Source organism: Mesorhizobium sp. M0923, assembly GCF_040319365.1.
Classification (GTDB): domain Bacteria; phylum Pseudomonadota; class Alphaproteobacteria; order Rhizobiales; family Rhizobiaceae; genus Mesorhizobium.
Window position 1 is genome coordinate 393,516 of record NZ_JAMYNW010000002.1, and the last position, 54,771, is coordinate 448,286.

The 54,771-nt window shown below is 63.4% G+C and carries 48 protein-coding genes (1 of these 48 cut by a window edge); 34 read left to right on the top strand and 14 right to left on the bottom strand.

Annotated features, from left to right (window positions below; genetic code table 11):
• Positions 1–523 carry the 3' portion of a LacI family DNA-binding transcriptional regulator gene (locus NKH89_RS05700; protein WP_352908475.1) on the top strand. The gene continues 500 nt to the left of window position 1, outside the view, so only the last 523 of its 1,023 coding nucleotides appear in the window; the start codon falls outside the window, past its left edge; the stop codon is at positions 521–523.
• A 552-nt stretch (positions 524–1,075) separates the two neighbouring features.
• Here NKH89_RS05700 and NKH89_RS05705 read toward each other — a convergent pair.
• The gene (locus NKH89_RS05705; RefSeq protein ID WP_023716803.1) at positions 1,076–1,657 is read right to left on the bottom strand and encodes a TetR/AcrR family transcriptional regulator; all 582 of its coding nucleotides are present in this window, start codon (positions 1,655–1,657) and stop codon (positions 1,076–1,078) included.
• Between the two features lie 252 nt (positions 1,658–1,909).
• Between NKH89_RS05705 and NKH89_RS05710 the strand changes: the two genes are divergently transcribed.
• The 7 genes from NKH89_RS05710 to NKH89_RS05740 all read left to right on the top strand — a co-directional run bounded on the left by NKH89_RS05710 (position 1,910) and on the right by NKH89_RS05740 (position 11,738).
• Positions 1,910–2,185, top strand: a complete 276-nt coding sequence (locus tag NKH89_RS05710) for a hypothetical protein (RefSeq protein ID WP_023716802.1) — start codon at positions 1,910–1,912, stop codon at positions 2,183–2,185.
• On the top strand, positions 2,179–5,358 hold the full coding sequence (locus tag NKH89_RS05715; RefSeq protein WP_023716801.1) for an efflux RND transporter permease subunit: 3,180 nt from the start codon (positions 2,179–2,181) through the stop codon (positions 5,356–5,358). Before NKH89_RS05710 ends, NKH89_RS05715 begins: the two co-directional genes overlap by 7 nt.
• 16 nt (positions 5,359–5,374) lie before the next feature.
• Positions 5,375–6,529, top strand: coding sequence for an efflux RND transporter periplasmic adaptor subunit (locus NKH89_RS05720; protein ID WP_352639057.1), 1,155 nt, complete (start codon positions 5,375–5,377; stop codon positions 6,527–6,529).
• A gap of 257 nt (positions 6,530–6,786) precedes the next feature.
• Positions 6,787–7,512 (top strand): GntR family transcriptional regulator, encoded by a 726-nt coding sequence (locus NKH89_RS05725; protein WP_352908476.1) that lies wholly within the window; start codon positions 6,787–6,789, stop codon positions 7,510–7,512.
• 51 nt (positions 7,513–7,563) lie between these two features.
• Positions 7,564–8,670, top strand: a complete 1,107-nt coding sequence (locus NKH89_RS05730; protein ID WP_352484096.1) for a mandelate racemase/muconate lactonizing enzyme family protein — start codon at positions 7,564–7,566, stop codon at positions 8,668–8,670.
• Between the two features lie 225 nt (positions 8,671–8,895).
• Positions 8,896–10,218, top strand: a complete 1,323-nt coding sequence (locus NKH89_RS05735) for an NAD(P)H-dependent oxidoreductase (RefSeq protein ID WP_023716797.1) — start codon at positions 8,896–8,898, stop codon at positions 10,216–10,218.
• Between the two features lie 20 nt (positions 10,219–10,238).
• Entirely contained in the window at positions 10,239–11,738 is a 1,500-nt protein-coding gene (locus NKH89_RS05740; RefSeq protein ID WP_023716796.1) for a xylulokinase, read from the top strand.
• Here the strand turns inward: NKH89_RS05740 and NKH89_RS05745 are convergent.
• Complete coding sequence (locus NKH89_RS05745; protein ID WP_031193335.1) at positions 11,728–12,690, bottom strand: sugar-binding transcriptional regulator; 963 nt, start codon at positions 12,688–12,690, stop codon at positions 11,728–11,730. The genes NKH89_RS05740 and NKH89_RS05745 overlap by 11 nt on opposite strands.
• A gap of 292 nt (positions 12,691–12,982) precedes the next feature.
• Between NKH89_RS05745 and NKH89_RS05750 the strand changes: the two genes are divergently transcribed.
• From NKH89_RS05750 to NKH89_RS05770, 5 genes are all read left to right on the top strand, one after another.
• Positions 12,983–13,966 (top strand): ABC transporter permease, encoded by a 984-nt coding sequence (locus NKH89_RS05750; RefSeq protein ID WP_502896874.1) that lies wholly within the window; start codon positions 12,983–12,985, stop codon positions 13,964–13,966.
• A 149-nt stretch (positions 13,967–14,115) separates the two neighbouring features.
• On the top strand, positions 14,116–15,054 hold the full coding sequence (locus NKH89_RS05755; protein ID WP_352484098.1) for a sugar ABC transporter substrate-binding protein: 939 nt from the start codon (positions 14,116–14,118) through the stop codon (positions 15,052–15,054).
• A gap of 33 nt (positions 15,055–15,087) precedes the next feature.
• Positions 15,088–16,596 (top strand): sugar ABC transporter ATP-binding protein, encoded by a 1,509-nt coding sequence (locus tag NKH89_RS05760; protein ID WP_023716792.1) that lies wholly within the window; start codon positions 15,088–15,090, stop codon positions 16,594–16,596.
• A gap of 126 nt (positions 16,597–16,722) precedes the next feature.
• A complete protein-coding gene (locus NKH89_RS05765) occupies positions 16,723–17,487 on the top strand; it encodes an SDR family oxidoreductase (RefSeq protein ID WP_352845925.1) in 765 nt (254 codons plus the stop codon).
• 8 nt (positions 17,488–17,495) lie between these two features.
• Positions 17,496–18,281, top strand: a complete 786-nt coding sequence (locus tag NKH89_RS05770) for a glucose 1-dehydrogenase (RefSeq protein WP_352908478.1) — start codon at positions 17,496–17,498, stop codon at positions 18,279–18,281.
• Positions 18,282–18,336: 55 nt separating this feature from the next.
• Here the strand turns inward: NKH89_RS05770 and NKH89_RS05775 are convergent, their stop codons facing one another.
• Positions 18,337–19,413: a D-alanine--D-alanine ligase family protein gene (locus tag NKH89_RS05775; protein ID WP_352908479.1), complete on the bottom strand. Its 1,077-nt coding sequence runs from the start codon at positions 19,411–19,413 to the stop codon at positions 18,337–18,339.
• A 291-nt stretch (positions 19,414–19,704) separates the two neighbouring features.
• The gene (locus tag NKH89_RS05780) at positions 19,705–19,887 is read right to left on the bottom strand and encodes a hypothetical protein (RefSeq protein ID WP_352908480.1); all 183 of its coding nucleotides are present in this window, start codon (positions 19,885–19,887) and stop codon (positions 19,705–19,707) included.
• Between the two features lie 85 nt (positions 19,888–19,972).
• On the opposite strand from NKH89_RS05780, the gene NKH89_RS05785 reads away from it, so the two are divergent.
• The 4 genes from NKH89_RS05785 to NKH89_RS05800 all read left to right on the top strand — a co-directional run bounded on the left by NKH89_RS05785 (position 19,973) and on the right by NKH89_RS05800 (position 25,661).
• Positions 19,973–20,947, top strand: coding sequence for an ABC transporter substrate-binding protein (locus NKH89_RS05785; protein WP_352639052.1), 975 nt, complete (start codon positions 19,973–19,975; stop codon positions 20,945–20,947).
• Between the two features lie 73 nt (positions 20,948–21,020).
• On the top strand, positions 21,021–22,097 hold the full coding sequence (locus NKH89_RS05790; RefSeq protein WP_023716786.1) for a quaternary amine ABC transporter ATP-binding protein: 1,077 nt from the start codon (positions 21,021–21,023) through the stop codon (positions 22,095–22,097).
• A complete protein-coding gene (locus NKH89_RS05795; RefSeq protein WP_352908481.1) occupies positions 22,094–24,076 on the top strand; it encodes an ABC transporter permease in 1,983 nt (660 codons plus the stop codon). The genes NKH89_RS05790 and NKH89_RS05795 overlap by 4 nt, the downstream gene beginning before the upstream one ends.
• Before the next feature lie 160 nt (positions 24,077–24,236).
• Entirely contained in the window at positions 24,237–25,661 is a 1,425-nt protein-coding gene (locus NKH89_RS05800) for a hypothetical protein (protein ID WP_352908482.1), read from the top strand.
• A 265-nt stretch (positions 25,662–25,926) separates the two neighbouring features.
• On the opposite strand, the gene NKH89_RS05805 is transcribed toward NKH89_RS05800, so the two are convergent.
• From NKH89_RS05805 to NKH89_RS05825, 5 genes are read right to left on the bottom strand one after another with little or no spacing between them, the layout of a single operon-like run.
• Positions 25,927–27,108: a M20 aminoacylase family protein gene (locus tag NKH89_RS05805; RefSeq protein ID WP_352908483.1), complete on the bottom strand. Its 1,182-nt coding sequence runs from the start codon at positions 27,106–27,108 to the stop codon at positions 25,927–25,929.
• Positions 27,109–27,150: 42 nt separating this feature from the next.
• On the bottom strand, positions 27,151–27,924 hold the full coding sequence (locus NKH89_RS05810) for an amino acid ABC transporter ATP-binding protein (protein WP_352908484.1): 774 nt from the start codon (positions 27,922–27,924) through the stop codon (positions 27,151–27,153).
• Complete coding sequence (locus NKH89_RS05815; protein WP_352484109.1) at positions 27,911–28,831, bottom strand: amino acid ABC transporter permease; 921 nt, start codon at positions 28,829–28,831, stop codon at positions 27,911–27,913. Before NKH89_RS05815 ends, NKH89_RS05810 begins: the two co-directional genes overlap by 14 nt.
• 8 nt (positions 28,832–28,839) lie before the next feature.
• A complete protein-coding gene (locus NKH89_RS05820; RefSeq protein ID WP_352908485.1) occupies positions 28,840–29,709 on the bottom strand; it encodes an ABC transporter substrate-binding protein in 870 nt (289 codons plus the stop codon).
• Positions 29,710–29,742: 33 nt separating this feature from the next.
• Positions 29,743–30,732 carry a substrate-binding domain-containing protein gene (locus NKH89_RS05825; RefSeq protein ID WP_352908486.1) on the bottom strand — a complete coding sequence of 330 codons (990 nt, stop codon included), beginning with the start codon at positions 30,730–30,732 and terminating at the stop codon, positions 29,743–29,745.
• Between the two features lie 108 nt (positions 30,733–30,840).
• Between NKH89_RS05825 and NKH89_RS05830 the strand changes: the two genes are divergently transcribed.
• Positions 30,841–32,178 carry an aminotransferase-like domain-containing protein gene (locus NKH89_RS05830; protein ID WP_023716779.1) on the top strand — a complete coding sequence of 446 codons (1,338 nt, stop codon included), beginning with the start codon at positions 30,841–30,843 and terminating at the stop codon, positions 32,176–32,178.
• Positions 32,179–32,205: 27 nt separating this feature from the next.
• Here the strand turns inward: NKH89_RS05830 and NKH89_RS05835 are convergent, their stop codons facing one another.
• Entirely contained in the window at positions 32,206–33,564 is a 1,359-nt protein-coding gene (locus NKH89_RS05835) for a trimethylamine monooxygenase (RefSeq protein WP_352593463.1), read from the bottom strand.
• Positions 33,565–33,824: 260 nt separating this feature from the next.
• Between NKH89_RS05835 and NKH89_RS05840 the strand changes: the two genes are divergently transcribed.
• Entirely contained in the window at positions 33,825–34,544 is a 720-nt protein-coding gene (locus NKH89_RS05840; RefSeq protein WP_352484114.1) for a helix-turn-helix domain-containing protein, read from the top strand.
• A 169-nt stretch (positions 34,545–34,713) separates the two neighbouring features.
• Here the strand turns inward: NKH89_RS05840 and NKH89_RS05845 are convergent, their stop codons facing one another.
• The 4 genes from NKH89_RS05845 to NKH89_RS05860 are packed head-to-tail and all read right to left on the bottom strand — an operon-like array spanning position 34,714 to position 38,470.
• Positions 34,714–35,754 carry a heme-dependent oxidative N-demethylase family protein gene (locus NKH89_RS05845; protein ID WP_352484115.1) on the bottom strand — a complete coding sequence of 347 codons (1,041 nt, stop codon included), beginning with the start codon at positions 35,752–35,754 and terminating at the stop codon, positions 34,714–34,716.
• A gap of 9 nt (positions 35,755–35,763) precedes the next feature.
• Entirely contained in the window at positions 35,764–36,729 is a 966-nt protein-coding gene (locus NKH89_RS05850) for a PDR/VanB family oxidoreductase (protein WP_352484116.1), read from the bottom strand.
• Positions 36,726–37,322, bottom strand: coding sequence for a dimethylamine monooxygenase subunit DmmA family protein (locus NKH89_RS05855; protein WP_352908487.1), 597 nt, complete (start codon positions 37,320–37,322; stop codon positions 36,726–36,728). Before NKH89_RS05855 ends, NKH89_RS05850 begins: the two co-directional genes overlap by 4 nt.
• Positions 37,323–37,336: 14 nt before the next feature.
• Positions 37,337–38,470 (bottom strand): aminomethyl transferase family protein, encoded by a 1,134-nt coding sequence (locus tag NKH89_RS05860; protein ID WP_352908488.1) that lies wholly within the window; start codon positions 38,468–38,470, stop codon positions 37,337–37,339.
• A 248-nt stretch (positions 38,471–38,718) separates the two neighbouring features.
• On the opposite strand from NKH89_RS05860, the gene NKH89_RS05865 reads away from it, so the two are divergent.
• The 15 genes from NKH89_RS05865 to NKH89_RS05935 all read left to right on the top strand — a co-directional run bounded on the left by NKH89_RS05865 (position 38,719) and on the right by NKH89_RS05935 (position 54,512).
• The gene (locus NKH89_RS05865) at positions 38,719–39,006 is read left to right on the top strand and encodes a hypothetical protein (protein ID WP_023716771.1); all 288 of its coding nucleotides are present in this window, start codon (positions 38,719–38,721) and stop codon (positions 39,004–39,006) included.
• Positions 39,007–39,017: 11 nt separating this feature from the next.
• On the top strand, positions 39,018–39,395 hold the full coding sequence (locus NKH89_RS05870; protein WP_292653876.1) for a hypothetical protein: 378 nt from the start codon (positions 39,018–39,020) through the stop codon (positions 39,393–39,395).
• Between the two features lie 17 nt (positions 39,396–39,412).
• The gene (locus NKH89_RS05875; RefSeq protein ID WP_023716769.1) at positions 39,413–39,574 is read left to right on the top strand and encodes a hypothetical protein; all 162 of its coding nucleotides are present in this window, start codon (positions 39,413–39,415) and stop codon (positions 39,572–39,574) included.
• Between the two features lie 15 nt (positions 39,575–39,589).
• The gene (locus NKH89_RS05880) at positions 39,590–40,990 is read left to right on the top strand and encodes an APC family permease (RefSeq protein ID WP_031193329.1); all 1,401 of its coding nucleotides are present in this window, start codon (positions 39,590–39,592) and stop codon (positions 40,988–40,990) included.
• A 258-nt stretch (positions 40,991–41,248) separates the two neighbouring features.
• On the top strand, positions 41,249–41,929 hold the full coding sequence (locus NKH89_RS05885) for a hypothetical protein (RefSeq protein WP_352908489.1): 681 nt from the start codon (positions 41,249–41,251) through the stop codon (positions 41,927–41,929).
• A complete protein-coding gene (locus tag NKH89_RS05890; RefSeq protein ID WP_352484121.1) occupies positions 41,926–42,246 on the top strand; it encodes a hypothetical protein in 321 nt (106 codons plus the stop codon). The genes NKH89_RS05885 and NKH89_RS05890 overlap by 4 nt, the downstream gene beginning before the upstream one ends.
• Positions 42,247–42,341: 95 nt before the next feature.
• Positions 42,342–43,235 carry a class II glutamine amidotransferase gene (locus NKH89_RS05895; RefSeq protein ID WP_023716765.1) on the top strand — a complete coding sequence of 298 codons (894 nt, stop codon included), beginning with the start codon at positions 42,342–42,344 and terminating at the stop codon, positions 43,233–43,235.
• Positions 43,236–43,239: 4 nt separating this feature from the next.
• The gene (locus NKH89_RS05900) at positions 43,240–43,974 is read left to right on the top strand and encodes a GltB/FmdC/FwdC-like GXGXG domain-containing protein (protein WP_023716764.1); all 735 of its coding nucleotides are present in this window, start codon (positions 43,240–43,242) and stop codon (positions 43,972–43,974) included.
• A 6-nt stretch (positions 43,975–43,980) separates the two neighbouring features.
• Positions 43,981–45,309, top strand: coding sequence for an FMN-binding glutamate synthase family protein (locus tag NKH89_RS05905; protein ID WP_352908490.1), 1,329 nt, complete (start codon positions 43,981–43,983; stop codon positions 45,307–45,309).
• 34 nt (positions 45,310–45,343) lie between these two features.
• Complete coding sequence (gene glnT / locus NKH89_RS05910; protein WP_023716762.1) at positions 45,344–46,651, top strand: type III glutamate--ammonia ligase; 1,308 nt, start codon at positions 45,344–45,346, stop codon at positions 46,649–46,651.
• 36 nt (positions 46,652–46,687) lie between these two features.
• On the top strand, positions 46,688–47,941 hold the full coding sequence (locus NKH89_RS05915; RefSeq protein ID WP_352908491.1) for a sarcosine oxidase subunit beta family protein: 1,254 nt from the start codon (positions 46,688–46,690) through the stop codon (positions 47,939–47,941).
• Between the two features lie 16 nt (positions 47,942–47,957).
• Positions 47,958–48,233 (top strand): sarcosine oxidase subunit delta, encoded by a 276-nt coding sequence (locus tag NKH89_RS05920; protein WP_023716760.1) that lies wholly within the window; start codon positions 47,958–47,960, stop codon positions 48,231–48,233.
• A complete protein-coding gene (locus NKH89_RS05925) occupies positions 48,233–51,217 on the top strand; it encodes a sarcosine oxidase subunit alpha (protein ID WP_352493979.1) in 2,985 nt (994 codons plus the stop codon). The genes NKH89_RS05920 and NKH89_RS05925 overlap by 1 nt, the downstream gene beginning before the upstream one ends.
• The gene (locus tag NKH89_RS05930) at positions 51,210–51,839 is read left to right on the top strand and encodes a sarcosine oxidase subunit gamma (protein ID WP_352493978.1); all 630 of its coding nucleotides are present in this window, start codon (positions 51,210–51,212) and stop codon (positions 51,837–51,839) included. Before NKH89_RS05925 ends, NKH89_RS05930 begins: the two co-directional genes overlap by 8 nt.
• A 303-nt stretch (positions 51,840–52,142) precedes the next feature.
• The gene (locus tag NKH89_RS05935) at positions 52,143–54,512 is read left to right on the top strand and encodes a trimethylamine N-oxide demethylase (RefSeq protein ID WP_352908492.1); all 2,370 of its coding nucleotides are present in this window, start codon (positions 52,143–52,145) and stop codon (positions 54,510–54,512) included.
• Positions 54,513–54,771 lie beyond the last annotated feature (259 nt).

The window sequence follows — 54,771 nt, forward strand, 5'->3', positions numbered from 1 at the left end:
GGCGGGCCGCACCGCGGCGCTGCTGATGGGACGGTTCCTCGGCGGCCGCAAAGGCCATCTGGCGATGGTGGTCGGCTCACGTTCCTATCGCGGCCACGAGGAACGCGAAATGGGCTTTCGCTCCGTGCTCGGCGAGGAGTTCCCCAATCTGACCGTCACCAGTGCCGTCGAGATCAACGACGAGCCGGAGGTCAGTTACACCGCGACCATGAACGCGCTGCACAACGAGCCGGAGCTGCTCGGCATCTACTGTATCGGCGCCGGACGATCAGGCGTGGCGAAAGCGTTGCTCGAAGCCAGACCGCAGAAAAAGCCGGTGTTCATCTGCCATGATCTGACGCGCGAAACGCGCGGCTATCTCGTCGACGATCTGCTCGACGTCGTCATCGACCAGAATGCCAGGCTGATCGCCGAACAGTCGGTCATTCGCCTGCTCGGCTCGATCGCCTCGTCGGCGCCCTATCTGACGCGGAAATTCATCGAGCCGCGCCTGATCTTCAAGGAAAATGTCCCGGTGCAGTGATGACGCGCGAGGGCGGTGTTCGCTCGGCCTCGATCGTTAAAATTCGGTTGATACCGCAAATCTGCACATCAGCTATGCAACTTTTGTGGTTGCCGAATCATTGGGCAACCAGTAAGTTCATAAGCGTCGGCCATCTACTCCTCCCAGATGCGATGCCGACGTTGAATTCGGTGCACCTCCTCCCGCACCGCATTCGAAAATCAAGCCCGCTGCCACCTCCTCCCGGCAGCGGGCTTTTTTCGTTCCGGCTCTGAGGTATCGGCAAAGGCTGGGGCCATGACTATCACCGGGACGAGTACCGATCCGCGAATCGATGGGCCTTCGCTGAGATCGCCACGGCATTTCCGGGCGGAATCCTGTCACACTTGTCACTCTCACCAATTCGCTGCCGGCCCTATCTTGCCCTCACAACCAACAAGCAATACGCCGCGCAAGGAATGGCGCGGCGGCAGACGGAGAAGTGTGGTGACAACACATCCGAATGGGACGAAAGAGCGCTCGGCGGCGCGGCTCGTAACCAACGAGCTGTCAATGGTTTCGCCGCTTGCGAGACTATCTGGCCCTGAAAGAAGTGATCAGGCCTTCCGCCATGCGGACGAACTGCGCGCTCGGGCCTTCGGCGCCGACGCTTTGCAGGCTGACACGGGCGCCCTCGAGCAGAAGCGACAGCGTGTCGGCGAGAAGTTCGGCCTGGCCGATGCCGGCATCGCGACACAGCGAGACCAGCCGCTCGCGCTGCGCTTCCTTGAGTTCCTTGATCACTTGCCTTGCCGGATGATCGGTCTCGCTCAGCTCGATGGCGGCGTTGGCCATGTCGCAACCGCGACGATCCGACATCAGGCAATCGGCCGCCATCCGGACCCAGGCGTGCAATTGCGCCAGTTTGTCGCCCGGATTCTCGGCCTCGAACTTTTCCCACATCGCGTTGGCGCTGCAGGCGGTCGCCCGCAGACATTCGATGATCAGGTCGTCCTTGGACTCGAAATGCCGGTAGAGCGTCATCTTGTTGGTACCGGCGGCCTCGGTGATGGCGTCGATGCCGACGCCGCGAATGCCATGCTTGTGAAACATGTCCCGTGCCGTCTCCAGGATCCTGTCCCGGGGGCGAACACGCTCCACAACACCGTCTGTCATCAAAACCTCCGTGATTGCGTTTCCCGAAATTCCCTCGGTGCACCTCTTGACTAGGGTGTTACCGGTCTGTAACGTTAGAGATGTTACTTACCTGTAACACCCGCATTGCATCATGTCAAACTCGCAAGTGCCGGCCATCAGCCCCGCCCAATCGGCAAGGGGACGAACCGCACCTTACGGCCTCGGCCGGCGAGCAAGAGAACACCCGATCCGCGGCCTGCCGCGGATCGCCAAAAACCAGGAGCCGCTTCGATGTCGCAGCGCAATGATCTGACGATCGATGAAGTCGTGAAGGATCCGATGATCCGCATGCTGATGAAGGCCGACCGCGTCGACCCGCGGTCTTTCGAGGCGATGCTGCGTGCGCTGGCGGACGAGCAGGCCGAGCGCCGCAACGCGCCGCGTCGCCCGCTGCAAGATTTCGGCTTTCTCGAAGATTCCGGCTCAACGCGCAGCCGGCGACTGTCTAGGGTGGCCAGGGCCTTTGGCCGGGCCAGAGCATCGGGCGAGGCGTGCATCTCATGGTAAACTTCTTCATTCATCGTCCGATCTTTGCGTCGGCGATCGCCATCATCATGGTGCTCGCCGGGGGCATTTGTTATTTTCTGCTGCCCGTCTCGCAGTTTCCCGACATCACGCCGCCCCAGGTCGTGGTCAGCGCACACTACCCGGGCGCCAGCGCGCAGGTTGTCGCCGACACGGTGACGACGCCGCTCGAACAGCAGATCAACGGCGTTCAGGGCATGACCTATATGTCGTCGTCGAGCTCCAATGACGGCTCCTCGACGATCACCATCACTTTCGAGGTCGGCTATTCCCTGAGCACCGCCGCCGTCGACGTCCAGAACCGCGTTTCGCAGGCGGCTTCCTCGTTGCCGGCCATCGTCAACCAGGGCGGCGTGACGATCAAGAAACAGAACCCGAACTTCGTCCTGATCGTCGACCTCACCTCCCCGGACGGCTCCGTCAACCCAGTCACTTTGAGCAATCTCGCCTACCTGCAGGTGGTCGATCCGCTGAAGCGCCTGCCTGGCGTCGGCGACGTGCAGATCTTCGGCGAGCGGCGCTATTCGATGCGCGTTTGGCTCGATCCCGACAAGCTCGCCAATCTCGGCATCACCGCCGTCGACGTGCAGAACGCCGTCGCCGAGCAGAACGTCCAGGTGGCGGCCGGCAAGATCGGGCAATCGCCGGCTCCGGCCGGCACCGCTTTCGAGATGCAGGTCAACGCCGTCGGCAGGCTGAGCGACCCCAAGGAGTTCGGCGACATCGTCGTGCGGGCCAATACCGCCAACGGCTCGTTGGTGCGGCTCCGCGACGTTGCGCGCATCGAGCTCGGCGCGCTGCAATATTCGTCGTCGGCCTTCTTCGGCAAGGACCCGACGGTGGTGCTCGCGGTCTACCAGATGCCGGGCTCCAACGCGCTCGATCTGCAGCAGCGCGTCAAGGACAAGATGCAGGAGCTGTCGGCCCGCTTCCCGAAGGGGGTCAGCTATGCCATGCATTACGATACGACACGTTTCGTATCGGCGTCTATGCATGACGTGCTGATCACGCTCGGCGAGGCGCTGGTCCTGGTCGTCGCGGTGGTGTTCATCTTCCTGCAAAGCTGGCGCACCACGATCATCCCGACGATCGCGATTCCGGTGTCGCTGGTGTCGACATTAGTCGTCATGTACATGTTCGGCTTCTCCCTGAACATGCTCAGCCTGCTCGGCATGGTGCTGGCGATCGGCCTCGTCGTCGACGACGCGATCGTCGTCGTCGAGAATGTCGAACGCCAGCTCGAGGCCGGCCTCAAACCGCTGGCTGCCACGCGTACGGCGATGGCCGAGGTCACCGGACCGATCATCGCCACGACCGCCGTGCTGATGGCCGTGTTTGTGCCGGTTGCCTTCATCCCCGGCGTTTCCGGCCGGCTCTACAACCAGTTTGCCCTGACAGTCGCGATCTCCTTCGGCATCTCGGCCTTTGTCTCGCTCACGCTTACTCCGGCGCTCAGCGCGGCGTTCCTGCGCCACCGGCCTGAAACGCAGTTCGTGCTGTTCCGCTGGTTCAACATGGGCTTCGAACGGCTGTCGCATGCGTATGCGAATGGCGTGCGCATTCTCATCCGTCTGCGCTGGATCATGCTTGGCCTGTTCGCGGCCGGACTTGTCGCGACCTACTTCGTCTGGCAGCGCCTGCCCTCGACCTTCCTTCCGGTCGAAGACCAGGGCTACTTCTTCGTCGTTATCCAGCTCCCCGACGGGGCCTCGCTGGAACGCACCGATGCAGTGGCGCAAAAGGCACGCGATATCCTGCAGAACACGCCCGGCGTCGACATTGTCGGCTCGATCAGCGGCTTGAACTTCCTGACCAGTGCCGCGCAGTCGAACTCGGCGGTCGAATTCGCCATCCTGAAGCCATGGGACGAACGCGGCCCCGACCAGAGCGCCTCGAAGCTCGTCGCCGACGTGCGCAACAAGCTGCTGCAAATTCCGGAGGCTTTTGCGCTGAGCTTCGACCCGCCTTCGATCCCGGGCATCGGCACCACCGGTGGCTTCGAGTTCCAGGTCGAGGATCTGACCGGCCGCGGCAGCGTGGCGCTCAACGATGCGACGCAAGCTGTGATTGCCGAGGCGCGCAAGCAGCCGGAGCTCAACCCACAGCAATTGTTCTCGTCGTTCTCGACCTCGACGCCGCAGTTCAACTACGATCTCGATCGCGCCAAGGCAAAGCTGCTCGGGCTCAACCTGCCGGACGTCTTCAACACGCTGCAGATCTATCTCGGCTCGCTTTATGTGAACGACTTCAACCTGTTTGGCCGCACCTTCCGGGTGACGATCCAGGCCGACAAGGACTCTCGAGCCGGTCCGGCCGACATTTCGCGGCTCTATGTCCGCAATGCGTCGGGTGGCATGGTGCCGCTGAGCACGCTGGGCAAGCTTGTGCCCATCGTCGGCCCCGAGACCGTGCCGCACTACAACAACAATGCGTCGGCCCTGATCAATGGCGGCGCCGCCCCCGGCTTTTCGTCCGGCCAGGCGGTGGCGGCAATGGAACGTGCCGCTGCCACGGCGTTGCCGAGAGATTTCGGCTACGAATGGACCGGCATCACCTATCAGGAGCTCAAGGCGGGATCGATCGCATCCGTCGTCTTCGGCCTCGCCATCGTCTTCGTTTTCCTCATCCTTGCCGCGCAATATGAGAGCTGGGCGATGCCGTTCATGGTGCTGCTGGCGGTGCCGCTCGCATTGTTCGGTGCGTTCGTCGTGCTGTGGCTGCGCGGCATGCAGATCGACGTCTACTCGCAGATCGGCTTCGTCATGCTGATCGGACTGGCGGCCAAGAACGCGATTCTGATCGTCGAGTTTGCCCGGCGCCGGCGCGAAGAAGGCCTCAGCATCGTCGACGCCGCGATGGAAGCGGCGCGGCTGCGGCTGCGGCCGATCCTGATGACCGCCTTCGCCTTCATCCTCGGCGTGCTGCCGCTGATGTTCGCCACAGGTGCGGGTGCCGCAAGCCGGCAGTCGATCGGCACCACCGTCTTTGGCGGCATGGTCGCAGCGACCATCCTGTCGCTGGTGTTCGTGCCGGTCTTCTATGCGGTGATCGAGCAGCTGCGCGAGCGCCGCAGCGAGAGCGAACCGGTCTCCGAAACGACTGAACAACCAACCGCCGAACCCGCCTTCGAGCCATTGGCCGAAGCGGCTGAATAGGACTGGAGAATCGATCATGCGTAAATGGAAAATCGCGCTGGGAACGGCCGTCGCCCTTGGGGCGATTTCGATGGCGAGCGTTCACTTGCTCGACATGGGCAGTCTCAGCCTCAACGCCGGCACGGCCGGGGCGGCGACACCCAAGCCGGAAGCCTTTGTCATGCCGGTGCCGGTGGTGAGCGTCGTCAAGAAGACGATCCCGATCTATCTCGACTACGCCGCCCGGGTAGAGCCAATCCGCAGCATTACGCTGCAGGCACGCGTGCCGGGCTATCTGCAGGAGCAGGTCGCCACCGACGGCAGCGACGTTGCAAAGGGCGACCTTCTCTACAAGATCGCCCCGGAGGATTTCCAGGCTGCCCTCGAGCAGGCGAAGGCGCTTATCCAGCGCGACACGGCAACACTCGACTATGCGCGCTCCAATCTCGGGCGCGGCAGCGAGCTCGCCAAGAGCGGCTATCTCGCCAAGGACGTGTTCGACCAGCGCACCAGCACCTTGCGCGAGGCTCAGGCCTCGCTCGCCGTGAACCAGGCCGCCTTGCGGACCGCCGAGCTCAATTTGAGCTATACCGAAATCCGTGCTCCATTCGCGGGACGCATCGGACGCAGCCAGGCTTCCGTCGGAACGCTGGTCAGCGTTGCCGGCACGGTGCTCAACTCGCTGGTGCAGCTCGATCCGATCTACGTCACCTTCAATCCGAGCGAAACGGACCTGACCCAGATCGAGGAAGCTCGGGCCGCGGGACCGATCAGTGTCGACGTCCTGCTTCCCGGTGAAACCGAACCGCGCCAGAAGGGCGATCTTACCTTCATGGACAACACGATCGATCGCTCGACCGGCACGATCACGGCACGGGCGACGGTCGGCAACGGCAAGTTCACCCTGCTGCCCGGCCAGTATGTCCGCGTCCGGCTGCACGTCAAAGAGCAGCCCGATGCGCTGATGGTACCGCAGACGGCACTCGGCTCAGGCCAGCTCGGCAAATACCTCTATGTCGTCGGCAAGGACAACACCGTCGACCAGCGCATCGTTTCGCTCGGACCGACCAATGGCGATCAGGTGGCCATCTTGAGCGGCGTAGCCGAAGGCGACCAGGTGATCACCGGCAATCTGCAGAAGATCGGTCCGGGAATGCCGGTCTCGCCGCTACCCCAGAAACCGGCCACCTGATAACCCCCATCAGGTCCGGTCCCGCGGCGCCTTCGGCTCCCACGCCGAGGGCGCCGTTTTTGCTGAGCAGGGTCGGCAAGATCGGCCTCATCGGCACACTCGACCTTGGCAGGAGCCATGAAGGCGCAAGTAGAGCGCGCCGTGACGTACCCGTCTGCCGCAAGCAGCTGGCCAGCGGAGAACCTGAACCCGCAATTACCCTCTTGTTAGATTGTCGACAATCTGCTTGTGTAGCTTTTGGTCTCCTGGAGCACCGAATGGCGAAGCTGGATTTCAGTCCGATCGCGGATACGACACGCCGGGCCGAGATCGTGGCGCTGCTCCGGCGCGCGATCCTGACCGGCCAGTTAGAGCCAGGACAAAAACTCAACGAACTCAGGATTTCCGAGCAGATGCGGGTGAGTCGTGCGCCGCTGCGTGAGGCGACGCGCGAGCTGGTGCAGGAAGGCATCCTGACCAGCATCCCCTACGCCGGAACCTTCGTCATCGACGTTACCGCCAAGGACATCGACGATGCCTATTCGCTCAACAAGGTGCTGGACGAATTCGCCATCGAGCGGACCTGGCCGCTTCGCGACCAGCGCTTCTTCGACGAGATCGACCGGCGGCATGCGGCGGTGAAGCAGGCGACGCGCGAGTTGGACACGACGCGGCAGATCGAAACGGCGCTGCAACTGCATGGACTGATCCACGAATGGGCCGACAACTCGGTGCTGCTGGAAACCTGGCAGCGGCTGGCCAGCCGGCTGCAGATGTATTTTGCGCTGCACCAGCGGGCCCGCAACGAGCCGGTGCCTGCCGAAGACGCTCACGAAACCTATGTGCAGTTGCTCCAGGGCAGCGACATGCGCGCTGCCCAGCGCCACGCCAAGGAGCATATCGATTTGGATTTCGAGGAACTGCTCGCCTATGCGCGCGGGCTGGAAGAGCGCGGCTCAAAGGGCGCCGGTGCCGATCGTAGCGGCCGGCCCGAAGGCGGTTGAAACCGACAAGTTTGGCGGGTCATCCCGGAACATAGGCAACGGACAGAAAACGTGCAGATCAAAACCATCAAAGCCTACCATGTCGTGCAGCCCTTCGTTGACGGGCCTTATCGTATGTCCAAGGGGCGCGTCGCCGATGCGTTCGACGCGGTGATCGTCGCCGTCATCGCAGATAGCGGGCTCACCGGCTGGGGCGAGATGGCGCCGCTCGGCAATTTTTATTCACCGGCGTTCGCCGCCGGCACGCGCGCCGGCGTCGTCGAGATCGCGCCGCATCTCATGGGCCATGACCCACGCGGGCTTGCCGGGATCAACAGGCTCATGGATACGGTGTTCAAGGGCCATCCCTACGTCAAGTCGGCGCTCGACATGGCATGCTCCGATCTCGCGGCGCGCGCCGCCGACGTGCCGCTGGTTACGTTGCTTGGCGGACGCGAGAGCGAGACGGCCGAACTCTACAAGGTCGTCACCCATGGCACGGTCGACGCGATGGCTGCACTTGCCAAGCGCATCGTCAAAGACGGCTTTCATCGACTGCAGGTCAAGGTCGGCGGCAACGTCCATGACGACATCGAACGCGTCACAGCCGTCGCCGCCGCGGTGCCGAAGGGCACCGTCATCTTCTGCGACGCCAATGCCGGCTGGACGCCTTACCAGGCACGCCAGTTCGTGGATGCGACGCGCACCATCGACTACACGTTCGAACAGCCCTGCACGACGATCGACGAATGCATGTCGGTGCGCCGCTCGCTTGACAAACCGATGGTGCTCGACGAATCCGTCGCCTCGCTGGACGACATGCTCGACATCCACCGCAAGCGCGCTGCCGACGGGCTGACGCTGAAGATCTCGCGGCTCGGAGGAGTGACCAAAACGCGCCAAATCCGCGACCTCGCCGTCGATCTCGGCTTCATGATCACCGTCGAGGACACTGGCGGCGCCGAGATCGACACATCGGCCATGGCGCATCTGTCGCTGTCGACGCCCGAGGAGCGCCGGCTGCACGCCATCGCCTTCCACGAATGGGTGACGGTGCGCACCGCATCCAATATGCCGCCGGTCTCGGGCAGCCGCATGGGCATTCCGGACGGGCCGGGACTTGGCATCGATGTCGTTCCCGACCTGCTCGGCGCGCCCTTCTTCGAGATCGGCAGCTGAGGTAGAGACCGCGCCACCTCAAGGCAACGTCGAGCAACCCGCATCGGTCGGCGCCGTCCGGCTACCTGCAGAGGTCGTGCCCTGACCGGCAGCTGACCCCAAGCGATCGGCCATTCCAGAGCGGGAATGTCCCAATTGCAGGTTGAAATATTTTTCATTTGGAAATAGGAATGTTCAAAACGTTGATTTGGACGCTGCGGCGCGTCAAGAACTGGAGGAAGCGACATGTCCCATCCGCAATTTGCAGCGGAACTTCTGCAGCGCGCTGAACAGCAGGGGCCGATCACCATCGGGCTTGCCGGCGCCGGTCAGATGGGCACCGACATCGTCGTCCAGGTGGCACTGATGCCGGGCATGCGGATCGGCGCTATTTCCGAGGTCAGGCCGCAGGCAGCGATCGACGCGGCGCTGCTCGCTGGCCACGACCGTTCCGACATCGTCCAGGCCGGCAATGCGGCGGCGATCGACCGCGCCATCGAGGCCGGCAAGATTGCGGTGACCGAAGATTTGCACGCGCTGGCGGCGGCCGGCCGGATCGACGTCATCATCGACGCGACGGGCAATCCCAATATCGGCACGCTCTTCGCGCTGGAAGTGATGAAGAACGGCAAGCACATCGTCATGCTCAATGTCGAGGCCGACATCACGATCGGCCGCTTCCTCAAGGACGAGGCACGCAAGGCCGGCGTCGTCTATACCGGTGCCGCCGGCGACGAGCCGGCCTGCACGCTGGAGATCATCGGCTTTGCCAAAAGCCTCGGCTTCAACATCATCGCCGCCGGCAAGGGCAAGAACAATCCGCTGAAGATCGACGCCATGCCGGCCGATTACGAGAAAGAAGCGGCCGAGCGCAACATGAATGCGCGCATGCTGGTCGAATTCGTCGACGGCTCGAAGACGGCCATCGAAATGGTGGCGATCGCCAATGCCACCGGCCTGGTGCCCGACGTGCCGGGCATGCACGGCCCAACCGCAACGCTGGAGGAACTCGCCAGCGTGCTCTGCCCGCGCGAGGATGGCGGCGTGCTGCATCGCAAGGGCGTGGTCGATTATTCGATCGGCAAGGGCGTGGCGCCCGGCGTGTTCTGCATCATCGAGACCCAGCATCCGCGCGTGCTGGAGCGCATGATCGACCTCAAGGTCGGCAAAGGCCCCTATTTCACGATCTTCCGGCCCTATCATCTGACCAGCCTGGAAGTGCCGCTGTCGGCGGCGCGCGCCGTCGTCTACAAACGGGCCGACATGGAGCCGCTCGACCGTCCGGTCGCCGAGGCGGTGGCGGTTGCCAAGAGCGATCTTGGCGTCGGCCAGTCGCTCGGCATGATCGGCGAGAACGACTATCGCGGCTTCGCCATGACATGGGAAGATGCACGCGCCCGGGGCGCGCTGCCGCTCGGCCTTGCCGAACGGGCCAAGGTGGTCAAGCCGCTCAAGATCGGCGATTTCCTGACCTATGAAAATTGTGTACCCGACGATTCGATGGTGATAACCCAGATCCGCCGTCGTCTCGATCAGTCGGACGGACGGTTCGCTACCAACGCGGCTTGACCCCGCCGGATCTCCGCCTGATGGACGATATCGTAATCGGGATCGACGCCTCGACCACGGCCGTGAAGGCGATTGCCTTCACCCGCGACGGCGAGGAGCTGTTCCAGGCGCGCGAGACTTATCCGCTTTCAAATCCGAAGCCCAGCCATTTCGAGCAGGACGCCGAACATTGGTGGACGGCGCTGCTTGGCGCATTGAAGCAGGTCACTGAGGCGGTCGGCGCTTTCCGCGTGGCGGCGATCTCCATTGCCCACCAGCGCGAGACCTTCACGCTGGTCGACAGCGCCGGCAAACCACTTATTCCGGCGATCCTGTGGCTGGACGAACGCGCCCGGCCGCAGGTTATCAGGCTTTCGGCCGAACTCGGCCGCGAGGCGATCCGCGACTGGAGCGGCAAGCCGCCGGACCCGACGCCGGCGCTCTATGCCATCGCCTGGCTTGCCGAACACCAGCCTCAGGTGCTTCACCAGGCAGCGGCACTGGTCGACGTGCACGGTTTCTTCGTCCAGCGGCTGACCGGGCGATTGGTCACCAGCACCGCAAGTGCGGATCCGCTCGGGCTCCTCGACGTCGAGAGAGGTACCTGGCATCCCCGCCTCGTTGCGGCCGCCGGACTGCAGATGGAGCAATTGCCCGACCTGGTCGCGCCGGGCGCAATTTGCGGCGGGCTTTCCGCAACCGCGGCGCAACTGACCGGCCTGAGGGCCGGCACGCCGGTCGTTGCCGGCGCTGGGGACGGCCAGGCGATGGGCCTCGGCATGGGCGTCTACGGCGAAGGCAAGAGCTATCTCTCGCTCGGCTCCGGCGTGGTCAGCGGCTGCTATTCCGGCAAGGTGAAAACCTCGGACGCCTTTCGCACGCTGGTCTCGCCGACCGGTTCCGGTTTCATGCTGGAGACAGTGCTGCGTTCGGGCATGCAACTGGTCGACTGGATTGTCCGCACGACCGGTTCGCCGTCGGCGGCAGCACTGGAGAAAGCGGCGCTGGAGGTTGCCGCTGGCAGCGAGGGCCTGCTCGTCATGCCCTATTGGGCCGGCGTCATGAGCCCCTATTGGGATGGTGCCGCGCGTGGCGCCATTGTCGGCCTGTCGCTCGACCACCGGCCGGAGCATCTTTTCCGCGCTGTCCTGGAAGGCATCGCCTTCGAGCAGGCCGTTGCCACCGAGGCCATGGAAGCCCAGGCCGGCGGACAGGCGGCGATGATTGCCGCCGGCGGCGGCACCAATTGCGTACTCCTCATGCAGATCATGGCAAGCGTGCTCGAGCGGCCGATCTCGGTTTCGCCGGTCAACGAAGCCGCCGCACTCGGCGCCGCCATGCTGGCGGCCGCCGCGGTCGGCTGGTTTGCCTCGCCGGAAGCCGCCGCAAAGGCAATGGCTGCCGCTCCCACCATGCATGTCGACCCGGTCGATGGACTTGTTGCCGGCTATCGCGGCCGCAAGGCAATCTACCGCGATCTCTATCAAGCGACGCGCGATATCCACGTGCGGCTGAGTGCTCTCAACGCGACTAGCGGTTGAGCAGCCCCTTTGCCGCATCCTCGTCGGTGATCAGAACCGATACCTTGGTGTTGGCGAGTGCTGCCCGCATGATGGCAATCTTTTCCTGCCCTCCCGACACCAGGATGATGCTCGGGATATCCGACAGATCCTGCAGCGGATAGGCACAGACGCGGCGGTTCACCTCGTGGTCGACCGGGCGGCCCTCGGCGTCGATGAAATGACACAGAATATCGCCGACGGCGCCGGCCGCCTGCAGTTCCTCGAGTTCGCTTGGCTTGATGAAGCCGTAATTGGCGATCGGGCTGTCGTTGGAAAACGAGCCGACGCTGAGCACGGCAATGTTTGCCCGGCGTGCACGGAAGACAACGTCCTGAACGCTGCGCTGGCTCATGAACGCGTCGCGCTGTTCCGGCCGGTCGGCATAGACCGGCACCGGCAGCAGGAAGCACTCCGCACCGATCTTCTCGGCGAAATCCCAGGCGCTTTCTGTCGGGTTGAGCGGCTGTGCATGGGTCAGGCCGCCAAGCATCGAAACCACCGTGGTCCTGGCGATAGGCCGCCTTGGCAACTCATTGATGGCGAATTTCAGCGTCCGCCCCCAGCCCAGCGCAATGACATCGCCGGCATTCACATGGTCGGCCAGATAGGCGGCGGCGGCGTGGCCGATCATCAGCGGTGCGTTGCTTCGGTCGGCAGCCGACGGCACCACAACAGCCTGGCTGAGCCCGAACCTCTGCTTGAGGCTTTCCTCCAAAACCACGCATTCGACGACGCTGTCGCGGATGCGAAACTGGACGACACCCTCTTCGCGGGCGGCTGAGAGAATGCGATGTACCTTGATGCGGCCGACGCCAAGAATTTCGGAAATCCGCTCCTGTGTAAGACCCTCGACATAATAGTGCCAGGCGGCGCGGGCCTTGAGTTCGGCGTCGGGAAAGCGCGAGGCTCTTTCGTTCTCTACGATCGTCATCTGTTTGCCTTGCCGCAGCCGCCGGCTCTGCTCATGATATTCCAATCCGGCGACTTCGAAATGCCCAAGATTTCCGAGACCTTGCGTAAGGCAAACCGGCGGACAGCGCAAACCGTCGTCGAATGAAACGGCAGGCCTTGACAATTTTCCGACGAACAGTTTAGCTGAACAAAATTGCATGTTAAAGATAAATTGTTCACATGGAGGGGCCTGGTGAACAAAGTGGCCCGGTGATGCAGCGCCGGATTGCTGTGGAGGAGACGAAGTGGCTGTGAGCAACGACGCAAGCGAGTTGAAAGCAGGCTCTGGTACGCAGGCCACGACGGGCGCAAAGTTTTCGGCTGTCTTTGCCGGAACCATGGGCCCGCTGATCGGGCTGGTCCTGCTGTGCCTGGCGCTCTCGCTGACCACCGATACGTTCCTGACCATCCGCAACATCCTCAACGTGCTCGACCAGGTTACCGTACTCGGCATCATGGCGATCGGCATGACGCTGGTCATCCTGATCGGCGGCATCGACCTGTCCGTTGGCTCGGTGCTGGCGCTGGCTTCCATGGTGATGGGCTTCGTCGCCCATCCGGACTATCTCAATCTCGGCCTGCCGGCCGGCATCGCCGCAGCCCTCGTCGTCGCCGGCCTTTGCGGGCTGGTTTCGGGCCTGCTGGTGACGGTCACCAAGCTGCCGCCCTTCATCGCCACGCTGGCCACGATGTCGGTGGCGCGCGGTCTCGCCAATATGATCACCGACGGCTCGCAGATCGTCGGCTTTCCCGACTGGTTCACCAGCCTGTCGATCATCCGCCATTTCGGCTTCCTGTCGGTCACCGTCGGGCTGATGATCGTGCTTGCCGTCATTTTCGCGATCTTCCTGAATTATCGCGCCACCGGCCGCAGCCTCTACGCAATCGGCGGCAGCGCCGAAGTCGCCCGGCTGTCCGGCATACCGGTCAAGTCGCTGACAAACTGGGTCTATACGATCTGCGCCGTGCTGGCCGGTCTCGCCGGCATCGTGCTTGCCGCCCGGCTCGATTCCGTCCAGCCGAGCTCCGGCCTTGGCTACGAGCTCGACACCATCGCGGCGGCGGTTATCGGCGGCGCCAGCCTGTCGGGCGGCGTCGGTTCGATCGGCGGCACAGCCATCGGCGTCCTCATCATCGGCGTGCTGCGCAACGGACTGAACCTGCTCGGTGTCTCGCCCTTCATCCAGCAAGTGGTTATCGGCGTGGTGATCGCGCTGGCGGTGGCCACCGACACCTGGCGGCGCAGAGCACAATGAAAAATGGGGCACAATGAAGAATTGGGCTCAATGAGATTCACCCGGATATTCGGGCGAAAACGGATCGGTGATCCGAAACTGGGAGTTGTTCGGCCACGGGGCGCCGCGATGCGCGGGCAGGACAGATTGAACATCAACGGAGGAATAACATGCTGACTAAACGTTCATTGCTGCTTGCCGCCGCGGCCATCATCCCGCTGCTTAGCCTGTCCGACATGGCCTCGGCCAAGGAAGCCAAGAAGCTCGGCCTCGCCGTCGCCAATCTGCAGGCCGACTTCTTCAACCAGATCAAGCAGTCCGTCGAAGCCTACGGCAAGGAAAAGGGCATCGAGGTCGTCACCGTCGACGCTAAGGGCGATTCGGCGACCCAGGTCAGCCAGGTGCAGGATCTGATCACGCAGAATATCGATGCGCTGATCTACATTCCGGCCGGCGCCACCGCCGCCACCGTGCCGACCAAGACGGCCAAGGCTGCCAGCATCCCAGTCATTAATGTCGACCGCAACGCCGACGGCGCGCCCGGCGACACCTTCATCGCCACCAATAGCGTGGCATCGGCGAAAGCGGTTTGCGACTACATCGCCAAGCAGGCCGGCGGCAAGGGCGAGCTGATCATCATCCACGGCCAGAAGGGTACGACGCCCGAGGTCGATCGCTCGAAGGGCTGCGGCGAAGCGCTGAAGGGCTATCCCGACATCAAGGTCGTCGGCGAATTGTGGAGCGAAGGCTGGCACCAGGACGAAGGTTTCAAGCTGACGCAGGATCTGTTGCAGTCGCATCCCGACGTGTCGATCGTCATCGGCCAGGCCGATGCGCTGGCGCTCGGTGCGGCGCAGGCGGTCAAGGTCGCCAATCCCGGCCACAAGGTCTGGGTTGCCGGCTTCGACGGCGACGTGGCGGCGCTCAAGGCGCTGAAGGACGGCGTCTTCGACGTGACGGCGACGCAGCAGACCCAGGGCATGGGCCGGCTTGCCGTCGATGCGGCAATCAAGCTGGTGGCCGGCGAGACCATTCCCGCAGAACAGCTGCAGGATGCGACGCTGACCACCAAGGACAATGTCGAGCAGTTCATCGCCAAGCATCCCTGATTTAGACCAGTCCGGCAGTCGACGAGCGCAACAATGTCCACCGAACCTCGCCACACGCACAGCCCCAATCTGGGTCTCGTCGTCAGCGGCCTCTGCAAAAGCTACGGACCGGTGCAGGTCCTGGCCGATGCGAGCTTCGAGGTGCGGCCGGGCGAGGTCGTGGCGCTGCTTGGCGAAAACGGCGCCGGCAAGTCCACCGTCTCGAACATCATCGCCGGGTCGACCAAGCCCGATGCCGGCACCATCACCTGGCGGGGAAACGCTTATTCCCCCGCCAATCCTGCCGCGGCGATCGACGCCGGCATCGGCATGATCCACCAGGAGCTGAAGCTGCTGCCGGATCTGTCGGTCGCCGAAAACGTCTATGTCGGGCGCCTGCCGATGCGCGGCGGCCGCATCGACCGCGCGGCAATGAATGCACGGGCATCAGCCCAGTTGAAGCGCCTCGGGCTCGATGTCTCGCCCGAGCGCAAGGTGCGCACGCTGCGTATCGCCGCCCAGCAGCAGGTCGAGATTGCCAAGGCGCTGACGCTCAATGCCGAGCTGCTGATCTTCGATGAACCGACGGCCGCCCTTGGCGGCGAGGAAACGGAGCTCCTGTTCCAGCAAATCCGCAAGCTCAAGGCGGAAGGCATGTCCTTCATCTATATCAGCCACCGGCTGGACGAAATCGCCCAAATCGCCGACCGTGTGGTGGTGATGCGCGACGGGCGCATCGTCGCGCGGCACGAGCGCGCCGATATTCCGGTGCGCACTGTCGTCGAGCAGATGGTCGGCCGCAGCGTCGAGCGGATGTTCCCGACTTTGTCGGCGCCCCGCAATGACACGCTGCTCGAGGTCGAGAACCTGTCCTCGCCGGAACGCAGCTTTCAAAATGTCAGCTTTTCAGTGCGGGCCGGCGAAATCCTCGGCATTGCCGGGCTGATCGGCGCCGGCCGCACGGAGCTGGTGAGGGCGATCGCCGGCGCCGACCCGATCTCATCCGGCTCGGTGCGCGTCGCCGGCAAGCCGGTGCATCTCAATGGGCCGGCGGCGGCGATCAAGGCCGGCGTCGTGCTGGTGCCGGAAGACCGCAAGGCGCAAGGCGTGGTGCTCGACCAGACGATCGGCGAGAATCTGGCGATCGGCAATTTCGACCATGTCGCGCCGAATGGCTGGGTGTTCCCGAAGGCGGTGCAGAAATTCGCCGAGGCCGGTATTCGCCGGCTCGGCGTCAAAGGCCGGCCGAACCAGGCGGTCAGCAAGCTTTCAGGCGGCAACCAGCAGAAGGTGATCATTGCCAAATGGGTGTCGCGCCCGCCCAAGGTGTTTATCCTGGACGAGCCGACGCGCGGCATCGACGTCGGTGCCCGCGCCGCGATCTACGATGTCATCGCCGACCTTGCCCGTTCCGGCATGGCGGTGGTGGTGGTGAGTTCCGACCTCGAGGAAGTGCTCGGCCTGTCGCATCGCGTGCTCGTGCTGAGCCGCGGCCGTCAGCGCGGCATTCTCGACCGCAGTGATGCGAGCAATGTCGCCGTCATGGAACTCGCCACGAGCTAGGACAGCCCATCGAAACAAAGCGCAGCAGGTGGTATCCTCCCGGGCACCAGACCGCGCGGGGCGCCAGCAACAGAGTTGGCGCCCCTTTATTTCCGGAGGACGGCGGTTGGAGGAGAGGGACCGACGATGAAACTATTCGATCTTCATGGTGACGTGGCACTTGTGACAGGCGCCGGCAGCGGCATCGGGCAAGCAATCGCCATCGGCCTGGCCGAGGCCGGCGCCGACATAGCTTGCTTTGGCCACGCCTCCAAAGGCGGGCTGGAGGAGACCGCACACCAGATCACAGCACTCGGCCGCAAGACACTGGTGCTGACTGGAACGGTGACCTCAGAGGCCGATCTGGCGGCTGCGATCGAGCGTACCGAGGCTGAGCTCGGCGCGCTGACGGTCGCCGTCAACAATGCCGGAATCGCCGGAGCTGAGCCGGCAGAGACGCTGTCGCTGGAAAAGTGGCAGAAGCTCTACGACGTCAATGTCAGCGGCGTGTTCCTGTCCTGCCAGGCCGAGGCCCGTGTCATGCTGACGCGGCGCAAGGGCTCGATCATCAACATCGCCTCGATGTCGGGCTCGATTGTCAACCGCGGCCTGACCCAGGCGCATTACAACTCGTCGAAGGCCGCGGTCATCCACATGTCGAAGAGCCTCGCCATGGAATGGGCCGATCGCGGTCTGCGCGTCAACGTCGTCAGCCCCGGCTACACGCTGACGCCGATGAACAAGCGGCCGGAGGTCGCCGACCAGGTCAGGATCTTTGAGCGCGACACGCCGATGGGCCGCATGGCGGCGCCGGAAGAGATGGTCGGCCCGACCGTGTTCCTGGCCAGCCGCGCCGCGAGTTTCGTCACCGGCATCGACCTGATCGTCGATGGCGGCTTCGTCTGCTGGTAGGAGAAAAAATGCAGAAGCGATTCCAGGGAAAAACGGCGGTCATCACCGGCGCGAGCGGCGGGATTGGCGCGGCAATGGCCAGGCGCTTCGCGGCGGAAGGTGCTGCGGTCGTCGTCAGCGCCATCGACGCGCGCGTCGAAGAGGTTGCCGCCGATCTGAAGACTGCGGGCGCCAGGGTCGCGTGGATGCGCATGGACGTGACCAAAAAGGAAGAGGTCGTCGCGCTTTACGACCTGGCCGAGCAACAGTTCGGCCGCGTCGACATCTCCGTGCAGAACGCGGGTGTCATCACCATCGCCAGGATCGAGGCGATGACCGAGGCAGAATGGGACAAGGTGATGGCGGTCAACACCAAGGGCGTGTTCCTGTGCTGCCAGGAGGCGATCGCGCGCATCCGCAAGCATGGCGATGGCGGCCGGCTGATCAACACCGCATCCGGCCAGGCGCGGCAGGGCTTTATCTACACGCCGCATTATGCCGCCTCGAAATTCGGCGTCGTCGGCATCACCCAGAGCCTCGCCAAGGAAGTGGCGAAGGAGAAGATCACCGTCAACGCGATCTGCCCCGGCATCATCGACACCGATATGTGGGCCTATAACGATGCCGCATGGGGCAAGTTGATGGGCGACTACAAGCCCGGCGAGCTGATGGCCGAATGGGTGGAGAACATCCCGATGGGCCGCGCCGGCAGCGGCGAGGACGTCTCCGGCCTGGTCAGCTTTCTCGCCAGCGACGATGCGGCCTACATCACCGGGCAGACCATCAATGTCGATGGCGGCCTGATCATGTCGTGAGATACGACACAGGCCAACGTTCCATCCGCCGGATCTGAAAGCCGCTTCGCTGCATTCAGGCTGCTCGGCCGGCCCGCGCCAATCCATGTTCCACGAGCCGGTCGATGATTTCGGAATAGCTGACGCCGCTTGCCGCCATTGCCTTGGAGTACATGCTGATATCGGTGAAGCCGGGGATGGTGTTGATTTCATTGACCAAGAATTGCATGTCCGGTCTCAGGAAAAAGTCTATACGCGCCATCCCGTCACAGCCGACGGCTCTGAAAGCCCTTGCAGCCACATCCCGCATGCTTGCCTCGACCTCGGGCGGCAGTTCGGCCGGCACTTTTAGCGCCGCGCCTTTCTCGTCGATGTATTTGGCATCGTAGCTGTAGAAACCGTGGCTTTCCGCCGGCACGATCTCGCCTGGCCGCGAGACGAACAGGTCGCCTGCCGGGTCCTCCAACACGCTACATTCGATCTCGCGCCCATGAACGAATTCCTCGGCCAACAGCTTGCAATCGTGCTGGAAGGCTTCAGCAAGCGCCCCATCGAATTCCTGGCTGGCATTGATCTTTCCGACGCCGACAGACGATCCCTGACGCGCAGGTTTGATGAAGAACGGCAGGCCGAGTTCGCTTTCTAGTATGGCGAGGGCAGGCGCCGCACCTTCATGAATCGTCACTGAGCGCGCGATTGGCAGACCCGCCGCTTTCAGGAGCCGCTTGGTGATATCCTTGTCCAGTGCGGTTGCTGAACCCAGGATGCCGCAGCCGGCGAGCGGCACCAGAGCCACCTCGGCCACCCCCTGTACCGAGCCGTCTTCGCCATGGGGGCCGTGCAGGACGGGAAGCAGGATGTCGATCGTTGGCAGATCATAGGGCGTGCCGTCGGCCGGGATCGCCATCATCCGTCCGCGCCCACCCGGAAGCAGGCAAACTTCCGTGCCGCCTGCAGGTTTCGCCAGCTTACCATCCTCAAAACTGCTCAGCAGCCACTGTCCTTCGCGCGTGACGAAGATTGGGACGGCATCGTATTTGGCAGGCAGCAGCGCACGCATGACATTGGTTGCGGAAAGCACCGAAACGTCATGTTCGGCGGAACGTCCGCCAAAGAGCACGGCAATGCGCAGTCTGTTTAAGGAAGAGGTCATGCAAGCCTCGGAGATGATCTGGTGTTGAAAGGGTCAGAAGCCGACGGCAATACCGCGGTTGGCGCTGAAGTAAGGCGCTTTGGTCTGCTGCATTGTGTCGATGTCCTGTCGTCGCGGCTGGTACCCGATGACTGGCAACCTTGGCTTTTTTCGAGCCGATCTACGGGTCCATGTAAAAAGACGGCCGTGAAATTGGCGCAGGCGTTATTCGTTGCGCGACGTGAACGTTGGTATATATAATTTCATCTCATGAAAGTGGCTCTGGGCGAGTTGCCGAGCCCACAGCCGAGATCATGGGACTTTGATGGTTTGCACCTCAAGACCGGCGATCGATCCGCGGATGACTGCTCCGGCAGCAATCCATCGGCAGTCATGACGCAGCCGGTTCCGCGCCACATCCACCAATTTGGGCACCACCCCGCTTTGCGCCGGCATCCGCTTCGGCAGCATTGTGGCGCCGACGGCCTTGCGCAACGACCAGCTTTTCCAACACAATCAAAAAAAGACGCAAGAAGGGAACGAACGATAACGTCCACCAGAGCTTGACAGGAGAACAAGCATGTCACTTCGGAGCATGATTTCGAAACTATCAATGGGAGCCTTGGCGCTTGCCGCAGCAAGCGCGCTGACACTACCGGCACAAGCAGCGGCGCCGGAATCCAACGACCCGATCAAGATCGCGCTGTTCGACTGGACCAGCGTCAATCTGAACGCCAAGATCCTCGGCGGCATCCTCGAAAAGCTCGGCTATACCGTCGAATATCCGACCGCCGACTATCTCTCCAGCCTGACCACCGGCCTGACCAATGGCGACATCGATGTCGGCATGGAGTTCTGGGACACGACGGCCGGCGAAGCGATGAAGGCCTCGGATGCGACCGGCCAGACCGAACGTCTCGGCAAGCTCGGGCCCAAGGCCAAGGAGGAATGGTGGTTTCCCGAATATATGAAAGAGAAATGCCCGGGCCTGCCGAACTGGGAGGCATTGAAGGACCCGAAATGCGCCGAGGCCTTTTCGACGGCGGAAACAACACCGAAGGGGCGCTATCTCGGCGGCCCTGTGACATGGGAAGGTTTTGACGACGAGCGCGTCGAGGCGCTGAAACTGCCCTTCACCGTCATCCATGCCGGCACCGATGCAGCGATGTTCGCCGAACTGGACTCGGCCTATCAGCGCAAGGCGCCGATAATGCTGTGGATCTATTCGCCGCATTGGGCACCGGCCAAATACAAGGGCGAATGGATCGAATTCCCCGACTATACTGTAGAGTGCTACACCGACCCGAAATGGGGCGTGAACCCCGATGCGAAATACGACTGTGGCAAGCCGCATGGCGAGATCTGGAAATATTCCTGGGCCGGCATGAAGGACAAATGGCCGGTGGCCTACAAGGTCGCGAAAAACTACACGGTCGACACCGACGAGCTCAACAAGATGAGCGGTGAGATCGATCTCGAAGGCAAGACGCCGGAAGACGTCGCCGCCGCGTGGATCGCCGCCCACGAAGCGGACTGGAAGGCCTGGGCCGAGTGACCGTCTGACTGGAAATCCGACGGCCCGGCCATTCGTGGCCGGGTCTCGATCCCTATTCCAGAAGGACGATTGCATGACCGATACGATTGAACGCGCGGCGAAAGCGGGCAACGATGCCCGCCCGATAAAGCTTGCCTGCCGCAATGTCTGGAAGCTGTTCGGGGCGGACGCGGCCAATTTCATCCGCCGGCGCGACGGCAAGGCCAGCCTGGCGGACATCGCCGCTGCCGGACTGGTTGGCGCGGTGCGCGCCGTCGATCTCGAAATCCGGCAAGGCGAGATCTTCATCATCATGGGACTTTCGGGATCAGGCAAGTCGACGCTGGTGCGCTGCATGTCGCGGCTGATCGAGCCGACCCACGGCAAGGTCGAGTTTGAAGGCAAGGACCTGCTCAAGATTTCCGATGCCGCGCTGATCGAGCTGCGACGCCACCGCATGGGCATGGTGTTCCAGAATTTTGCCCTGCTGCCGCATCTCAACGTACTGGAGAACATCGCCTTTCCTTTGGGCATCCAGGGGCAGGACCGGCCGACGCGCGAAAAGCGGGCTCGCGAGGTCATCGAGTTGGTCGGCCTGCGCGGCCGCGAGCATTTCTATCCACGCGAGCTTTCCGGCGGCCAGCAGCAGCGTGTCGGCATCGCCCGCAGCCTCGCCACCAAGCCGGAAATCTGGTTCCTCGACGAGCCATTCTCGGCGCTCGATCCGCTGATCCGCCGTGAGATGCAGGACGAGCTGATGCGGCTGCAGACCATGCTGCACAAGACCATCGTCTTCATCACCCATGATTTCGACGAGGCCATCCGGCTGGCCGACCGGATCGCCATCATGAAGGACGGCGAGGTCATCCAGATCGGCACGCCGGAAGAGCTGGTGGTCAACCCGGCGACGGATTATGTCGCCGAATTCACCCGCGACGTCGACCGCGCCAAGGTGATCTCGGCCAAGAGCCTGATGCGCGCCTGCGACGGCGCTGAACATGGCGGCACGGTCGCGCCGGATGCCAAGATCGCCAGTTTCTCGGCAGATATCGTCTCTGCCGGCAAGCCCTTCGCGGTGGTCAACGGCACCGGCAAGCCGATCGGCGAGGTAACGCCGCAGGCGGTGATCGATCTTCTCGCTGGCATCGAACGTCCCGGAGCCGGCGCATGACGGTCACGGCAAGCGCGAGCGCAGTGAGGCCGCGGCAGGGTCAGACCTGGCTGGTGATCTGGGCCTGCGCGCTCGCCGCCGTGCTTGTTGTCTTCCTGCTGCAGGAAAGCCTGCCCTGGACGGTCAATTACCCAGCCAATGCCGTCATTCCCGTCGCCGACTGGGTCAGCGCGCTGATGAACTGGCTGAAGTCGAACTTCTCCTGGCTGACGCGCTCGCTCACCGCCGTGCTCGGCGTGCCGCTCGATTTCGCGCTCAATCTTCTCGCCAAGAATTTCAAGATCGGCCATGGCGCGGATATGATCGTCTTGCCGCGCCTGTCCTGGGTCGGCGTCTGCGCTGCCGCCTACCTTGCCGGCCGCGCTGCCGGCGGCTGGAAGCTGGGCGCGCTGGTCGGCGGGTGTTTTCTCTACATCGCGCTGTTCGGGCAGTGGACCAGCGCCATGCTGACGCTGGGCCTGATCTCGATCGCTGTGCCGTTTTGCATTGTCACCGGGCTGTTCGCCGGCATCTGGGCATGGCGCAAGCCTTGGGCAGAAAGGCTATTGATCTCCCCTGCCCTCGATCTGATGCAGACGATCCCAACCTTCGCCTATCTCATCCCGATGCTGCTTTTGTTCGGCAACAGCCCAGTCTCGGCAACGATCGCGACGGCAATCTTCGCGACACCGCCAATGGTGCGGGCGACGATGCTGGGCCTGTCGCGGGTGCCGTCGGAGATCGACGATTTCAGCGAGATGGCCGGCTGCACGGCACGGCAGAAGCTGTGGCGGGTGCTGTTGCCGTCGGCGCGGCCGACGCTGATGGTCGGCGTCAACCAGGTTATCATGCTGGCGCTCAATATGGTGATCATCGCCTCGATGATCGGCGCCGGCGGCCTCGGCTATGATGTGCTTTTGGCGCTGCGCGCGCTCAAGGTCGGCGAGGCGATGGAGGCAGGCCTCGCCATCGTCGCACTGGCAATTGCGCTCGACCGGCTGAGCCAGGCGATCGCGCACAATCAAGCCAAGGGCCATGTCTATCAGGACGTGAGCCCGAGCTTCTGGCGTCGTTATCCCAATCTGACGCTGGCCGTTGCCATCCTTGCCGTCAGCACACTGTTCGGCCTGTTCGTGCCGGCCTTCGCCGCGGTGCCGAAGGCGATCACCTTCACCACCGCACCTTTGTGGAAGGCGGCGGTGAACTGGATCACGATCAACTTCTTCGACACGATCGAGGCGTTCCGCGTGGCGCTGATCCTCAATGTGCTGAACCCGGTGCGCGCCTTCTGCGAGGGCTTTCCGTGGCTGGGCGCGGTTTGTCTCCTCGGCCTTGCCGGATACCAGCTCGGCGGCTTGCGCCTCGCCGCCCTGGTCGCGGCATTGACAGCGTTCTGTGCCGTCACCGGCCTTTGGGAAAAGACCATGGCGACGGTCTACCTGTGCGGCATCTCGGCCTTTATCGCTTGCCTGATCGGCATCCCTATCGGGCTGATGGCATCGCGCAGCGACCGCTTCGAAAAGATCGTGACGCCGGTCATCGACACGCTGCAGGTGCTGCCGTCGTTCTGCTTCATCATTCCGGTGGTGATGCTGTTCAGAGTCGGCGACGTCACCGCGATGATCGCCACCGTCGCCTTCGCCGTGGTGCCGGCCATCCGCTACACCAATCACGGGATCCGGCAGGTGCCGCCGGCGCTGATCGAGGCGGCGAAGGTTTCCGGCTGCACCAAGCGCCAGACCTTCTTTCGCGTGCAGCTGCCGCTGGCGTTGCCGGAGATCATGCTCGGCGTCAACCAGACTATCCTGATGGCGCTGGCAATGATCATCATCTGCGCCATGGTCGGCACCCGCGATCTCGGCCAGGAAGTGTTCATCGCCCTGTCCAAGGCCGATTCTGGCCGCGGCATCGTCGCCGGCCTGGCCATCGCCTTCATCGGCATCGTCGCCGACCGGCTGTTCAATGCATGGACGGCCAAGGCGAGAGCGAGGCTGGGATAGCCGGGAATAGGACGGCCACAGGAAGCTGCCGCTAATGGCGCCCCGGTGACGAGTTACCGATCCCTACGCCTAACGACATAGCCCTTCGGGATTATTGCTCGCTCTTGGCTCACATCGTACGGCTGTGATGGGACGGGTAGGCTCAACAGGAGAGCGGATAATGTCTAAACGCGTTCCCTTTACTACCGGTGATCTAGCAGATCATCAGTGGGGTATCGATGACGCCCTCACAGGCGATCCAAACACGAATATCTTGACCGGCGACGCCGGCGGCAGCCTGCTCGATTTCTCGAGAGGCGGCAACGATACCTTTACGGAAACCGCACCGTCGACCTACACCTTCTACGGTGACGCGGCTCGGAGCTTGTTCAATTTTGCTCGGGGCGGTGACGACACCTTCACCACGGGGCTTTCGTCCACCACGACGACTGCCTATGGTGACGCGGGCGACGATATGTCGGACCACAGCAAGGGCGGCAACGATACCTTCAACAGTGGATTGGCAAGGCAGGTAGTCGATACCTTCTATGGTGACGCCGGCGGCAACATGCTCGGCCATGCTCATGGGGGTGACGACACTTTCCTGACCCAAACCAAACAAGGAGCCGACCACACCTTCTACGGTGATGCAGGCGGCGAGATGTCCGATCGCAGCAAGGGCGGCAACGACACCTTCGAGGGCTCGAAAGAAGCCAATAACATTTTCTACGGAGACGCCGGCAGCAACATGTCCGGCAATGCGCGGGGCGGCGACGATAGCTTCACGGGCAAGAGCGATTCATTCAACACTTTCTACGGCGATGCCGGCGGCGACATGTCGGACGACAGTAGGGGTGGCAACGATACCTTTACGGGCCGCTCCTTTTCCACCAACACTTTCTTCGGCGACGCCGGCGGCAACATGTCTGGCCGTGCTCTGGGCGGCGACGACTATTACACAGACACGTTTGGGGATCTCGGGAGCAAAACTCTCTATGGCGATGCGGGCGGCGATCTTTCCGGTTTTGCCACGGGCGGCAACGACACCTTCACGAGCGTGGGTGGGTCCCGGGTAACGTTCTACGGTGACGCGGGCGGCAGTATGTTCGACCATGCGCTTGGGGGCGATGACGTGGCCGTGCTGCAAGGCACCGCCCATAATGTGGGGTATGGCGACGCCGTGACGATGCTCGGCAACGCTGTGGGCGGCAATGACACCCTGACCGGCGGGGACAAGAGCGCCTTTCCTGACGTTCTAAACGAGTTGTCCGGCGACGCGCGCGCTATGTCCGGCTCCGCCCAGGGCGGCAATGACATTCTTACCGGGGGCCAGAACAGCGAAAGCGGCCAAGTTCGCAACTTCCTGTGCGGCGACGCTCTGCAAATGTCCGGTTCGGCTCAGGGCGGCAACGATGTCCTGTACGCAGGGAGCGCGGCACCTGGCTGCACGGTCATCAATGACATGTGGGGGGATGGACAACTGAGCGAGTTGGCTCAGGGCGGCGCAGACCAATTCCATATTCAAGGACGATGGTTCAATGACGGTCGGAACCCAAAACACCATCTACGACTTCAGCCAGACCCAAGGCGACACTATCGTGTTTAGTGGCGTGGAGGGCGTGCAATCGTTCGATGATCTCACAATTGCGCAAAGTGGAACCGACACCATTATTACCGCGGGAGTCGATCAAGTTACTCTCGCAAACTTTGCGAGCCCGCTGACAACGAGTGACTTTTTGTTCGTCTGAAAGTGAAGCTCTTATCGCATTCGAAGAGGGGGAATGGGTGAGAATTCGTTGAGCATCGTCGCGCGGCCGGTCGCCCCAATTCTGCTCGACCGGCCGATCGGCGATCCCAGCCGCAAGTATGGATCAAGCGGCCAGGAATCTCTCGGTCAATCGAGCCCAGAGCGCTGCGCCGACGGTCAAATTGCCGTCGTTGAAATCATATTTCGAGCTGTGAAGGATGGCTGAATCCTCGCCGTTGCCGAGGCGGAGGAAGCAACCGGGTTTGTGCTCGAGGAAATAGGAAAAGTCTTCGCTGCCGGGGATCAACGGGCAGACGGCCACCTTGTCGTGACCAACGAGTTCGACAGCGACGTCTGTCGCAAAGGACGTCTCGCTCTCGGAATTGACCACCACCGGGTAGCCGCGCTCGTAGTCGATCTCGACGGTTGCGCCATGCGCCTGCGCCACAAGTGCTGCGATACTGCGAATACGCTGCTCGAGCCTATCGCGAATCTCGACCGAGAAGGAGCGGACGCTGAGCGTGATCTCGGCCTGTTCGGGGATGACGTTGGAGGCCGTGCCGCCGTGAATGGTGCCGACGGTGACGACAGCCGTCTCGATCGGGTTGACGTTGCGCGACACCACCGTCTGGAGGGTCATGATGATGTTGGCGGCAGCGACGATCGGGTCGACCGTCAGGTGCGGACGCGAGGCGTGGCCGCCACGCCCGGCGATCTTGATGGTGACGGTATCGCTCGCTGCCATCAGCGGCCCCGCGCGCACCAGGAAGGAACCCGCCGGCGCGCCCGGATGGTTGTGCAGCCCGAAAATCGCATCGCAGGGAAAGCGCTCGAACAGGCCGTCGGCGATCATCGCCTGCGCCCCGCTTCCTTTGCCGGCTTCCTCGGCCGGCTGGAAGATGAGGTTCACCGTGCCGTTGAAATGGCGCGTGCGCGCCAGGTATTCGGCCGCGCCGAGCAGCATCGTGGTGTGGCCGTCATGGCCGCAGGCGTGCATCTTGCCGCTGGCTTGGCTGGCATAAGGGAGATTGGTCGCTTCGGTGATCGGCAAGGCGTCCATGTCGGCGCGGATGGCAATGCTGCGGCCGCTGCCTTGGCGCAAGCGGCCGACGACCCCGAGCCCGCCGACATTGCGTGTCACCTCATAGCCCCAGCTTTCGAGCCGTTCGGCAACGTATGCAGCCGTTTCGTGCTCCTGGAAGGAAAGCTCGGGATGCGCGTGCAGGTGCTGGCGAGCCGCAGCAAGCTCGGCGGCCTTGTCGGCGAAGTCGGAAACATCGGCGAACTGGTTGGAGGTCTTTGGCATGAGGGGTCCTTTGCCGAGCACGTAATGGCGCCGGCTTTTCTGTTAGATGAAACGGCTTAAAAAGGCCCGCGTGCGCGGGTGCCTGGGTTTGGCGAGAACCTCGTCCGGAGGCCCGGCCTCGATCACATTGCCGTCGTCCATGAACACCACCCGATCCGCCGCTTCGCGGGCGAAGCCGATCTCATGCGTGACCACGATCATGGTCAAGCCCTGCCTGGCAAGATCGCGCATGGTGGCGAGCACCTCGCCGACCAACTCCGGATCGAGCGCCGACGTCGGCTCGTCGAAGAGCATCAATTTCGGGCGGATGGCGAGCGCACGGGCGATGGCGACGCGCTGCTGCTGGCCGCCTGAAAGCTGGCGCGGATAGGCGTCGATCTTGTCGGCGAGACCGACACGGGTCAGCAGTTCGCGGGCGTAGCCGATCGCTTCCTTGCGGTTCTCCCGGTGAACGCCGACCGGAGCCTCGATGACGTTCTGAAGGGTCGTCATGTGTGGATAGAGATTGAACTGCTGGAACACCATGCCGATCTTGCGCCGCTGCGCCGCGATCGCCCGATCGGAGAGCTTGTCGAGACGGCCGTTGTGCAGCCGGTAGCCGATCTGCTCGCCGTCCACCTCGATCGCCCCTTGGTCGATCGCCTCGAGATGATTGATGCATCGCAGGAAGGTCGACTTTCCGGAGCCGGACGGTCCGAGAACGACCACCACCTCGCCAGGCGCGACGTCCAGGTCGATGCCCTTCAGCACCTCGAGCGGGCCGAAGGCCTTGTGAACGTTGCGCGCCCGGACCAAGGGCGTGTCATGCGCGCTCATTGGCGGCCTCCAGGGTGGCGGTCGCCGTCTTCTCGCGGGCGCCGCGGTCGCCGCGGCTGTAATGGCGTTCGATCGCACCCTGCGCGACGTTGAGAACCGAGGTGATCAACAGGTACCAGAGCACCGCAACCATCAGCAGCGGAATGATTTCGAAGGTGCGGTTGTAGATCGACTGCACGGAGTACAGCAGGTCGGCCATGGCGATGACGCTGACCAGCGACGTCGCCTTGATCATGCTGATCAGCTGATTGCCGGTCGGCGGCACGATCGAGCGCATCGCCTGCGGGATGATGATGCGCCGCAGGGCCCGCGCGCGGGTCATGCCGAAGGCTTCAGCCGTTTCGGCCTGCCCCTTGTCCACCGACAGCAGCCCACCACGAATGATCTCTGCCATATAGGCGGCCTCATTCAGCGCCAGACCGAGGATAGCGGCCGTCAAAGGCGTGATCAGGTCGTTGGTGTTCCAGCTCGCAAAACCGATGGAAATGCGCGGAAACAGCGTCGAAAGATTGTACCACAGGATGAGCTGCACCAGCAGCGGCGTTCCCCGGAAGAACCAGATGAACAGTCCGGATAGAAAAGATGCCAGCCTGTCTTTCGACATGCGGGCGATGGCGAGCAGCAGGCCGAGCACGATACCCAGGATCATCGCCACGACCGTCAGGCCGAGCGTTACGGAAAGCCCCTGCATGACCGTCGGATCGAAGAAATACTGGGCGACGACTGGCCAACCGAAATTCGGGTTGACCGCGACGATATAGGCGAAGCCGGCCGCCACGGCGACGGTGAACGCCCAGAGCGCCAGCCGGACAAGCGGAAACGGCCGGTGGGCTCGCTTGACATCGCGCAGAGCGTCGTCGGGACGTCGCGGCACCTCGGACGCGTAGGCAGCGGTCGCGTCGGTCATGGCAGCCTCTACTGTCCCTGGTTGATGCCGGGCGCGTCGATCATGTTCTTCTCGAGACCCCACTTCTTCATCACCGCGGCGTAGGTGCCGTTCTTCATCAGGATCTTGAACGCGTCGAGTAGTACACCGCCCAGCGGCGAGCCCTTCTTGACGACGGCGCCTTGATAGATGTCCTTGAAGCCATTGGCCTGGCCGACACCTGAAAGTTCCAGTTGGCCCTTCGCCTGCTCGACGAAATAGGTCAGTGGCGCCTGCGAGGAGAAGAATGCGTCGGAGCGCTTCGACCGGACGGCCAGTATCGAGCTCGGCTGGTCGGTGAAGGATTGCACCTCGACGGCCGGCTTGCCGCCCTCGGTGCATTTCTGCGCCTGCTGCTTGATGACCTTTTCGGCTGAGCCACCCGACATCACGGCGATGCGCTTGCCGCACGCCGTGTCGAGCGAGGTGATGCCTTGCGGATTGCCCTTCTCGACGGCGAAGACGACGTATTCGCGCACCCAATCGATGAAGTCGTTGGATTTCTGGCGGTCGGGATAGTCGCCGACAGGTCCCATCGCGAACTGATAACGGCCGGCATTGATGCCGCTCAGCAAGGCCGGCAAGCCGGCGACCGAGGCGTGATCGACTTCGACACCGAGCAGCTGGCCGATGGCGTCGGAAATGTCCCTGGTTGTCCCGGTCAGTTCGGTGCCGGTGACGATCTCATAGGGCGGGAACGAGCCGTTGTTGACGGCCGTGATCTTTCCCGCCGTGCGGATCTCTTCCGGCAGCCGGGCCCGCAAATCTTCGTTCACCGATTGCTTCTGGATATCCTGGGCGAAGCTGGCCTGCGCCAGAATGGTGACGAGCGAGGCGAATATGAAGCTGATTGTCCTCATGGCATTCTCCTTCGTGTTCTTCGTTGCGCGTTGTCAGGCTGCGGTGGCCCGCGACCTGGCGTCGAAAGGAAACAAGGCTTCGGCGGAAATCGGTTCCGTCAGAATGCCCTGGGCATGTAGCTCGGTGACGAAATCCTCGATCATGCGCCGGTTGGCGGGCAGGCCGCTGGCGTTCCAGGAGGCAGGCAGGTCGCGCCCCGCATGAAGCAGCTCCTCGAGGATCCAGGGCGAGGTATCGGCATATTTTCGGCGCTTGCCCGTCCAGACGCGCTGGCTTTCGTCGATCAGCCTGGCGAGTTCCTGCGGCAGCCAGGGGTGCTCCCTGGCCAGGACGGCCTTGACGGCGACCAGATGCATGCCCGGGACATAACCGACGTCGGCGAAATAGGCGCGTTCGGCCGCGCGAAAATCGCGCAGCACTTGCCGGAAGCCGGAAGCCGGGCCGAAAAAGCCGTCCGGCATGAAGGGTGTGAAAACGGCGTCGAGCTCGCCTTGCGCCAGCAGCTCCATCATCGGGCGCTCGCCTGGCGCTGCTTCGATGCGACCCGGCCTGCCGAATCCGTCGAGGCGGTCGGCGACCGGGTGCTCGGATGTCAGCCTGCCGGCAAACCAGTGGGCGTCCTCGACGCCGACACCTTCGCGGCGAAGTGCCGCCCGCGTCCATGTGTTGCCGGAATCGCGCCAGCCGGTGACGCCGATGCGTTTGCCGGCAAGGTCGGAGAGCCGTACCAGCGGACTGTCACTGACCGTGATGATGCAGCGGTGGCGAAAGCCGCGCATGATGAAACACGGTATTCCAACCACCGTATCCCGGCCCGACGCCATGGCCGACACATAACGGCTGAACGAGACCTCCGCCGCATCGTAGTTCGGATCCGTGCAGAGATCCGGGATCAGCGTGGCGACACGGTCGACCTTCACCGACAGGCGGCTCGAAGTGACGTCACCCAGGACCAAGGGAGTGAGGTAGTCCCAATCGCGGGTGGCTATGGTGATGGAGACGGGCGTGGTGGAGGCGGGCATCGGCATGAACTTCAAAGCTATGTTTGACCGGCGATTGGTAAATGTTTATTTTTGGCCGATCAAATGTTATTATGTTACTGAACATTCACACTGACAGTCGTTGATTCGATGGATTTCGATGCAGGATGGTTCGCTGAACGCCTCGGTGACCGCACGACGCGCGGCATCGCGCGCGAGACCAGCGCGCTGATCAGAAGCGGCGCGCTGCCTGTCGGCGCAAAGCTTCCGCCGGTGCGCGATCTTGCCTATGTGCTCGGCGTCAGCCCGGCGACGGTCTCGCAGGCGTGGAGCGAGCTGCGGCGCTACAAGATCATCGGCGGCCGCGGGCGCAACGGCACCTGGATCATGGGCAACCGCTTTGCCGCCCGGCCCGAGCGCCACATGAGCGGCGGCAATTACGGTGCGGACATTCTGAACCTGGCGATCGCGGAGCCCGATGTGAAGCTCTTGCCGCCGCTCGACATCGCGCTGGCGCATGGCGCGCGCGCCGAAAAGCTCAACAGCTACGACCGGGTGCGCATCCTGCCCGAGCTGGAGGCCGCGGTGCGCCCGTCATGGCCGTACGATCCCGGCGCGTTCCTGGCCACCAATGGCGGTTACAACGCCATCTACACCTTGCTGCATGCGCTGGTCCCGACGGGGGCGCCTGTGGCCATCGAGAATCCGACGGCGCTTCGCCTGCTCGACATCCTCGAAGATCTCGACGTGCCGATCATCCCGGTCGACTGCGACAGTGACGGCCCCTTGCCCGACGCGCTCGCCAACGCTCTGCGGCAGCGGCCGGTCGCGTTCCTGTTCCAGCCGCGCGTCCATTCGGTGACCGGCGCCTGCATGTCGTCGGCGCGGCTGGAAGTCATCGGCGACCTGCTCGCCGGCACCGACGTGCTGATTGTCGAAGATGACGGCGTTGGCGATATTGCCGATGCGCCGGGCATTTCGCTTGGCCGGCGTTTTCCCGATCGCGTCGTCCACATCCTGTCCTATTCCAAGACCCATGGCCCGGACCTGCGGCTCGCCGTGCTGTCCGGATCGGCGACGATCGTCGAACAGATCCAGTCCTATCGCAGCTTCAGCTCGGGATGGACCAGCCGTATCCTGCAGGCGGCCACCGCCTGGCTGCTGCAAGACCCGGCCACGGCTGTCTTGGTCGAGCAGGCGAAGGAAGTGTACCGCCGCCGTCGCGAACGGCTCGCCGGCGAACTGGCGAAACGCAATGTCGGGATCGACGCCGGACACGGTCTCAGCGTCCTCATTCCGGTTGCTTCGGAACCTTACGCAATGGTCACGCTGGCTGCCCACGGCATCGCGGTCCATGCCGGGGCCAAGTTTTCGACCGGGAAGACCAGTGCCGTGCGCGTCGCGACCAGCATCTTGAGCGAGGAGCACCTCGAGCACGTCGCAAATTCCCTGGCGCTGGCGGCCGACCCGGCGCGGGACGTTGTCTGAGGCAAGGCAATCGTCGTTCGGACTTGCCTACTCCGCCGCCACGCCCTTCACCTCGAGATAGCTCTCCATCGAATCGTCCATCGCCTGCAGCCAGGGCGTATGGTGCAGCGGCGCCATCGTGCCGGTCATCAGCGAGCGATAGGAATGGTCGCGGAAGCCCATGATGTCTTCCGCCTTGTGGTGCTCCCACTCCATGAAGGTCTGATTGACAGCCTCGACATCGAAGCCGGGATAGTCGGTCTGCTCCATCAACTCCCTGGTGTAGTCGCCCTGGAACCAGATCATCTGCTCGGCGTCTTCCAGCGTTTCCTCGCGTGCCCGCCACTTTTTGCCGTGCTCGGCCATCGCATCGGCCGAGGGCAGTTTGATGCGGCCCATGATGACGTCGCGGGCGAACCAGGCCTGCGCGTCGAACATGTTGAAGGTGTAGAACTGGTCCTGCATGCCGATATAGGACAGCTTCGGGTTTTTCTCCCAGACGACGCCCTCGTAGAGCCCGTCCGGCCACATGCGGTTGGCGGTCTTCAGCTTCAGGTCTTCGGTCAGGAACGGGAAGGAGTGGAGATAGCCGGTGCACAGGATGATGGCGTCAACGTCTTTGGTGCTGCCGTCCTTGAAATGCGCGGTCTTGCCGACGACTTTCTGCAGCAGCGGCACTTCCTTCCAGTTCTCCGGCCATCTGAAGCCCATCGGCTTCGAGCGGTAGCTCGAGGTGATCGATCTGGCGCCGTATTTGTAGCATTGCGAGCCGATGTCCTCGGCCGAATAGGAGCGGCCGATGATCAAAATGTCCTTGCCCTTGAATTCCATGGCGTCGCGGAAATCGTGGCTGTGCAGGATACGGCCGTTGAAGGTCGAGAAGCCCTCGAAATAGGGAACGTTGGGCACGGAGAAATGCCCCGAGGCGACGACGACATTGTCGAATTCTTCCGAATAGGTGACGTCGTTGGTGCGGTCATGCGCGGTGACGGTGAACTTCATCGTCGCGTCGGAAAAGGTGACCATGCGCACCGGGCTGTTGAAGCGCACCCATTGGCGCACGCCGGATTTTTCGACGCGGCCCTTGATGTAGTCCCACAGCACGGCACGCGGTGGATAGGAGCCAATCGGCCGGCCGAAATGCTCCTCGAACGTGTAGTCGGCAAATTCGAGGCATTCCTTCGGGCCGTTCGACCAGAGGTAACGGTACATCGAGCCATGCACCGGGTCGCCATGCTCGTCGAGGCCGGTGCGCCAGGTATAGTTCCACAGGCCGCCCCAGTCGGACTGCTTTTCGAAGCAGACGATCTCGGGGATGTCGGCGCCCTTGTCGGCGGCCGACTTGAAGGCCCTGAGCTGGGCCATGCCGGACGGCCCGGCTCCGATAACGGCAACACGATCTTTCATTCCGGGCCTCCCGATCTCATTTCCCTAACGAAACAAATTTCACTGACAGGACAGTAATTGCCCCTTCGATGCTGTCAACTGGCCTTGTCGCGAAACCCTCGTTTCGCCTAGCCGGATTTCCAAGCGACGCAGTGCCTCGGGCGAAATCCAGACATTGCGCAATTCGACACGGGTGGCTTGCCGTGGCAGTTGCGCTTCTGTATCGGCACCGAATATGTTCACCGGGAGTGAAATGAATCGGCAAGGTCCGGGGTGGCGAAATGGCGAAAAAAGCGACCAGTCTGAAGCATGATGTCGGCGCCGCCGCCGGCAAAGCCAAGCCGTCGGCCGGCGCAATCGATCCTCGCAAGATACGCGCGCCGCTCACCCAGAACCCGCACGCCATTCGCGACACTCGCGAAAAAGTGCTGGAGGTCGCGATCGGCCGCGAGGTGCGGGCATTCCGTAAAAAGCTCGGCATCACCGTCGCCGATCTGGCGGTCGCCACCGACATTTCGCTTGGCATGCTGTCGAAGATCGAGAACGGCATCACCTCGCCGTCGCTAACCACGTTGCAGGCGCTGTCACGGGCGCTCGGCGTTCCCGTCACCGCCTTTTTCCGCCGCTTCGAGGAGGAGCGCAGTGCCGTCTTCGTCAAGGCCGGCGAAGGGCTCGACGTCGAGCGCCGCGGCACGCGCGCCGGCCACCAGTACAATCTGCTCGGCCATATCGGTTCCAACACCAGCGGCGTCGTCGTCGAACCCTATCTGATCACGCTGACCGAGGATTCCGACGTGTTTCCGACCTTCCAGCACGAAGGGATGGAATTCCTCTACATGCTGGAAGGCGAAGTCGTTTACCGGCACGGGAGCAATCTCTACCCTATGAAGCCCGGCGACAGCCTGTTCTTCGACGCCGATGCGCCGCACGGGCCGGAAGTGCTGACCGTTCTGCCGATGCGCTATTTGTCGATCATTTGCTACCCGCAGAGCGCGGGGTGAGCGGGAGGCAAGCGCCCCCCTCACCCGGATTGCCAACCGAATTGTGAAGGACAAATTCGGGGCAATCCGACCTCTCCCCGAGGGGAGAGGAGATTGGCAGCGCCGGCGCTAGCCTCTTCTCCCCAGCGGGGAGAAGGTGGCCGCGAAGCGGCCGGATGAGGGGACTTGCTTAATCCGGCCCAAACCCCGGCGACGTCGCACTGCCGTCATCCAACTTCGACAGCCATTCGACCAGCGTCGCGCGGTAGCGCGTCAGGCCCTTGTAGTTGGCGAGCTCGTCGGGCAGGTCGCGGATGACGCGGTGCAGGCGCCTTGCCCATTTCGGCTGCGTCACCAGCTCGTCCATCTTGATCAGATAGCAGCGGATCGGGAAGACGATCGCGTTCGAGCGCGGCAGCCGCCAGAAGCTCTGCAGCTCGACGCGCAGATGGACCTTGTCGCCGACATTTTCCGGCGTCACCGTGGCGCGGTCCGGGCCCCATTTGTGGTAGTTTTCCGGGCTGGTGTCGAGGCGCGGATTGATGGTCATCGTCCAGTTCAGCCGGCGTGCCGGCTTGCCCTGCTGGATGTTGGTGAGGAACTTCAGCGCCCGGACGAAGATGCCCTTCTCATGCGCCAGCGGCACCGGCGCGTGCCATTCGAAGAAGTTCATGCCGATGTCGAAATCGAGCGACCAGTCGGCCTGGGTGGTGACCATGCCGGCATCCATCCACAGATTGCCGTCGCGCTGGTCGAGGATGCAGAAATCGCCCTGGCTCTGACGCGTGATGTACTCCATTGGCCCATAGGGCAGCGTCGAGACGTCGCCGAAGGTGAAGCTGTCGTCGATGCCGAGCGGGCGGTTGATCCAGCGCCAGCGGTCGCCGTCGCGCGTCAGCGTGAAATGCTCGGGATAGCCGGAAGCCTGCTGCTCCATCAGCAGTTCGAGCAGGTCCCAGCCGGCCAGCGTCATGTGCGGCAGCGACTGGCAGCGCAGCGGGTCTTCGGCGAGCACCAAAGCACGGTCCTGCATTTCGGCGACATAGTGCTCGTCGACGTCGATCAAATTCTCCAGCACGCTGCCCTTCGGCCCGACGACATGCGGCTCGATATTGACCGCATACATGTAGCTGTCTTCATGGAACGGGAATGGAAACCGCCTGATGTGCTCCGGGCTGTTCCGGAAGGTGAAGTCGTCGCGAAAGGTTTCCTTGCGAAAGGTAATGCCCAAGCTCGCCTCCTATCTTTCCAGCACCAGCGACCTGCCCTCGAAGCGCGACACGCAGGGCATGATCTTGCAGCCCGAACGGTGGTCTTCCTCGCTCAGCCAGTGGTCGTTGTGGATGAATTTGCCGTCATGCGAGATGACGTTGGTCTCGCACTGGCCGCAGACGCCGCCGCGGCAGAGATAGGGCGGATCGACGCCGGCCGCCTCGATCGCCTCGAGCAGGCTCTGCTGCTCGTCGACGCGGATCGTCTTGCCGCTGACCGCCAGCGTCACGTCGAAGGGCGCACCCGGCTGCGGTGCCGCGAAATGCTCGAAATGCACGGTCTGGGGAGGCCAGCCTAGAGCGGCGGCGCGGTCACGCACCCAGCCGATCATGCCGGACGGGCCACAGACATAGAGATGGGTGCCGAGCGGCTGCGACGACAGCAGCCGGTCGAGCTCGATGCGCTCGTCGCGATCGTCGTGATAGAGCCTGACCCGGCGCTCGTAGCGCTCTCTCAGCAGATCGGCATAGGTGCCGAGCGAAGCGGTGCGGCAGGTGTAGTGCAACTCGAAATTGCCGCCCTCCGCCGCCAGCTGCGCGGTCTGCGCCATGAACGGGGTGATGCCGATGCCACCGGCCAGCATCAGATGCTTCCTGGCGCGCAGATCGAGCGAGAACAGGTTGACGGGGTAGCTGACCACCATCTCCGTGCCCGGCCTGACCTGCCGGTGCATGAACAGCGAGCCGCCGCGGCCGGCCTCGTCGCGGCGAACCGAGATGGTGTATTCGCGGGTGTCGAGCGGCGAGCCCATCAACGAATAGGGATTGAGCCTGGTCCGCTCGCCATCGCGCATCTCGACGACGACATGGGCGCCGCCGGAAAAGGTCGGCAAGAGCTCGCCGTCGCGCCTGCGGAAGTGAAAGCGCGTCACCAGCTCGTTGACCGGAACGACATCGCTGACGATGACGTCGAGCTTGGTGGTGCCGGTGCTCATCGAAAGACCTCCTCCGTCGGAGGAATTTCACTGCGGTCCTCGGCATTGATGCAGACGCCCTGGAAAGCGGCGAGGCGTCGTGAATAGTGGTCGCGAACCAGAAGCAAGAGGCCGCAATGCGAACAGGTCGCCGGCTGCGTCGTCACGTTCTCGGTGATGCCCTTGCAGTGGACGCACTGCATGCGGCGCGCCAGCGAGCCGCGATGCTCGGTCTGGATCGAGATGTGGTCGATGCCGGCTTCGAGCGCCGCCTGCATGGCCTGGCCGATCAGCCCTTCGGTGCCGGCAAGGTAGAGCCTGAGTCCCATATGCGCGTTTGCCAGCGTCTGCTTCAGCCGCGGCAAAGCGCTGGCAAAGGAATGGCCGAGGTAGAACTGCGCCGGCTTCAGCGCTTCGAGCACATCGGCATATTTGCTGTCGCGGCCGGGAATGAAAATGATGTGGGCGCCGCCGAAGAAGTCCGCCGGTGCCTTGGCGGCCAGATCGGCAATCGCCAGCGCTCCCTCTGCATCCGCTATGAAAAGATGATGCTTGCCGGGCTGCGGAGACAGGGTCCCATAGACCGGCCGGCTGATGATGCTTTTCGCTGCCATACCCGCAGTATGCCTCAGCCTTTCGCCGTGCGCTTGGTCTTCTTCGGATCGTCGAACGGAAGCGGCTCGGCGGTTGCGCTGATGGCGCCGCTCTTGTTGCGGATCTCGAGCCTGGTGCCTTGTACCGCGCAGTCGACGTCGAGCCGGGCGATGCCCATCGATTTTTTGACCAGCGGCGAATACATGGCGCAGGTCACCACGCCGACTTTTTTGCCGTCGCAATAGACTGGCGCGCCCTCGTCGGCCGGCTCCTTGCCTTCGAGCAGCACGCCGAAGATCTTGAAGCGCTCCTTGCCCTTGAGGCGATAATGCTCCTCGGCGCCGCGAAAGCCTGTCTTGCCGGGGCTGACGGTGAAATCGAGGCCGAGCTCCCACAGCGTGTCGCCGGGGCCTTCGTTCTCGAACGGGTATTTCTGCGAATTGTCGTAGGGGTAAAACAGCAGGTAGCTCTCGACGCGCAGCATGTCGAGCGTGGTGAAGCGGCACGGGATGATGCCGGCGCTCTTGCCCTCGTCGAGGATCCTGTCCCAGATCGTGCCGGCGTCCTGGCCACGGCAGAAGATCTCGTAGCCGCGCTCGCCGGTGTAGCCAGTGCGCGAGATCATCACCGGCAAGCCGAACAGCTGCGTCTGCATGTGATGGAAATAGTTGAGGTCGCGAATGCCCGGCACATGCTTTGCCAGATAGTCGACGGCGGTCGGGCCTTGCAGCGAAAGGTCGTGCAGATTGTCATCGAAGCGCAGCGACACGTCACGACCGACCGAAGCGCGCTGCAGCTCTTCATGGCCGGTGCCCGAGCCATGCACCACCATCCAGGAATTCGGGCCGGTGCGGTAGAGGATGCAGTCGTCGGTGAACTTGCCGGCCTCGTTCAGCATGCAGGCATAGGCCGACTTGCCGGGATAGATCTTTTCGACGTCGCGCGTCGTCGCCAGGTCGATCAGGTGCGAGGCGTGCGGCCCGGTGATGTGGACCTTCTTCAAGCCGGACACGTCCATCAGGCCGGCCTTGGTGCGGATGGCGATATACTCTTCGTCGGCGTCCTTGTCGTAGGTCCACGCGGTGCCCATGCCGCTCCAGTCTTCGAGCTTCGAGCCGAGCGCGCGATGGCGGTCCGCAAGGGCCGAAAATCTCCAGGATGCCGTCATCCGCTGGTCCTCCGTTCGAAAAAACTTCTTGCTTTCCCCTGCTCCCTGGCGGGAGCGTTGCCCGAATATTGATCGCAAACGCCGAGAGCCTGCAATACCCGCAAGCAAATAATTTCATTGTCAGGCAAAATCCGGCTGGTCAAACAAACAGTTAACGTTGCGTAAAATCGTCTTGACAATTGCGGAGTTCGGCTAGAAGTTATGAAAAAAATTTCACTCTCTTGAAAGAGAGCGATGGAGGGGAACCGATGTCCGACATGCAGCAGCGCATTGAAGCCCTGTACCGTTCCGACCTTCGTGGATCGGTGCTCCTGATCGTCTGTCTGTGGGCGACGATCCTCTTCGTCCTCTTCATGACATGGCCGTACATCCCCGACGCAGGCATCAAGCTAGTCGTCGCGGTCGCTGCCGCCGCGGTGCTGATCTTCAACACGGCCGCCATCCTGGCGATGGTCAACCACTACAAGGAAGACAAGGACTTCATCTACGGCCTCGACATCAAGAATGCCGACGCTTACCGCAACCGCAAGTCCTGAGGGGGAGACGCATGGCCCGCTACACACCGCCCGAACAGAGCAAGGCCGGACAGGTTTTCGATATCGCCGTCGTCGTGGTCGCGATTTTTGTCGCGCTGTGGCTGCCGCTGAAACTGGGGCTGGCAGGGGCGGCAAAATCCATCGACGCGCTCGACGCCAAGACGTGGGAAGCGCTCGGCCAGAACCCGACCATGGCCTCGATCTGGGAAAAGCTCGGCTACACGCCGGAAACCGCGCACGACATCATCCAGAACCGGTTCCACTACATCATCGACTGGCCGACGCTGATCATCATGGCCGCAGTGCTGATCGGCTATTTCATCTTTCTGTTCCGCGCATCGGACCGCGAATACCGCGACGTCATCAACGAAAAGTTCGGCGATAAATAAACCGGGGAAGCATCGTCATGTGGGTGGCACTCTCTTACGCATGCTGGGGCATCTCGATCGTGCTCGCGCTGTGGATGCTCTACGACTGGTTCAAGATCGACACGACCTTTTCCGAAGACGTGCTGACCTCGTCCAGGGAAGGCGAACTTGAAGCCGTGTCCGAAAAACACCGGATCTGAGTGGGGGATTGAACGATGACGGTCACGCTTGAACCGGCAGTGCAAGTGCAAGGCGACAGGGTTTCACTGCTCAGGGTGCTCGGCCCGGCCCATGTCTGGGCACTCGGCGTCGGCATCGTTCTGGTCGGAGAATTCACCGGCTGGAATTTCGCGGCGGACAAGGGCGGCGCGCTGGCGGCACTGATCGTCTGCTGGATCGTCGGCCTGCTCTACACCTCGGTCGCCATGATCGATTCCGAAGTCACCTCAACGGTTGCCGCCGCCGGCGGCCAATATGCGCAGGCAAAGCACATTGTCGGGCCGCTAATGGCCTTCAACGTCGCGCTGTTCCTGGTCTTTGCCTACACCATGCTCGAAGTGTCGGACGCTATCCTGCTCGGCGACACGATCGTCGCCAAGGCCGGCGTCGAAGGCCTCAACCACAATTCCTTCATCGCCGCGACCATCGTTGTGCTGGCATGGCTGAACTATCGCGGCGTGCTGATGACGCTCAACGTAAACTTCGTCATCACCGCCATCGCCTATGTCTCGATCGTCATCCTGTTCTTCTCGGTCAGCCCGTGGACGCAAGGCGCCGTGCTCAAGCTGAACGAGCTGGTCACCCCCGGCAACGCCCTGCCCTATGGCTGGATCGGCGTCATCGCCGCCTTCCAGTTCGGCATCTGGTACTATCTCGGCATCGAGGGCACCACGCAGGCGGCCGAGGAAGTGCGTTCCCCGGCGCGCTCGCTGCCTTACGGCACGATGGCCGGCATGATTACGCTTTTGATCGCCGCCGCCATGACCTGGTATGTCTGCGCCTCGCTGATGCCCTGGGAATATCTCGGCATCACTTATTATCCGCTTTGGGACGCGGGTAAGCTGACCGGCAGCCCGCTGCTGGAGAATCTGTTGTTCATCGCGACGCTGCTTGCTGCACTTGCTTCGGCCAATGGCTGCATCAACGACGCCGCGCGCGCCTGGTTCTCGCTCGGCCGCGACCGCTATCTGCCGACCTGGTTCTCGGCGGTGCATCCGAAATACCGCACGCCCTATCGCTCGATCCTGTTCCTGCTGCCGATCGCGCTGGCCTTTGCCTTCATCGCCGACCTCAACCAGGCGATCACCTTCTCGATCCTGTCGGGCGTGCTGCAATACACCTTCATGAGCATCAACATCATCATGTTCAGGAAGAAGTGGCCGCTCGGCTCGATCCGCCGCGGCTACACCCATCCGTTCCATCCGCTGCCGGCGATCGTACTGTTCTGCCTTTGCGTGGTCACCTTCTTTGCGATCTTCCTCGGCTTCGGCTCGCAGCTGATCGCCATGGTCGCCTTCTACTTCCTGATCTCGCTGTGGTTCCATTTCTACCGCTACAGATTCGTGCGCCGCGGTGCCCAGTTCACCATGCCGTGGCCGAAACCACAGGGGTACTGACAGGAGTAGGCTCATCCCAGAACGCAGGGCAATCGCACATGGGCAAGCGCCCCCTCACCCGGACTGCCAACCGAATTGCGAAGGGCAATTCGGGGCAATCCGACCTCTCCCCGGGGGGAGAGGGGTCGCCAGCGTTGACGCCAGCCTCTTCTCCCCAGCGGGGAGAAGGTGGCCGCGAAGCGGCCGGATGAGGGGGACTCCATACGCAATAGCCCTGCTCCAAAACGGGGCGGGCATTTGCGTGACGAGGTGCGTTAGGTGATCTCAGCATTGCTCGCCGGGGCGGTTGCCCTGGCTCTCGTCCTCCATTTCGCCTGGCTTGCGCGGGCCAACCGCACCAAGGCCTTGGCCGCACTTGCCGCCGACGAAGCCGGTGTCAGTGCTGTCATCCCCGACGCGGCCAACGTCTCGGACGGCACTGCCGGTATCGTGACCTTCGCCGGCTCGTGGAACGGCCGCCGGGTACAGGTACGGACCATCGTCGACACGCTGGCGATCAGGAAGCTGCCGGCGCGCTGGCTGAGCGTTTCAATCAACGAAAAAGTCGCGGTGCCAGGCACTTTCGACATGATGATGCGGCCAGGATCGCCGACGACTTTTTCCAATTTCGATCATCTCGACCATACACTGCCGAAGGCGGCGGGATTTCCAGCCGAAGCGGTGCTGCGGAGCGACCGCAAGGGCGTGCGCTTCCCTGACGCCATTATCGCCGACCACCTCGATGTCTTTGTCGAGGGGCGCGCCAAGGAATTGCTGATCACGCCGAACGGCGTGCGCATCGTCTGGCTGCTGGCCGAGGCCGAGCGGGCGCGCTATGGCGTGTTCCGGCAAGCCGAATTCGGCACGGTCAGGCTCGATCCGGCGCTGGTCGAGAGGCTGCTGTCGTCGGCGTCGGCACTGCGCGATGCCATCAATCAAAGCGAACGGCAAGCGGCATGAGCAGCCAGAGCACCACCTCCCCCGCGCCACCGAACCCGTATCTGGTTCTCGGCGCCGCGATCGTCTTGCCGGCGAGCGGGCATGTCGTGCTAGGCGTGCCGGTGCGCGGCCTGCAGTTCCTGTTTTTCATGGTGATCCTGGCCTGGGTCACCGCCAAGATCGCGCCGCCGGATGCCAGCTTCATCGGCCGGCATGCCGGCGGCTTCCTGATCTATGCCCTGTCGATCCTGGATGCCTACAAGATCGCCCGCGTCCGCCATGCCAAATGGGTTCACAATGGCGGCAAGCGCAGCGATAGTGCGGCCGGCAGCGCCTGAGCCGATATATAACGACAGGAAAATTTTTTTCATACTAATTGAATTCCCGGGACTCATTCGATACATCTCCAAGGGAACAAATCTCGGAGCCTGACATGTGCGGAATCGTCGGACTGTTTTTGAAGGACAAGTCGCTTGAGCCCCAGCTTGGCGCGATGCTGTCGGAGATGCTGATCTCGCTCAGCGATCGCGGTCCCGACAGCGCCGGCATCGCCATCTATGGCGCGTCTTCCAATGAAGCCAAGATCACCATCCAGTCGGCCAAGCCGGAGCGCGATTTCCGCGGCCTCGACGCCGACCTCGCCAAGGCGATCGGCGCGCCGGTGAGCTTGGCTGCGAAGTCGACGCATGCGGTGGTCAGGACGACGCCTGCCAAGATCGACGAAGCGCGCGAGGCGATCCAGGCGCTGCGCCCCGACATCCGCATCATGGGCGCCGGCGACGTCGTCGAGATCTACAAGGAAGTCGGCTTGCCGGAAGCGGTCGTCGATCGGTTCGGCGTCCGCGAGATGACCGGCACGCACGGCATCGGCCATACCCGCATGGCGACCGAATCGGCGGTGACGACGATGGGCGCGCATCCGTTCTCGACCGGCGCCGACCAGTGCCTGGTGCATAATGGCTCGCTGTCCAACCACAACAATGTCCGCCGCGAGCTGATCCGCGAAGGCATGACATTCGAGACCGAGAACGACACCGAAGTCGCGGCCGCCTATCTCTCCTCGCAGATGGCGCATGGCAAGAACCTCGGCGAGGCGCTGGAAGGCACGCTGAGCGACCTCGACGGCTTCTTCACCTTCGTCGTCGGCACCAAGAACGGCTTCGGCGTGGTGCGCGATCCGATCGCCTGCAAGCCCGCCGTGATGGCCGAAACCGACCAGTATGTCGCCTTCGGCTCGGAATATCGTGCGCTGACCAAACTGCCCGGCATAGACAATGCGAAGGTCTGGGAACCCGAGCCCGCAACCGTCTATTTCTGGGAGCATTGATATTATGCCGGCAATTAACCTCTCCAAGGCCGCGCGCGAGCCGGGCCAGGCATCGAGGGTCTTCGACCTGGCCGAAATGTCGCTGCGCGAGCTCAACCAGGCGCTGCACGATCTGGCTCCCGGTTCGAACGAGACCGCTTGGGAGGTACTGCATCCGCGCGGCAGCCATTCGGTCGCCGTCGGCGTCGACCAGCCGGTCGCCATCGATGTCCGCGGCAGCGTCGGCTATTATTGCGGCGGCATGAACGACGGCGGCACCATCACCGTGCATGGTTCGGCCGGGCCCGGCGTTGGCGAAAACATGATGTCCGGCCAGATCGTCGTCAAAGGCGATGCCAGCCAGTATGCCGGCGCCACCGGCCGGGGCGGGCTGCTGGTCATCGAAGGCAATGCGTCGTCGCGCTGCGGAATTTCGATGAAAGGCATCGACATCGTCGTCCACGGCAATATCGGCCACATGTCGGCCTTCATGGCGCAATCCGGCAACCTCGTGGTGCTGGGCGATGCCGGCGATGCGCTCGGCGATTCCATCTACGAGGCGCGGCTCTTCGTGCGCGGCAAGGTCGAAAGCCTCGGCGCCGACTGCATCGCCAAGGAGATGCGGCCCGAACACCTGGAATTGCTGCAAAACCTGCTCGACCGTGCCGGCGTGACCGGCGTCAAGGCGGCGGAGTTCAAGCGCTACGGTTCGGCGCGCACGCTTTACAATTTCAATATCGACAACGCCGATGCGTATTGAGGCAGCATGACCTATCGCAACCCGCCGACGACGCCGCGCAAATCCGCGACCTTCGACGACTATACGCTTTCCGAGATCCGCCGCGCCGCGGCGACCGGCATCTATGATATCAGGGGCGCCGGCGCCAAGCGCAAGCTTCCGCATTTCGACGACCTTCTGTTCCTCGGCGCTTCGATCTCGCGCTATCCGCTCGAAGGCTATCGCGAGCGCTGCGACACCAGCGTCGTGCTCGGTTCGCGCTATGCGAAGAAACCGATCGAGCTGAAGATCCCGATCACCATTGCTGGCATGAGCTTCGGCTCGCTGTCCGGTCCGGCCAAGGAAGCGCTCGGCCGCGGCGCGACGCTGTCCGGCACCTCGACCACCACCGGCGACGGCGGCATGACCGAGGAAGAGCGCGGCCATTCGAAGACGCTGGTTTACCAGTACCTGCCGTCGCGCTACGGCATGAACCCGCGCGATCTGCGCCGCGCCGATGCGATCGAGGTGGTCGTCGGCCAGGGCGCCAAGCCCGGGGGCGGCGGCATGCTGCTCGGCCAGAAGATTTCCGACCGCGTTGCCGAAATGCGCACGCTGCCGAAAGGCATCGACCAGCGCTCGGCCTCGCGCCACCCCGACTGGACCGGGCCGGACGACCTCGAGATCAAGATCCTCGAACTGCGCGAAATCACCGATTGGGCAAAGCCGATCTACGTCAAGGTCGGCGGCGCGCGGCCCTATTATGATACCGCGCTTGCCGTGAAATCGGGCGCCGATGTCGTCGTCGTCGACGGCATGCAGGGCGGCACGGCGGCAACCCAGGAAGTGTTCATCGAAAATGTCGGCCAGCCGACGCTTGCCTGCATCAGGCCGGCTGTGCAGGCGCTGCAGGATCTCGGCATGCACCGCAAGGTGCAGCTGATCGTCTCCGGCGGCATACGCAACGGCGCCGACGTCGCCAAGGCGCTGGCGCTCGGCGTCGACGCGGTGTCGATCGGCACGGCAGCGCTTGTCGCGCTCGGCGACAATGACCCGCGCTGGGAAGCGGAATACAACGAGCTCGGCACCACCGCCGGCGCCTATGACGACTGGCATGAGGGACGCGACCCGGCCGGCATCACCACGCAGGATCCCGAGCTAATGAAACGGGTCGATCCGATTGCGGCCGGACGACGGCTGGCGAACTATCTTAAGGTAATGACACTTGAGGCTCAGACAATCGCCCGCGCCTGCGGCAAGAACAGCCTGCACAATCTCGAGCCCGAGGATCTTGTCGCCTTGACGATCGAAGCCGCCGCCATGGCCGGCGTGCCGCTGACCGGCACCAACTGGATACCGGGCAAGAACGGCTTCTAAGACAAACCAAAATGCCAGTAAGCGAGGAATTATAATGGGGAACGATCTCGCCGCCTTCGCCAAGGAGAAGGGCGTCAAATATTTCATGATATCCTACACCGACCTGTTCGGCGGGCAGCGTGCCAAGCTGGTGCCGTCGCAGGCGATCGCCGACATGCAGCGGGACGGCGCCGGCTTTGCCGGCTTTGCTACCTGGCTCGACCTGACGCCGGCGCATCCCGACATGCTGGCCGTGCCGGATCCGGATTCGGTGATCCAGTTGCCGTGGAAGCCCGAAGTCGCCTGGGTCGCCGCCAACTGCATGATGGACGACAAATCGGTCGAGCAGGCGCCGCGCAACACGCTGAAGCGGCTGATCGCCGAGGCCGCCGGCGACGGCATGCACATCAAGACCGGCGTCGAGGCCGAGTTCTTCCTGATCTCGCCGGACGGCAAGACGATTTCCGACGAATACGACACGGCGTCGAAGCCCTGCTACGACCAGCAGGCGGTGATGCGCCGCTACGACGTCATCGCCGAGATCTGCGACCATATGCTGGCGCTCGGCTGGGGCGCCTACCAGAACGACCATGAGGACGCCAACGGCCAGTTCGAGATGAACTGGGCCTTCGACGATGCTCTGGCGACCGCCGACAAGCATTCCTTCTTCAAATTCATGGTGAAATCCGTTGCGGAAAAGCACGGCCTGCGCGCGACCTTCATGCCGAAGCCGTTCCAGGGCCTGACCGGCAATGGCTGCCATGCCCACATCTCGGTTTGGGACAGGGACGGCAAGACCAATGTCTTTGCCGATAATGCGATGGAACTCGGCCTGTCGGCCAAGGGCAGGAATTTCCTCGGCGGCATCATGAAACATGCTTCCGCGCTTGCCGCCATCACCAACCCGACGGTCAATTCCTACAAGCGCATCAACGCACCGCGCACCATCTCCGGCGCCACCTGGGCGCCGAACACCGTGACCTGGACCGGCAACAACCGCACCCACATGGTGCGCGTGCCCGGCCCCGGCCGCTTCGAACTGCGCCTGCCCGACGGCGCGGCAAACCCCTATCTGCTGCAGGCCGTGATCATCGCCGCCGGGCTCGACGGTGTCCGCTCGAAGGCCGATCCCGGCCGGCGCTACGACATCGACATGTACCAGTTCGGCCATACGGTCGAAGGGGCGCCGAAGCTGCCGCTCAACCTGCTCGACGCATTGCGCGAGTTCGACAACGACAAATCGCTCAAGGCGGCGCTGGGTGAGGAATTCTCGTCGGCCTATCTAAAGCTCAAGCAACAGGAATGGAATTCCTATGCTTCCCACTTCACCCAGTGGGAGCGCGACCACACGCTCGACATCTGATCCGGAATTGTTGCACGCCCGGCGCGAAACAGGTTCATGAAATACTCGATCTTCTCCCTCGCCCGGGCGGCATTTTCCGGCCACAAGAACTGGCAGCGCACCTGGCGCGACGCCAGCCCGAAGAGCCACTACGACGTGGTGATCATCGGCGGCGGCGGCCATGGACTGGCGACGGCATGGTTCCTCGCCAGCGAGTACGGCATCAGGAATGTCGCGGTGCTGGAAAAAGGCTGGATCGGCTCCGGCAATGCCGGCCGCAACACCACCATCATCCGCTCCAATTACGGGCTGCCCGGCAATACCGGCTTCTACGAGCTTTCGATGAAGCTGTGGGAACGTATGGAGCAGGACCTCAACTACAACACCATGGTCAGCCAGCGCGGCGTCATCAATCTCTACCATTCCGACGCGCAGCGCGACGCCTACGCACGGCGCGGCAACACCATGCGCATCAACGGCATCGATGCCGAACTGCTCGATCTGGCGGCGGTCAGGAAGATGATGCCGTTCCTGAACTTCGACAATGCGCGCTTTCCGGTGCAGGGCGGGCTTTTGCAGCGACGCGGCGGCACGGCACGCCACGACGCCGTGGTCTGGGGCTATGCGCATGCGGCGAGCGCGCTCGGCGTCGACATCATCCAGAATTGCGAGGTGACCGGCTTTGTCCGCGACGGCAACGGCAAGGTGACCGGCGTCGAGACGAGCCGCGGCAAGATCGGTGCGGCCAAGGTCGGCATGGCGGTCGCCGGCTCCTCGTCGCGCGTCGCGGCGATGGCCGGCATGCGGCTGCCGATCGAAAGCCATGTGCTGCAGGCCTTCGTCTCGGAGGCGATCAAGCCGCTGATCCCCAATGTCATGACCTTCGGCGCCGGCCATTTCTACGTCAGCCAATCCGACAAGGGCGGCCTGGTCTTCGGCGGCGACATCGACGGCTACAATTCCTACTCCCAGCGCGGCAATCTGCCTGTCATGGAGGACGTCTGCGAGGGCGGCATGGCGCTGATGCCGATGATCGGCCGCGTGCGGCTGCTGCGCCAGTGGGGCGGCATCATGGACATGTCGATGGACGGCTCGCCGATCATCGACAAGACGCCGGTCGACGGGCTCTATCTCAATGCCGGCTGGTGCTATGGCGGCTTCAAGGCGACGCCCGGCTCCGGCTTGATCTTTGCCCATCTTCTGGCGCGCGACGAGCCGCACAAGGAGGCGGCGCGCTTCCGCCTCGACCGCTTCCGGCGAGGTGCGATGATCGACGAAAAGGGCCAGGGCGCCCAACCGAACCTGCATTGAAGGCTGGCTGAAGAGCATGCGCATTGTCTGTCCCTTCTGCGGCGAACGCGAACTCGGCGAGTTCACCTATCTGGGCGACGCCAGGCCGGTGCGTCCGGCGGCCGGCTCCTCCGAAGACGAGGTCTTCGACTATGTCTATCTGCGCGACAATGTCGCCGGGCCGATGAGCGAATACTGGTATCATGGCGGCGGCTGCCGGGCCTGGCTGAAGGTCGCCCGCAACACGCTGACGCACGAGATTTCGTCGGTCGAGCCGGCTGCGGGCGTTGGCGCCGCCAAGGTGGGCGCCTGATGGTTGGCCCTGCGCAGAGACACCGGCTGGAGAGCGGCGGTCTCATCGATCGCGCCGCGCCGCTGAGCTTCCGCTTCGACGGCAAGAGCTTTGCCGGCTTCCAAGGCGACACGCTGGCCTCGGCGCTGATTGCCAATGGCGTCAAGTTGATCGGCCGATCGTTCAAATACCATCGCCCGCGCGGCATCCTGACCGCCGGGTCGGAGGAGCCCAACGCGCTGGTCGAACTGCGCAGCGGAGCGCGGCGCGAGCCGAACACCAAGGCGACCACGGCCGAACTTTACGACGGGCTCGAGGCCGCCAGCCAGAACCGCTGGCCGTCGCTGCGCCACGATCTGATGGCGGTCAACCAGCTGTTTGCGCCGATCTTCGTCGCCGGCTTCTACTACAAGACCTTCATGTGGCCGGCGAAATTCTGGGAAGCGGTCTACGAACCGGCGATCCGCCGAGCCGCCGGTCTCGGCCGCGCCGCCGGCGTCGCCGATCCCGACCATTACGACAAGGCGTGGGCGCATTGCGACGTGCTGATCGCCGGCTCCGGCCCGGCCGGGCTCGCGGCGGCATTGGCGGCCGGGCGCAGCGGCGCCCGTGTCATCCTGTGCGAGGAAGATTTTGCGTTCGGCGGCCGTCTGCTTGCCGACGGCGGCACCATCGACAGCCTGCCGGCGGCCGAATGGATTTCGCGCACGCTGGCCGAACTCGCAGCACTCCCCGATGTCCGCATCATGAACCGCACGACATTGTTCGGCGTCTATGATGGCGGCACCTATGGCGCGATCGAGCGGGTCAATGACCACCTGCCCTCCCCGCCAGAGCACCAAGTGCGCCAAAGGCTATGGCGGATCGTGGCTAGGCGCTGCGTCGTTGCCGCCGGCGCCATCGAGCGGCCGATCGTGTTTGCCGGCAACGACACGCCCGGCGTGATGATGGCTTCGGCGATGCGGACCTATGTCGCGCGCTACGCGGCAGCGCCGGCAAAGAGGATCGCGCTGTTCACCAACAATGCGGATGGCTGGCGCACGGTCGAGACCGCGCTCGCCGCCGGATTGCAGATCGCGGCGGTCGTCGATGCGCGCCCGGACGTCTCCGCCGCACATCGCGCGCTCGCCGCCAAGGCCGGCTTTCCGGTGCTCAGCGGCTCGGTCAACGGGGTCGAAGGCGGCAAGGCCGGCGTCCGGAAAATCGCGATCTCGCTGACCGGCGGCGCACGTGCGGAAGTCGAAGCCGACGGGCTTGCCGTCTCCGGCGGCTGGAATCCGGCGGTCGGGCTGACCTCCTACCATCGCGGCCGGCCGAAATGGCAGGACGACATCGCAGCCTTCGTCCCGGACGGTGCGCCTCCGGGCATGATGGCCGCAGGCGCCGCCAACGGCGCCTTCGGGTTGGGCGACTGCCTGCGCCAGGGCTTTGCCGCAGGAGCGGCGGCAGCACAGAGGGCCGGGCGCAGCGGCAATGCCGGCACATCGCCGGTTGCCGACAGCGAGGCGTTTTCGCTAACGCCGCTCTGGCATGTCGCCGGCAAAGGGAAAGCCTTCGTCGATTACCAGCATGACGTGACCGCGTCCGACATCGAACTGGCGCAGCGCGAAGGCTTCGAGTCGATCGAGCATCTGAAGCGCTATACGACGCTCGGCATGGCCACCGACCAGGGCAAGACCTCGAACGTCGCCGGCCTCGCCCTCATGGCTGCGTTGTCAGGCAAATCCATTCCCGAGACCGGCACGACGATCTACCGCCCGCCCTATGTGCCGGTCGCTATCGGCGCCTTCGCCGGCCATCATCGCGACGAGAATTTTCATGCGACACGGTTGACGCCGTCGCATCACTGGGCAGCCGAACAAGGCGCGGTGTTCGTCGACACCGGCCTGTGGAAGCGCGCGCAATGGTACCCGCGCGCCGGCGAAAAGGACTGGCTGGAATCGGTCACCCGCGAGGTCAAGGCGGTGCGCTCCGGCGTCGGCTTCTGCGACGTCTCGACGCTCGGCAAGATCGACGTGCACGGTCCGGATGCCGGCGCCTTCCTCGACCGCGTCTACATCAACACCTTTTCCAATCTTGCCGTCGGCAAAGCCCGCTACGGGCTGATGCTGCGTGAGGACGGCATCGTCTATGACGACGGCACCACATCGCGGTTGGCCGAGGACCATTATTTCCTGACCACCACGACCGCCAAGGCCGGGCTGGTGATGCAGCATCTCGAATTCTGCCGCCAGGTGCTATTTCCTGAGTTCGACGTGCAGCTCACCTCCGTCTCCGACCAGTGGGCGCAATTCTCGATCGCCGGGCCGAAGACCCGGGACCTGCTCCGGGAAATCGTCGATCCGGCCGAGGATCTGTCGAATGAGGGTTTTCCGTTCATGGGCGCGCGCGAGGTATCGCTTCGCGGCGGCACCAGGGCGCGGCTGTTCCGCATCTCGTTCTCCGGCGAGATGGCCTTCGAGATTTCGGTTCCCGCCCGCTACGGCGACGCGCTGGTGCGCAATTTGATGCTGGCCGGGAAGCCATTCGGCGTTACGCCCTACGGCACCGAGGCGCTCGGCGTCATGCGCATCGAAAAGGGCCATGTCGCCGGGCCGGAGCTGAACGGCACGACGACGGCCGCCGACCTCGGCCTCGGCAAGATGATGTCGACCAAGAAGGATTTCATTGGCCGCGTCATGGCCGGGCGCGAGGCGCTGGTCGCGCCGGACCGGCAGGTCGTCGTCGGGATCAAGCCGGTCGACAAGACGCGCCGCCTGCGTTCCGGCGCGCATATTATCCCGAAGGGCGAGACGCCCGGTCCCGCCAACGACCAGGGCTACGTCACCTCGGTCTGCTTCTCGCCGGTGCTCGACCAGTGGATCGGGCTTGGCCTGGTCGAGCGCGGCCGCGAGCGCATCGGCGAGATCGTCCATGCGCATGACCCGCTGCGCGGCGAGGACTACGATGTCGAGCTGTGCAGCCCCGTCTTCTACGATCCGGATGGAGGGCGCCAGCGTGGTTGAGTTGTCCTGGATTGCCCGCAGTCCGCTGGAGAAAGCGCTCGTCGTCGGCGCCCATGGCGCGCGCGGCACCGAGGCCGGCGTTTGGCTGACGGAAATCCGCAATTTCGACCTGATCCAGGTGATGGCGCGGCGCGGCAAAACGGCGGAGCTGGCAAAAGCTGCCCAGGCCCGTTTCGACGTTGCCGCACCGGAAACGCCCAAGGCGGTCCAAGTTCCCGACGCTACGCTGATCTGGTCGGGACCGGATCAGTTCCTCGTCCTGTCGAAAGGCGCCAAGCACGCGATCGAACCGCTGAGCCAGGCGTTCTCGCAATCCGCCTCGCTGTCGGACCAGTCGCATGCCCGCCTCCTGATCAGCGTTTCGGGAGAAAAGGCGCGCGCGATGTTGGCCAAACTGTCGTCGTTAGACCTGCACCCGGCGGCGTTCCCGGCCGGCACCGCTGCCGCGACATCGATCGACCATACCAGCGTCAATCTATGGCGCGGCCATGACCGGCCGGATAGGCAGGCGGTGTTCAATCTCCTGGTGTTCGCGACGTTTGCCGAAAGCCTGTGGCACACGATGCTCGATGCCGCCGCGGAGTATGGCGTCGACATCGGGCATTCCGAGGAATTGGGATAGCCTTGGCGCGTCTTCCCTTCTCCCCTTGTGGGGTCCGAAGGACGGGACGAGACCCGTGGCTCGCCCCAGGGCGGTGGATCGGCGCGCAGCGCCGAGACGGATGAGGGGTGTTCCAGCGGAGTGAGAGGCTGGCGTTCCCTGGAACACCCCTCATCCGTCGCCTTCGGCGACACCTTCTCCCCCAAGGGGAGAAGGGGGAGCTTGTGCCACCTTCACCTTGCCAACTCCGGCTCTTCTGCCCTATTCTTCCCGCTAAAATAATTTCACGCACAGGCAAACTTGTTTCTCGAAACCAGGGTTGAGATGAGCCAGTCGCCCTACCCCGTAATCGCCGCCGGACCGCCCCGGCCGAGCCTGATCCTGCGGCCAGGCCAGATCGCGCTGCCGGCCGGGATGGAGCGCTATTCGGTTCAGGGCAATGGCGCGGTGCTGATCGAGGTCGAGGCCAGCGACAACATCACTGTGCGCAATGTCGAGGGCGGGCAGGCCTGCGAGCTGCTGGTATGGGACAGCACCGGCGTAACCGATCCCGGTATTCTCGGCGTAAAATCGAACAGCAATGCCGCCGGCATCAAGGCGCTGCTGGCCGATAGCGACGATAGCCTCGCTTCCTTACGCCGAGGCCTCGAACGTCGCCAGGTACAGCTAGATCAGGCAAAGGCGGTCCGCGTCTTCGGCGGCTCCACCCCTGCCGGCACCGAACAGAGCTTTGCGATCGCCCGCGACGGCTCGATGCTCGTCGCTGCCCCCGGCGGTCCGATGCTGGTCGACGGCCACGATACCGCAACGCCGCTCAGCGTCATCCTGCGCCGCGCCACGATCCGTCCAGCTGCGAAGTCGCGGCTTGCCGACCCGCTGGCCGATCCGGTGCTCGATCTGCGCGTCCATTCGGCGACGGCGGAAGCCTATTTCGTCAAAGCCGGCGACTATCTGCAGATCATCGATGTCGACGGGCGCCAATGCACCGACTTCCAGTGCTTTTCGGCGCGCAAGCTGGACAAGGGCCGCGATCATCCGCTCGACGTGACGACGACGCGCACGCTGATGGGTTCGAGCTATCCGATGCCCGGGCTGCACTCGAAATATTATGACCAGGACATGGAGCCGCTGGTCGAGGTGGTGCAGGACACTTGCGGCCGGCACGATGCATTCGCGCTCGCCTGCGCGGCCAAATATTACGACGACATCGGCTATCCCGGCCATCCCAACTGCTCGGAGAATTTCAACCGCGCGCTGGCCGACAAGGGTGTGACGCCCCGCGCCGGCTGGATGGCGATCAACTTCTTCTTCAACACGGCCATCGACGCGCATGGCGTCGTCGTTTCCGATGAGCCGTGGTCGCGGCCGGGCGACTATGTGCTGCTGCGGGCGCTCACGGATATCGTCTGCGTCTCGTCCGCCTGCCCCGACGATACGACGCCGGCCAATGGCTGGAACCCGACCGACATCCATGTGCGGACCTATTCCGGCCAGCACAAATTCTCGCGAGCGATCGCCAGACGCATGACGCCCGATTCGGAACCGAAAATGACCCGCGAGACCGCCTTTCATTCAAGCTTTGCCAAGCACACCCGCAACTTCGTTGAGTACAAGGGTTATTGGCTGGCCAATTCCTTCGCCAGGCAAGGCCCGATCGACGAATACTGGGCCTGCCGGCAGGATGCCGTGATCATGGACCTGTCGCCGCTGCGCAAGTTCGAGATCACCGGCCCGGATTCGGAAGCGCTGCTGCAATACACGCTGACCCGCGACATCGGGAAGCTCGGCGTCGGCCAGGTCGTCTATTCCGCCATGTGCTACGAGCATGGCGGCATGATCGACGACGGCACGCTGCTTCGGCTCGGCAAGGATAATTTCCGCTGGGTTGGCGGCGACGATCTGTCCGGCGAATGGCTGCGCGAAATGGCGACGAAACTCGGCCTTACCGTGCTGGTGCGTTCATCGACCGACCAGATGCACAATGTCGCCGTGCAGGGACCGAAAAGCCGCGACATTCTCAGGCAGATCATCTGGACCTCGCCGCTGCAGCCGTTGATCGACGAGCTCGAGTGGTTCCGCTTTGCCGTCGCCCGCATCGGCGGCGGCAACGGCATTCCCGTCGTTGTCTCGCGCACCGGCTACACCGGCGAGCTCGGCTACGAGATCTGGTGCCATCCGCGCGACGCGGAAAAGGTGTTCGACGCCATCTGGGAGGCCGGCCAGCCGCACGGCCTGAAGCCGATGGGGCTGCAAGCGCTCGACATGGTGCGCATCGAGGCCGGGCTGATCTTTGCCGGCTACGAGTTCTCCGACCAGACCGACCCCTTCGAGGCCGGCATCGGCTTCACCGTGCCGCTAAAGACCAAGACCGACGATTTCATCGGCCGCGAGGCGCTGATCCGCCGCAAGGAAAACCCCCAGAAGAAGCTGGTCGGCCTCGACATCGACGCCAATGTCGCGGTCGGCCACGGCGATTGCGTGCATGTCGGCCGCGCCCAGGTCGGCGTCGTCACCTCCGGCATGCGTTCGCCGGTGCTGAACAAGAATATCGCGCTGGCCAGGCTCGACGTCGCGCATTCGGCGATTGGCACCGAGGTCGAGATCGGCAAGCTCGACGGCCACAGCAAGCGGCTGCCGGCGCGCGTCGTCGCCATTGCCCACTACGATCCGCAGAAGACCAGGCCGCGCTCCTGATCGACGCTGCCTGGTTCTTCCCTTCTCCCCTTGTGGACCTGTTGCGCAGTCATGAGCAAAAGCTTGCGGCGGCGGGGTTGCGGCGGTTGTTCGCTTTGCGGGGGATTTGACGTCTTGTTTGGGGTTTCAGGCGGTCGTCCGACCCTGTATGGGCGGACTCAGGCGCACCTATCCCGCGATAGCGGCCCATCGGCGCATGTTGAAGGCGATCGCCGCCATCGTCACCTGGGCGGTCGCCTTGGCCAGCCCGACATAGCGG

Coding starts and splice junctions, on each gene's coding strand:
- NKH89_RS05705 (WP_023716803.1), bottom strand. CDS start 1,657: ATGACAGACGGTGTTGTGGAGCGTGTTCGCCCCCGGGACAGGATCCTG.
- NKH89_RS05710 (WP_023716802.1), top strand. CDS start 1,910: ATGTCGCAGCGCAATGATCTGACGATCGATGAAGTCGTGAAGGATCCG.
- NKH89_RS05715 (WP_023716801.1), top strand. CDS start 2,179: ATGGTAAACTTCTTCATTCATCGTCCGATCTTTGCGTCGGCGATCGCC.
- NKH89_RS05720 (WP_352639057.1), top strand. CDS start 5,375: ATGCGTAAATGGAAAATCGCGCTGGGAACGGCCGTCGCCCTTGGGGCG.
- NKH89_RS05725 (WP_352908476.1), top strand. CDS start 6,787: ATGGCGAAGCTGGATTTCAGTCCGATCGCGGATACGACACGCCGGGCC.
- NKH89_RS05735 (WP_023716797.1), top strand. CDS start 8,896: ATGTCCCATCCGCAATTTGCAGCGGAACTTCTGCAGCGCGCTGAACAG.
- NKH89_RS05740 (WP_023716796.1), top strand. CDS start 10,239: ATGGACGATATCGTAATCGGGATCGACGCCTCGACCACGGCCGTGAAG.
- NKH89_RS05745 (WP_031193335.1), bottom strand. CDS start 12,690: ATGACGATCGTAGAGAACGAAAGAGCCTCGCGCTTTCCCGACGCCGAA.
- NKH89_RS05755 (WP_352484098.1), top strand. CDS start 14,116: ATGCTGACTAAACGTTCATTGCTGCTTGCCGCCGCGGCCATCATCCCG.
- NKH89_RS05760 (WP_023716792.1), top strand. CDS start 15,088: ATGTCCACCGAACCTCGCCACACGCACAGCCCCAATCTGGGTCTCGTC.
- NKH89_RS05765 (WP_352845925.1), top strand. CDS start 16,723: ATGAAACTATTCGATCTTCATGGTGACGTGGCACTTGTGACAGGCGCC.
- NKH89_RS05770 (WP_352908478.1), top strand. CDS start 17,496: ATGCAGAAGCGATTCCAGGGAAAAACGGCGGTCATCACCGGCGCGAGC.
- NKH89_RS05775 (WP_352908479.1), bottom strand. CDS start 19,413: ATGACCTCTTCCTTAAACAGACTGCGCATTGCCGTGCTCTTTGGCGGA.
- NKH89_RS05785 (WP_352639052.1), top strand. CDS start 19,973: ATGTCACTTCGGAGCATGATTTCGAAACTATCAATGGGAGCCTTGGCG.
- NKH89_RS05790 (WP_023716786.1), top strand. CDS start 21,021: ATGACCGATACGATTGAACGCGCGGCGAAAGCGGGCAACGATGCCCGC.
- NKH89_RS05795 (WP_352908481.1), top strand. CDS start 22,094: ATGACGGTCACGGCAAGCGCGAGCGCAGTGAGGCCGCGGCAGGGTCAG.
- NKH89_RS05800 (WP_352908482.1), top strand. CDS start 24,237: ATGTCTAAACGCGTTCCCTTTACTACCGGTGATCTAGCAGATCATCAG.
- NKH89_RS05805 (WP_352908483.1), bottom strand. CDS start 27,108: ATGCCAAAGACCTCCAACCAGTTCGCCGATGTTTCCGACTTCGCCGAC.
- NKH89_RS05810 (WP_352908484.1), bottom strand. CDS start 27,924: ATGAGCGCGCATGACACGCCCTTGGTCCGGGCGCGCAACGTTCACAAG.
- NKH89_RS05815 (WP_352484109.1), bottom strand. CDS start 28,831: ATGACCGACGCGACCGCTGCCTACGCGTCCGAGGTGCCGCGACGTCCC.
- NKH89_RS05820 (WP_352908485.1), bottom strand. CDS start 29,709: ATGAGGACAATCAGCTTCATATTCGCCTCGCTCGTCACCATTCTGGCG.
- NKH89_RS05825 (WP_352908486.1), bottom strand. CDS start 30,732: ATGCCCGCCTCCACCACGCCCGTCTCCATCACCATAGCCACCCGCGAT.
- NKH89_RS05830 (WP_023716779.1), top strand. CDS start 30,841: ATGGATTTCGATGCAGGATGGTTCGCTGAACGCCTCGGTGACCGCACG.
- NKH89_RS05835 (WP_352593463.1), bottom strand. CDS start 33,564: ATGAAAGATCGTGTTGCCGTTATCGGAGCCGGGCCGTCCGGCATGGCC.
- NKH89_RS05840 (WP_352484114.1), top strand. CDS start 33,825: ATGGCGAAAAAAGCGACCAGTCTGAAGCATGATGTCGGCGCCGCCGCC.
- NKH89_RS05850 (WP_352484116.1), bottom strand. CDS start 36,729: ATGAGCACCGGCACCACCAAGCTCGACGTCATCGTCAGCGATGTCGTT.
- NKH89_RS05855 (WP_352908487.1), bottom strand. CDS start 37,322: ATGGCAGCGAAAAGCATCATCAGCCGGCCGGTCTATGGGACCCTGTCT.
- NKH89_RS05860 (WP_352908488.1), bottom strand. CDS start 38,470: ATGACGGCATCCTGGAGATTTTCGGCCCTTGCGGACCGCCATCGCGCG.
- NKH89_RS05865 (WP_023716771.1), top strand. CDS start 38,719: ATGTCCGACATGCAGCAGCGCATTGAAGCCCTGTACCGTTCCGACCTT.
- NKH89_RS05870 (WP_292653876.1), top strand. CDS start 39,018: ATGGCCCGCTACACACCGCCCGAACAGAGCAAGGCCGGACAGGTTTTC.
- NKH89_RS05875 (WP_023716769.1), top strand. CDS start 39,413: ATGTGGGTGGCACTCTCTTACGCATGCTGGGGCATCTCGATCGTGCTC.
- NKH89_RS05880 (WP_031193329.1), top strand. CDS start 39,590: ATGACGGTCACGCTTGAACCGGCAGTGCAAGTGCAAGGCGACAGGGTT.
- NKH89_RS05890 (WP_352484121.1), top strand. CDS start 41,926: ATGAGCAGCCAGAGCACCACCTCCCCCGCGCCACCGAACCCGTATCTG.
- NKH89_RS05895 (WP_023716765.1), top strand. CDS start 42,342: ATGTGCGGAATCGTCGGACTGTTTTTGAAGGACAAGTCGCTTGAGCCC.
- NKH89_RS05900 (WP_023716764.1), top strand. CDS start 43,240: ATGCCGGCAATTAACCTCTCCAAGGCCGCGCGCGAGCCGGGCCAGGCA.
- NKH89_RS05905 (WP_352908490.1), top strand. CDS start 43,981: ATGACCTATCGCAACCCGCCGACGACGCCGCGCAAATCCGCGACCTTC.
- glnT (WP_023716762.1), top strand. CDS start 45,344: ATGGGGAACGATCTCGCCGCCTTCGCCAAGGAGAAGGGCGTCAAATAT.
- NKH89_RS05915 (WP_352908491.1), top strand. CDS start 46,688: ATGAAATACTCGATCTTCTCCCTCGCCCGGGCGGCATTTTCCGGCCAC.
- NKH89_RS05920 (WP_023716760.1), top strand. CDS start 47,958: ATGCGCATTGTCTGTCCCTTCTGCGGCGAACGCGAACTCGGCGAGTTC.
- NKH89_RS05925 (WP_352493979.1), top strand. CDS start 48,233: ATGGTTGGCCCTGCGCAGAGACACCGGCTGGAGAGCGGCGGTCTCATC.
- NKH89_RS05935 (WP_352908492.1), top strand. CDS start 52,143: ATGAGCCAGTCGCCCTACCCCGTAATCGCCGCCGGACCGCCCCGGCCG.